The organism is Streptomyces sp. NPDC031049 (assembly GCF_055571015.1).
The window spans coordinates 113,720-170,928 of sequence record NZ_JBVIGC010000010.1; the positions used below are offsets into that span (position 1 = coordinate 113,720).

The window sequence follows — 57,209 nt, forward strand, 5'->3', positions numbered from 1 at the left end:
TCGGTGGGCTGGCTATCGACCTCGCCAGCACCTCGTCCAGGACCCGGGCCGTCTCGGGTACGTCGAGTTGCGAATTGTCGATGATCGGCAGTCCCGAGCCGTACCAGCCGGCCATGCGGCCGTGGATGCGGGCGACCTCCTCGTCGGTGAGGCGGCGGTTGCCGGAGCGTTCGGCGTTGCGCTCCAGGACGATGTCCAGTCCGGGCAGCAGGACCACCGGGAGCAGGCCGGGTCCGACGTGCCGCTTCCAGCCGCCGAGGCCCACGACGGGACGGTCGGGGAAGACGGCGTCGTCGAGGATGCACGAGATGCCGTTGGCCAGGAAGTTCCGCGCGGCGAAGCCGCAGGTGCGGCGGGCCAGGCGGTACTGCGCCTCGGAGTTGTCGTTCCAGCCGGACTGGGGGTCGGCGAAGCCGGAGCGGACCCACTCGCGGACGTCGTCGAGGCTGATGTGGGCGGTGGGGACCCGCCGGTGATCCGCCCAGTACTGGGCGACGCTGGTCTTGCCCGCGCCCGCGGGCCCGATGAGCAGCACCGCGAGGGTGGTGCCGGACGGGTCCGGTGCGGTGGCCGCCGCTGGCGGTGCGCTGGGGGCGGCGACGGGGCCGCCGGGAGGCAGCGGTACGTGACCGGTGGTGTCCGGCGGGGGCGGGCCCGGGACGGGCTGCGGCGCTCCGGCGGACTGCGGGGCTCCGGCCGCGTGCGGTGCCGCGGCGGGGTGCGGTGGCCGGGCGGGGTAGCCCTGTGCCGGAGGAGGCGGGGGCACGGGGGCGGAGGTCTGGTGCGCTCCCGGGTGCGCTCCCGGGTGGTGTGCGGCCGGTGACCAGCCGAGGGCCGGTCCGTGCCCCGGCTGGTGGGGCGGCGGCAGCGGAGAACCCACTGCGTGCTGCATCCGGTGCCACTCCGTCTCGTTCTTCTGGACTCGGGCGATGGCTCTGACAGCGGGCGGACCCGCTGCTACCGAACGGTACCGCCCCCGGTCGTCGTTTGGTGAACGGCCGGGGGCGGTGCGAAGTGCCCGTGCCTACTGGCCGACTTCACCGTAGGCGGCGAGGAGGACGGCCGGGTCGGGCCCTTCCAGCACGGTGGGTTTGGCCAGGCCGTCCAGCACGATGAAGCGCAGCAGGTCGCCGCGGGACTTCTTGTCGACCTTCATCGTCTCCAGCAGCTTGGGCCACTGGTCGTGGCGGTAGTGCAGCGGGAGTCCGACCGCTTCGAGGACGGTGCGGTGGCGGTCGGCGGTGGCGTCGTCCAGCCGGCCCGCCAGGCGGCCGAGTTCGGCGGCGAAGTGCATGCCGACGGCGACGGCGGCGCCGTGCCGCCACTTGTAGCGCTCGTTCTTCTCGATGGCGTGACCGAGGGTGTGGCCGTAGTTGAGGATCTCCCGGCGGCCCGACTCCTTCAGGTCGGAGGAGACCACCTCGGCCTTGACCCGGATGGACCGCTCGATCAGCTCGGCGGTGTGCGGGCCGTCCGGGGTGCGGGCGGCCTGCGGGTCGGACTCGATCAGCTCCAGGATCTTCGGGTCGGCGATGAAGCCGGCCTTGATGACCTCCGCCAGCCCGGAGACGTAGTCGTTGACCGGCAGGGAGTCCAGCGCGGCCAGGTCGCACAGCACCCCGGCCGGCGGGTGGAAGGCGCCGACGAGGTTCTTGCCCTCGGCGGTGTTGATGCCGGTCTTGCCGCCGACGGCCGCGTCCACCATGGCCAGCACGGTGGTGGGGATCGCGACCCAGCGCACCCCGCGCAGCCAGGTCGCGGCCACGAAGCCGGCCAGGTCGGTGGTGGCCCCGCCGCCGACGCCGACGATGACGTCGGTGCGGGTGAAGCCGGACTGGCCCAGCGCCTTCCAGCAGTAGGCCGCGACCTCGGCGGTCTTGGCCTCCTCGGCGTTGGGCACCTGGATGGCGATGGCCTCGTACCCCTGGCCGGCCAGGTCGGCGCGGAGGGCGTCCCCGGTGTCGGCGAGCGCCTCGGGGTGGATCACCGCGACGCGCTTGGCCCGCTCACCGACCAGACCCGCCAGCTCACCGAGGAGCTGACGGCCCACCAGCACCTCGTAGGGGTCGGTCCCGGCGGTGCCGGCCACCTGGATGCGGGTGACTGCCTCACTCATGCGCTCTTCAACTCCAGTGCGTCCAGGGCGGCTTCGGTGACCTCTTCCGGGGTGCGCCCGTCCGTCGCCACCACGACCGTGGCGACCTCCTCGTACAGGTGGCGGCGGGCCTCCATCAGCTCCCGCCACTGCTTGCGCGGGTTGACCGCCAGCAACGGCCGGGCCGCGTTGAGGCCGGTCCGCCTGACCGCCTCCTCCACGTCCATGGAGAGGTAGACGACCCGCTGCCCGGCCAGCAGCGCGCGGGTGTCCGCGTCGAGGATCGCGCCGCCGCCCAGCGCCAGGACGCCGTCGTGCTCGGCGAGCGCACGGTGCACGGCCCGCTTCTCCACGGCGCGGAAGGCGGCCTCGCCCTCGTCCACGAAGATCTCCGCGATGGTCCGGCCCTGCTCCGCGACGATGTCGTCGTCGGTGTCCCGGTAGGCGGTGCCGAGGCGCTCGGCGAGCAGCTGCCCCACGGTGGACTTGCCGACCCCCATGGGGCCGACCAGGACCAGCAGCGGTGCGGTCATCGGATGGCCAGGGAGTCGAGGTAGGACCGGACGTTGCGGCGGGTCTCGGCCACGCTGTCGCCGCCGAACTTCTCGGCGACGGCGTCCGCGAGGACGAGGGCGACCATCGCCTCGGCGACGATGCCGGCGGCCGGGACGGCGCACACGTCGGAGCGCTGGTGGTGGGCCTGGGCCTCCTCGCCGGTGGAGACGTCCACCGTCTTCAGCGCCCGCGGCACGGTGGCGATCGGCTTCATCGCCGCGCGGACGCGCAGCAGCTCGCCCGTGGACAGCCCGCCCTCGGTGCCGCCGGAGCGGCCCGAGGCCCGCCTGATGCCCTCGTCGGTGGTCACGATCTCGTCGTGCGCCTTGGAGCCCGGCACCCGGGCCAGGTCGAAGCCGTCGCCGACCTCGACGCCCTTGATCGCCTGGATGCCCATCAGGGCGGCGGCCAGCCGGGCGTCCAGCCGCCGGTCCCAGTGCACGTGCGAACCGAGGCCCACCGGCACGCCGTAGGCGAGGACCTCCACGACGCCGCCCAGGGTGTCGCCGTCCTTGTGCGCCTGGTCGATCTCCGCGACCATCGCCTTCGAGGCGTCCGCGTCCAGGCAGCGCACCGGGTCGGCGTCCAGCTTCTCCACGTCCGCGGGGGTCGGCAGGACGTCGCGGGGCGCCTTGGCGGCGGCCAGCTCGACGACATGGCTGACGACCTCGATGCCGGCGGTCTCCTTCAGGTAGGACCGGGCCACCGCGCCCAGCGCGACCCGCGCCGCGGTCTCCCGGGCCGAGGCCCGCTCCAGGATCGGCCGTGCCTCGTCGAACCCGTACTTCTGCATGCCCGCCAGGTCGGCGTGGCCGGGCCGGGGCCGGGTCAGCGGCGCGTTGCGCGCGAGGCCGGCCAGCACCTCCGGGTCGACCGGGTCGGCCGCCATGACCTGCTCCCACTTGGGCCACTCGGTGTTGCCGACCATGACCGCGACCGGCGAGCCGAGGGTGAGTCCGTGGCGGACACCGCCGAGGAACGTCACCTCGTCACGCTCGAACTTCATCCGTGCGCCGCGCCCGTATCCCAGCCGCCGCCTCGCCAGATGGTCCGCCACCATGTCCGTGGTGATCGGCACGCCGGCGGGCAGGCCCTCCAGCGTCGCGACGAGTGCGGGACCGTGGGACTCCCCCGCGGTCAGCCAGCGCAACCTGCTCAACGGTCCTCCTCAGTGCTCGCGCCCGGGTACTGCCCTGCGTACGCGTGTCCTCGCGTACGGCGACGGCGTGACCGGTGCGCGGCTCCGGCCCGCCACCCCCGATCCTCCCACGTCCGGGAAGCGGACCCGGCGGCCGGTCCATCAGGCGGACGGCTCCGTGGACGGCCGACGGCGCGGTCAGCGGGCGGCGAGTGCCTGTTCGCCGGCCTTGCGCATGGCGGCGAGCGGGGCCGGGACGCGGCCCGTCATCTGCTGGACCTGGAGCACCGCCTGGTGCACGAGCAGGTCGAGGCCGCCGACGACGGCGCCGCCGTGCGCCGACCAGCGGGCGGCGAGCGGGGTGGGCCACGGGTCGTAGAGCACGTCGAAGAGGGTCGCCGGCATCTCCGGGACCGAGGCCGCGAGCGCGTCGGTCGTACCGGCCGGCGTGGTGGCCACGACCAGTGGGGCGGAGAGCGCCTCGGCGGCGTCCGCCCAGTCGGCGATGCGCACGTCGACGTCCAGGCGCTCGGCCCATCCCCGCATCTCGGCGGCGCGGGCCTCGCTGCGTACGTAGACGTCGACGGGGCCGGGGCAGATGCGGGCCAGTGCCGCCAGCGCGGAGGAGGCCGTGGCGCCCGCGCCGAGGACGGCCGCGTGGTCGACCTCCTCGATGCCGTGTTCGCGCAGGGCCGCGACCATGCCGGGTATGTCCGTGTTGTCGCCGGTGCGGCGGCCGTCCTCGGTGAGGACGACGGTGTTGACGGCGTCGACCGAGGCGGCCGTCTCGCTGATCTCGTCGAGCAGCGGGATCACCGCCCGCTTCAGCGGCATGGTCAGCGACAGCCCCGCCCACTCCGGGCTCAGCCGCTCGAAGAAGCCCGGCAGCGCGCCCTCGTCGACGTCGAAGCGGTCGTACGTCCAGCCCTCGAGGCCCAGCTCGGCGTAGGCGGCGCGGTGCAGCACCGGGGAGAGGGAGTGGGCGATCGGGGAACCGAGCACGGCCGCCCGGCGCGCGTCAGTTGCCGGCGTTGGCATTGAACTCTTCCTTGAGCTTCTGGAACTCTTCGTAGGTCTTGGCGAACTCCGTCTTGTGCTTCCCGTCGGTGGCGACGAAGTAGATCCAGCCGTCCTTCGTGGGGTTCACCGCGGCCTTCAGCGCCTCCTCACCGGGGTTGCCGATGGGTCCGGGCGGCAGGCCCTTGTTGGTGTAGGTGTTGTACGGGTCCTTGTTGCTGTTGATCTCGGACTCGCTGATGTGGATGTTGCTCTGCTTCTTGAGGTAGTTGTACGTCGAGTCGAACTGGAGCAGCTGGTTGGTCTCGGTGTTGGTGGGCTTGAGCCGGTTGTAGACCACCTCGGACATCTTGCGGAAGTCGTCGTGGGTCTTGCCCTCGGCCTGCACCAGGCTGGCGACCGTGACCAGCTGCCAGGGGCCGTCCAGGCCGAGGCTCTCGGCCTTCTTCTCGAAGCCCAGCTCCTCGTACTTCTCGGTGGCCCGCTCCACCATCTGCTTCAGCACGTCCTCGGGCTTCTGGCCCTTGGCGACCGCATAGCTGGAGGGGTAGAGGAAGCCCTCCAGGGGATCCTTGACGTTCTTGCGCTCCAACGCCCAGTCGGGCAGTCCGAGGCTCTCGTACTCGGTCTTGGCGACCTCCTCGGTGGTGCCCTCCTCCAGTTCCAGCCGCTTGTCGATCAGCTCGTAGACGGTGGAGTTGCGCCGGCCCTCGGCGATGATCAGATTGTTGCGGCTCTCGGGACTGAGCATGAGGTCGATGGCGGCGTCGGCCGACATCTCCTTCTCCAGGGTGTAGACGCCGTCCTGGATGCTCTTGGCCGCCGGGTTGCTCTGCAGGGCCGCGATGAAGGCGTCGACGCTCTTGATCACGCCCTTGCGTTTGAGCTCCTGCCCGATGACCGAGCCGCCCGCGCCCTTGGGGATGGTGACCGTCACCTGTTCGCCGTTGCCGTCGCCCGCGAAGTCCGGGGCGGAGCCGAACCGGTCCTGGTAGTACTGGTATCCGACATAGCCGATGCCCGCGACGCCGCCGCCGAGCACGAGGCACACCACGAGGCACGCAAAACCGTTCCGGCTCTTCTTCTTGCCGCCGCCCCGGCCGCCCCTGCGGTCGCCCCGCCCGCCGCCGGGCCCGTCGTCGCCCTCGTCGCCGTCACCGTTCCCGCCTGCGAAGAAGGCGTGCTCTCCCTGGTCGGGGCCCGGGTCCCAGTCGGTCGTCTCCGGCTCCGGTTCGGCGCGCCTGCGGCCGGGCGGCTCAGGCGGCGGGTAGGCCTCCTGGGTGCCGTAGTAGTCGTGCTGCTCGGCGCCGTAGCCGGGCCCGGCCTGCTGCCCGTACGGGTCGGCCGGGTCCGGGTACTGGGCGCCGGTGGGCCAGCCCTGGTCGTCGTACTGCTGCTGGTGCTGGGCCTGGGCCGCGTACTGGTCGTACTGCCCGTCCTGCTGCCCGTACTGCCCGTTCTGCTGCTGCCCGTAGTGGCCGTACTGCTGCTGGTACTGCTGCTGGTCCTGGCCGTACGCGGGCTGCCCGCCGTCACCCCAGTCGCCGTACTGCGACTGCTGCGGCTGCTCCGGACTGTGCTGGGGCCGGCCGCCGTAGGGGGACTGCGCACCCGTCGGGGCCTGCTGTCCTCCCCATCCGCCGTCCCCGTACAACGGGTCCTCCGGATGCCACGGTTCGGAGCCTTGGCCCCGGCCATACTCAGTCATCGATCCCCTAGAGCCGCGAGACGGCGGGCGCGCGGCTGGTGCGGCCGGCCTCCGTTCCGCCTCTTGCTGTGCGGCGGCTGTTCGAACGCCGCCGCATCGCGCGGAACGTTACCGTATCGCGATCAGATGACCACTTCGACGCCCTCGCCGGGTGCTTTGCCTGACACCCGTTCGGATTCCAGGGCCTGCTGGAGGATGATCACAGCGGCGGCCTGGTCGATCACGGAGCGCCCCTTCTTGGACTTCACTCCCGAGGCGCGCAGTCCCTGGCTTGCCGTCACGGTCGTCATCCGCTCGTCGACCAGCCGCACCGGGACCGGCGCGATGCCGCGCGCCAGCTCCTGGGCGAAGCCGCGCACCTTGGCGGCGGCCGGGCCCTCGCCGCCCTTGAGGGAGCGCGGGAGCCCGACGACGACCTCGATCGGTTCGTACTCCTCGGCCAGCTGCTTCAGGCGGCGGTGCGCCGCCGGGAGGTCCCGGCCGGGCACCGTCTCGACCGGGGTGGCGAGGATCCCGTCGGGGTCGCACGAGGCGACCCCGATCCGGGCGTCCCCGACGTCGATCGCGAGCCGACGTCCTCGGCGCATTACTTGGCCGTCTCCGCGACCAGGCGCTCGACGGCCTCGACGGCCTCACCGATCGCGGCCGGGTTCTGGCCGCCGCCCTGGGCGACGTCCGGCTTGCCGCCACCGCCGCCGCCGAGAGTCTTGGCGGCCGTGCGGACCAGGTCGCCGGCCTTCAGGCCGCGGTCGCGGGCGGCGTCGTTGGTGGCGATGACCGTCAGCGGCTTGCCGTTCACCGTGGAGAACAGGGCCACCACGGCGGCCCGGCCGCCCTGGATGCGACCGCGCACGTCGAGGACCAGCTTGCGCAGGTCGTCGGCGGTGGTGCCGTCCGGAACCTGCCCGGTGACCAGGGCGACGCCGCGCACGTCCTTGGCGGACTCGGCGAGTCCGGCGGCGGCCTGGAGGACCTTCTCGGCGCGGAACTTCTCGATCTCCTTCTCGGCGTCCTTCAGCTTGCCGAGCATGGCGGAGACCTTCTCCGGCAGTTCCTCCGGGCGGCCCTTGAGCAGCTCGGTGAGCTGGTTGACCACGGTGTGCTCGCGGGCGAGGAAGTGGTAGGCGTCCACGCCGACCAGGGCCTCGATCCGGCGCACACCGGAGCCGATGGAGGACTCGCCGAGCAGCTTGACCAGGCCGAGCTGGGCGGTGTTGTGCACGTGGGTGCCGCCGCACAGCTCCTTGGAGAAGTCGCCGATGGTGACGACGCGGACCCGGTCGCCGTACTTCTCGCCGAACTCGGCGATGGCGCCCTGCTTCTTGGCCTCGTCGATGCCCATGACCTCGGCGTGCACGTCGAGGTCCCGGGCGAGCACCTCGTTGATCTTCTGCTCGACATCGGTCATCACGGCCGTCGGGACGGCGGACGGCGAGCCGAAGTCGAAGCGGAAGCGGCCGGGCTGGTTCTCGGAACCGGCCTGGGCGGCCGTGGGGCCGAGGGCGTCGCGCAGGGCCTGGTGGGTGAGGTGGGTGGCCGAGTGGGCGCGGGCGATGGCCGCGCGGCGGCGGGCGTCGATCGAGGCGTGGGCCTTGGCGCCCACGGTGACCTCGCCGACCTGGACGACGCCCTTGTGGACGTAGACGCCCGGGACCGGCTTCTGGCAGTCGCGGACCTCGATCACGGCACCGGAGTCGGTCCTGATCTTTCCGGTGTCGCCGATCTGGCCGCCGCCCTCGGCGTAGAACGGGGTGCGGTCGAGCACGACCTCGACCTCGTCGCCCTCGGTGGCGGCCGGCGAGGAGAGGCCGTCCACGAGGATGCCGACGACCGTGGACTCGCCCTCGGTGTCGGTGTAGCCGATGAAGTCGGTGGCGCCCGACCGGTCGGCGATCTCGCGGTAGGCGCCGAGATCGGCATGGCCGGTCTTCTTGGCCTGGGCGTCGGCCTTGGCCCGCTCCCGCTGCTCCTTCATCAGGCGCCGGAAGCCGTCCTCGTCCACGGACAGCCCCTGCTCGGCGGCCATCTCCAGGGTGAGGTCGATCGGGAAGCCCCAGGTGTCGTGGAGCAGGAAGGCCTTGTCGCCGGGCAGGACGGTGGAGCCGGCGGCCTTGGTGTCGGCGACGGCGGTGTCCAGGATGTTGGTGCCGGCCTTCAGCGTCTTGAGGAAGGCGTTCTCCTCGGCCAGGGCGACCTTCTCGATCCGCTCGCGGTCGGTGATCAGCTCCGGGTACTGCCGGCCCATCATGCCGATGACGACGTCGATCAGGTCCTTGACGACCGGACCGGTGGCGCCGAGCAGGCGCATGTTGCGGATGGCGCGGCGCATGATGCGGCGCAGCACGTAGCCGCGGCCCTCGTTGCCGGGGGTGACGCCGTCGCCGATCAGCATCACGGCGGTGCGGATGTGGTCGGTGACCACGCGCAGGGAGACGTCCGACTCGTGGGCGTCGCCGTAGGCCACGCCGGTCAGCTCGGTGGCCTTCTTGATGACGGCCATGGAGGTGTCGATCTCGTACATGTTCTGCACTCCCTGCAGAATCATGGCGAGCCGCTCCAGGCCGAGGCCCGTGTCGATGTTCTTGGCGGGCAGGTCACCGAGGATCTCGAAGTCCTCCTTGGAGGTGCCCTCGCCGCGCTCGTACTGCATGAAGACCAGGTTCCAGATCTCCACGTACCGCTCGTCGTTGACGGCCGGGCCGCCCTCGGCGCCGAACTCCGGGCCGCGGTCGTAGTTGATCTCGGAGCAGGGGCCGCAGGGGCCGGGGACGCCCATGGACCAGAAGTTGTCCTTCTTGCCCAGGCGCTGGATGCGCTCGGCGGGGACGCCGACGACCTCGCGCCAGATCCGGTCGGCCTCGTCGTCGTCCTGGTAGACGGTGATCCACAGGCGCTCCGGGTCGAGGCCGTAACCGCCCTTGTCCTGGGGGCTGGTCAGCAGCTCCCAGGCGAGCTTGCAGGCGCCTTCCTTGAAGTAGTCACCGAAGGAGAAGTTGCCGCACATCTGGAAGAACGTGCCGTGCCGGGTGGTCTTGCCGACCTCTTCGATGTCCGGCGTGCGCACGCACTTCTGCACGCTGGTGGCACGGGCGTAGGGCGGCTTGACCTCACCGAGGAAGTACGGCTTGAACGGCACCATGCCCGCGTTGACCAGCAGCAGAGTCGGGTCGTCCGCGATGAGCGACGCCGAAGGCACGACGGTGTGCCCGCGCTCCTCGAAGAAGCTCAACCAGCGGCGGCGGATCTCGGCCGACTCCATCAGTGGTCCTCATTCCGGTTGTACGAGTAGGTCGTCCTGTCCGGGTGCGACAGGGGCGACTTCGGGTTGTTGCGGTTCTCGATCGCGGCGTGGTGCCGCGGGGCCGGCAGTTCACGGTCCGGGTCGACGGGGGCGTTCAGCCCGAGCGCGTCGCCCAGTTCGGCCTCCCGCCGGGCCATGTTGTCGCGGACGTCGAGGGCGAAGTCCACCGCTCGGTCCTTCAGCCGCTCGCCCGCCTCGATCGCCTTGTTGGCCGCTGTCGCGGCGAGGCTCTCGGGGGTCAGCTGCTTCAGCTTCCGGTTGACCTTGGTGGTGGCCCACACGCCGGCGGCGACGCCGGTGGTGAACCAGAACGTACGGCGGAACATTCCTGGGCTCAGTCCTTCTTCCGCTTCGTCCGCCGTGCGGCCGGGACGGTCCGGCCCACGATCACGGTACGCCTCGACCGCCCGGCCGGCACGTCCTCCTTGCGGCCCGAGAGCGCCCGGCGCACGCCGTAGCCGAAGGCCGCGACCTTGACCAGCGGGCCGCCGAAGGTGGAGGCGACGGTGGTCGACAGCGCGGAGGCGTTCGACGTGACCTCCTGGACGTCGGAGGCGATCGCGTCGACCCGGTCGATCTGGGTCTGCGCGGAGCGCACCGCCGAGGAGGCGTCGGCCAGCAGCGGGACGGCCTGGTCGGTCACGTCCGCCACGAGCTTGGTGGTCGCCTTGAGCGTCTGGGCCAGCCTCGCCAGGGCGACGGCGAGGAAGGAGACCAGGATCGCCCAGAAGACGGCCACCAGGATCCCGGCAACCTCTCCACCGGACACTGTGTGCACCCGCTCCCTGAAACGTGCCTGAACATCGAGAACATCGAGAAAGTCGTCCCCCGAGCCTATCGCGCCGGGCGTCGGGCTCCGTACCGGATTACCGTCCGCGGCAGGCGGAGTTGCGGGAAGCGATTGTACGGACCGAAAACGCTTCAGTACGCTCCGTGTTCCATGCGAGATCATGGCTCCGCCGACGCGTCACCGCCCGGGAATCTGCCGCTGGAACTGGACGCCTTCGTGGGGCGTGCCGCGGAACTCGCCGGGCTGGCGGACGCGCTGGGGTCGGCGCGGCTGGTGACCGTGACCGGGGTCGGCGGGGTCGGCAAGTCCCGGCTGGCCGCGCGGGCCGCCGCGCGGTCGGCGCCGCGGGACGGCGTGTGGAGGGTGGAGCTGGCGCCGCTGCGCGACGATCAGTTCGTGGACTACGCGGTCGTGGAGGCCCTGGGTCTGACCGACCACACCACGCGGCTGCCGCGCGAGACGCTGCGCGGCCATCTCGCCGGGCGGGAGGTCCTGCTGGTCCTCGACGGGGTGGAGCACCTGGTGGAGGCCTGCGCCGAGCTGGTGGCCGATCTGCTGGGGCACGCCCCGGGGCTCACGGTGCTGGCGGTGGGGCGCAGGCCGCTCGGGGTGGCCGGGGAGCGGCTGTTCCCGCTGGCGCCGCTGTCCGAGGACGAGGCGGTGGAGCTGCTGACGGTGCGGGCGGCGCAGCGGCGGCCCGCGCCTCTCGACGACGGGGAGGCCCGGCGGCTGTGCCGGCGGCTGGACGGGCTTCCGCTGGCGATCGAGCTGGCCGCGGGGCGGCTGGGCGTGCTGTCGCCGGGGCAGGCGCTGGAGCGGCTGGACGACCGGTTCCGGTTGCTGTCCGGGGGCGACCCGACGGCGCTGCCCCGGCACCGGGCGCTGCGCACGGCGATCGGCTGGAGCCACGAATTGTGCACGCCCGGGGAGCGGCTGCTGTGGGCGCGGCTGTCGGTGTTCGCCGGCCGCTTCGACCTGGAGGCCGCCGAGTACGTGTGCAGCGGGCACGGGCTGCCCGCCGAGGACGTGCTCGACGTGCTGTCGGCGCTGCTGGCGCAGTCGGTGGTGACGCGCGAGGAGTCGCCGGCCGGGGTCCGCTACCGGATGCTCGACACGGTGCGCGCGTACGGCGCCGGCTGGCTGGAGGCGACGGGTGACGCGGCGCGGCTGCGCAGGCGGCACCGCGACTGGTACGTGGGCCTGGCGACCTGGTGCGAGCTGGACTGGTTCTCGCCCCGCCAGGCGGAGGTCGCCGCGCGTGTCGAGACCGAGCTGCCGAATCTGCGCGCCGCCCTGGAGCACTGCCTGGCCGATCCGGAGGCCACGCATCTCGGCCAGTACCTGGCGGGCTCCCTGTGGTTCTACTGGGCCGGCTGCGGGCGGCTGTCGGAGGGGCGGCACTGGCTGGAGCAGGCGGTGGGCCTGGAGGCGGAGCGGACGGCGCGGGAGCAGTCGCGGCTGAAGGCGCTGTGGGTGCTGGCCTACGTGGCGATCCTCCAGGGCGACACGGTGCCGGCGCTGGCGGCGCTCGGGGAGTGCCGCGAGGAGGCGGAGCGGGCCGGCAACGCCACGGCGCTGGCCTACGCCGAGCACCGCACGGGCTGTCTGGCGCTGGTCACCGACGACATGGCGGGCGCGGAGGCCCTGCTGCGCTCGGCGCTGGAGCGCTATCAGGAGATCGGCGAGCTGAACAGCAACGTCCTGATGGGCCAGGTGGAGCTGGCGATGGCGCGGGCGTTCCAGGGCGATCTGCCGGACGCCGTGCGCCTGTGCGAGGACGTACGCCGGGTCTGCGAGGACCACGGGGAGCGGTGGGCCCGGTCGTACGCGCTGTACGTGCTGGCGTACGCGGCCTGGAGCGAGGGCCGCCCGGGGCGGGCCCGGGAGTTGCTGACCGAGTGTCTGGACGCCGCCCACGGCTTCCGCGACCTGCTGGGCTCGGTGCTGGCGGTGGAGCTGCTGGCGCTGGTCACGGTGACGGAGGGCGACCCGGAGGAGGCGGCGGTGCTGCAAGGGGTGGCGGCGCGGATGTGGCCGTCGGTGGGGCTGCCGCTGTTCGGTTCGGCGCACTACAACGCGCCGCACGAGCTGTGCGAGGCGACGGCCCGGGAGCAGCTGGGGGACGACCGGTACGAGGAGTGCGTGCGGCGGGGCGCGCGGCTCGGCCGCACGGAGGCGGTGTCGCGGGCTCTGTGCCCGGCCGGCACCGCGGCCGGGATCCCCTCGCCGCACGGCCCGGTGCGGCAGGGGACGGCGGCGCGCACGGCGAAGCCCGCCGCCTCCCGCACCCGGAAGGGCGGGGAGACGGCGGGCTGAGGTACCGCTGCGGTACTGCGCCCTGCTGGGGTCAGCGGGCGTAGTACTCGACGACGAGCTGCTCGTCGCAGACCACCGGGATCTCCTTGCGGTTCGGCTCGCGGTCCAGGCGGAACGCCAGGGCCTTGAGGTTCACCTGGAGGTAGCGCGGGGTCTCGCCGTCGGGGGCGAAGCCACCCTCACGGGCGATCGTGAAGAGCGTCTTCTCCTTGGAGCGGTCGCGGACCTGCACCACGTCGTCCGGGCGCACGACGAAGGACGGCTTGTCGACCTTCTTGCCGTTGACCTGGATGTGGCCGTGGACGACCATCTGACGGGCCTGGTAGATCGTGCGGGCGATGCCCGAACGCAGGACCAGCGCGTCGAGGCGCTTCTCCAGCTCCACGATCAGGGCCTCACCGGTCTTGCCCTGGACCTTGGACGCGCGCTCGTAGGCACGGACCAGCTGGCGCTCGGAGATGTCGTACTGAGCGCGCAGGCGCTGCTTCTCCAGCAGACGGACCTTGTAGTCCGAGTTCTGCTTGCGGCCGCGGCCGTGCTCACCCGGCGGGTAGGGGCGGGCCTCGAAGTACTTGACGGCCTTGGGGGTCAGCGCGATGCCGAGGGCACGCGACTTCTTGACCTTGGGGCGGGACTGGTTCGCCACTGTCTTCTGTCTCTTTCGTAGTGTTCCGGCTCGTCAGGGTTGAGGGAGGTCGCATCCGCAGCCGGGGAATCCCGCCGGGTCCGCGTGGGACCTGCCGGGCAGCCGCTTCCCTGGTCTGGGCACATACGTGCAGCACGCGAGTGGCCCACCTACCCTTCCCAGAGCTCTGGGCGGTGGTGGGCTGCCCGCGACACCGTTCGACGGTGCGCGACGCTCCTGGAGTCCCTTCCCTGAGGTCGCCCCAAGGGTCGGATCTCCGGCTGGTCGTCCCGTTCTGACTGCACGGGACTCAGCGCTCCGGCCGAGTCTACAGGGTGCTCAGGACCGCCTGCGACCGAGGTGCTTCCGCGTCCACTCCACGGCGTCGGCGTACCGCGCCTCGGCGCCGTGCCGGGTGGGGGTGTAGTACTCGCGGTCCTTCAGCGCGTCCGGGGCGTACTGCTGGGCGGCGATGCCCTCGGGCAGGTCGTGCGGGTAGACGTACCCCTGGCCGTGGCCGAGCTTGCCCGCGCCCTTGTAGTGGCTGTCGCGCAGGTGCGGCGGGACCGGTCCGGCCTGTCCCTTGCGCACGTCCTCCAGGGCGGCGCCGATCGCGGTCGTCGCGGCGTTGGACTTCGGGGCGAGGGCGAGGGCGATGGTGGCGTGGCTGAGGGTGAGGGCGGCCTCGGGGAAGCCGATCATGGCGACGGCCTGGGCGGCGGCGACCGCGGTCGGCAGGGCGTTGGGGTCGGCGAGGCCGATGTCCTCGCTGGCGGAGATCATCAGGCGGCGGGCGATGAAGCGGGGGTCCTCGCCGGCCTCGATCATCCGGGCCAGGTAGTGCAGCGCGGCGTCGACGTCGGAGCCGCGGATGGACTTGATCAGGGCGCTGGCGACGTCGTAGTGCTGGTCGCCGTCGCGGTCGTACTTCACCGCGGCGCGGTCGACCGTCTCCTCCAGCGTCGTCAGGCCGATCTCCGTCTCGCCCTTGTCGAGGGCGGCGCCGGCGGCGGCCTCCAGGGCGGTCAGGGCGCGGCGGGCGTCGCCGCCGGCGATGCGCAGCAGGTGCTCCTCGGTCTCCGCGGGAAGCGTGACGGCGCCGGCCAGGCCGCGCTCGTCGGTGAGCGCGCGTGCGAGCAGGCCGCGGATGTCGTCGTCCGTGAGGGGCTCGAGGGTGAGCAGGAGGGAGCGGGACAGCAGCGGGGAGATCACCGAGAAGTACGGGTTCTCCGTGGTCGCCGCGATCAGGGTGACCCAGCGGTTCTCGACGGCGGGGAGCAGGGAGTCCTGCTGGGCCTTGCTGAAGCGGTGGATCTCGTCGAGGAAGAGGACCGTCTCCTTGCCGTACCCGCCGACGGCGCGGCGGGCGCCGTCGATGACCGCGCGGACCTCCTTGACGCCCGCGGTGATCGCCGACAGCTCCACGAAGCGCTTGTTGGTGGCCTTGGAGACGACGTACGCCAGGGTCGTCTTGCCGGTGCCGGGCGGGCCCCAGAGGATCACCGAGGAGGGTCCGGCGGGACCGGCGGCGCCCTCGCCGACGAGACGGCGCAGCGGCGATCCGGGCTTCAGCAGATGCTGCTGGCCCACGACCTCGTCGAGGGTGCGCGGGCGCATCCGGACGGCCAGGGGGCTGCCGGCGGGCTCTTTCTCCTGGCGTTCTTCTGCTGCGGCGGTGAACAGGTCGGGCTCCACGCCAAAACCCTAAATCACCGCACCGACAACGCCCCGGGGCCGGGTCAGGCCCAGAGCGCGCTGCCCCAGCGGGTGAGGATCAGCATGGCGATGACGCCGACGTGGGTGACCGGCAGCACCCAGGTGAACTCGCCGAGGAAACGCTTCAGCCATCCCGGCGCGGGCAGGTGGCCGGCGCGGATGTTGAACGAGGTCACGTACCAGAACATGACGATCGTGGCCACCCAGGCCAGGCAGCACCACAGGCAGAGCGCGTTGATCCGGTACAGCGACTGGAACATCAGCCACATGCAGAAGCCGACGCCGAAGAGCGTCCCGGCGTTGAAGGTCAGCCAGTACCAGCGCGGGAAACGGGCCCCGGCGAGCAGGCTCATGCCGACGCAGACGACGATGCCGTAGGTGACGAGGCCGAGGACGGGGTTGGGGAAGCCGAACACGGAGGCCTGGTCGCTCTCCATGACACTGCCGCAGGAGACGACCGGGTTGATGCCGCAGCTGGGGGTGTAGGTCGTGCCCGCGACCTTGGCCTCGAGGATCTTGAACTTGTCGAGCGTGATGATCCACGCGGCGAGGACGCCCGCCGCTCCCGTGATCACCAGCAGCAGGGCGAAGGCCCGGCTGCCGCCGACCCTGCTGGGCGCGGCAGCGGAGTGCGGGGGCTCGGACACTGCGGAGACGTCCTTCACTGTCGTCTTGCTCATCACGCCGATTCCGTCACTAGAGAGCGGGAGTGCTTCGGGCACGGACATTGTGCCGCACCCGGCCGTGTGCGCACCGTTCGCGGAACATAAAGGCCTGAACACACAGGGGGGACGCCCGTGGACGGAAGTTGACGGGGACACCGGATCTCCGGTGCCCCCGTCCCGCGCTCAGCCGAGCCGCGACTCCAGTTCCGCCACGATCTCGTTGACGCCGACGGCCGTCTGCTCGCCGGTCTCCATGTCCTTGAGCTGGACGACACCGTCGGCGAGGTCCCGCTCACCGGCGACGATCGTGTAGCGGGCGCCGCTGCGGTTGGCGTTCTTCATGGCGCCCTTGAGGCCCTTGCCGCCGTAGGAGAAGTCGGTGGCGATGCCGTTCTTGCGCAGCTCGGTGACCTTGCCGAACAGGATCCGGCGGGCCTCCTCGCCGAGCGGGACGGCGAAGACGGCGGTGGTGGCGGGGATGTCCAGTTCGACGCCCTCCGCCTCCAGGGCGAGCACCGTGCGGTCGACGCCGAGGGCCCAGCCGACGGACGGCAGCGCGGGGCCGCCGATCATCTCGGACAGGCCGTCGTAGCGCCCGCCGCCGCCGACCGCGGACTGGGAGCCGAGGCCGTCGTGGACGAACTCGAAGGTGGTGCGCGTGTAGTAGTCCAGGCCGCGCACCAGCTTGGGGTCGTCCTCGAAGGCGACGCCGGCCGCCGTGATCAGCTCGCGGACCTCCTCGTGGTAGGCCTTGCAGGCGTCGCACAGGTAGTCGCGCAGCAGGGGGGCGTCGGTGAGCTGTTTCTGCACGTCGGGACGCTTGTCGTCCAGCACGCGCAGCGGGTTGATCTCCGCGCGGCGCAGGGTGTCCTCGTCCAGGTCCAGGCCGCGCAGGAAGTCCTGGAGCGCGGCGCGGTAGACGGGCCGGCACTCCTTGTCGCCCAGGCTGTTGAGCAGGATGCGGAAGTCGCTCAGGCCGAGCGAGCGGTACGCCTGGTCGGCCAGGATGATCAGCTCGGCGTCCAGGGCCGGGTCCTCCGCGCCGATCGCCTCGGCGCCGACCTGGGAGAAGTGGCGGTAACGGCCCTTCTGCGGGCGCTCGTAGCGGTAGTACGAGCCGGAGTACCAGAGCTTGACCGGGAGGTTGCCCGCCTTGTGCAGGTTGGCCTCCAGGGCGGCGCGCAGCACGGAGGCGGTGCCCTCGGGACGCAGGGCGAGGCGGTCGCCGCCCTTGGTCTCGAAGGCGTACATCTCCTTGGTCACGATGTCGGTGGACTCGCCGACGCCGCGCGCGAACAGCTCGACGTTCTCGAAGCCGGGCGTCTCGATGTAGCCGTAGCCGGAGTTGCGCAGCGGGGCCGCGATCGCCTCGCGGACGGCCAGGTACGTGGCCGAGTCCGGCGGCAGCAGGTCGTACGTGCCCTTGGGGGCCTTGAAGGTGCTCACGGAAGGTCTCTCGTCACATTCCTCGTCGGGGAGCCTCGGGTGCGCCGCGATCTCGGTGGCCTGCGGCCACTTGCCGCAGATACGGGTTGGTGGCGCGCTCCTGGCCGATGGTCGTCTGGGGGCCGTGGCCGGACAGCACCACGGTCGAGTCGTCGAGCGGCAGGCACACGCGGGCCAGCGAGTCGAGCATCTCGGCCATGTCGCCGCCGGGCAGGTCGGTGCGTCCGATGGAGCCGGCGAACAGCAGGTCGCCCGAGAAGAGGACCGGCGGGACGTCCGCCGCCTCGGGGAGGGCGAAGGTCACCGACCCCTTGGTATGGCCCGGTGCGTGCGCGACGCCCAGTTCCAGACCGGCCAGTTCGAGCGTGGCGCCGTCGGTCATCTCCCGGACGTCGTCCGGCTCCCCCACGGTCAGCTCGCCCATCAGCGGCATGCCGATGGACCGGCCGAGCGCCTTCTCGGGGTCGCTCATCATGTACCGGTCCTCGGGGTGGATCCAGGCCGGCACGTCGTGTGCGCCGCACACCGGGACGACCGAGGCCACGTGGTCGATGTGGCCGTGGGTGAGGACGACGGCGACGGGCTTGAGCCGATGCTTCCTGATCGCTTCCTCGACTCCGGGGGCCGCCTGGTGGCCCGGGTCGATGATCACGCACTCCTCACCGGCGGCGGGGGCGACGAGGTAGCAGTTCGTCCCCCAGGCCCCGGCGGGGAACCCGGCAATGAGCACGTTCGTCCTTCGTTGTGTCGATTCGGTGGACCGGCGAGCGGGCTCGCGCCCGTGGTCAGAGCCTACCGGCGGTGCCGATTCCTCAGCGAACCCATATACGGTACGGGGCTACACGCAAGCGGTCGCCCACGGGTGGCGCAGGCGTACCGGACGGCACACGAAGACGCACGAACACGCATGAGGAGAGAACCCGGTGGTCAGCCAGGAGCAGCGGCGGCGTCAGCTCGCCCGGGAGAAGTTCTTGCGCCAGCAGCAGCGACGCACCAGCGCGCGGCGCAAGGCGCGCGTGCGCAACGCGGTGATCGCGTCGGTGCTCGGGGTGGTGGTGATCGGCAGCGTGGCGCTGTACGCGACGGAGCCGTTCAAGGACGACGGCAAGGAGAACGCGAGCGCCGAGGTCACGCCGAGCCCCTCGCCGACCAGCAAGGCCCCGGACCCCTGCGACAAGCCGGCCGAGGGCGAGGCCGAGACGCAGACCTGGAAGAAGGAGCCGGCGATGACCATCGACAAGTCGGCGAATTACACGATGAAGCTGGACACCACGTGCGGTGAGATCGACATCGCGCTCAAGGCGGACGCCGCGCCGCACACGGTGAACTCGTTCAACTTCCTCGCCGGCAAGGGCTACTTCGACCACACCAAGTGCCACCGGCTGACCACCGAGAACATCTACGTGCTCCAGTGCGGCGACCCCACGGGCCAGGGCAACGGCGGGCCGGGCTACACGATTCCGGACGAGAACCTGAAGGACAAGAGCCTCAAGGACAACACCTACCCCGCGGGCACCGTCGCGATGGCGAACACCGGGCAGAAGAACACCGGCGGCAGCCAGTTCTTCCTCGTCTACCAGGACAGTCCGCTGCCGCCCAGCTACACACCGTTCGGCACGGTCTCGGAGTCGGGCATGAAGGTGCTGAAGAAGATCGCGGCCGCCGGGGCGTCGGCTCCGGACCCGACGACCGGCAACACGGCCCCCCACGCGACGGTCGTGATCGACAAGGCCACGGTCACGAAATCCTGACCCCCATCTGCGGAATTTCGGTCGCGCGGGATGCGGACAGGCCGCCCGCCGGTCGCCTATGTTGGCCGTGACGAAACTGTGGACGATGCCCGGGGGAGCTTGAAGCCCTCCGCAGGCATCATGTGGAGGAGGCGCTGTGAGCAGCGACCCGTGGGGCCGCGTCGACGAGACGGGGACCGTGTACGTGCGTACGGCCGACGGCGAGAAGGTCGTCGGTTCCTGGCAGGCCGGCTCCCCCGATGAGGCGCTGGCCTATTTCGAGCGCAAGTACGAGGGCCTGGTTGTCGAGATCGGCCTCCTCGAGAAGCGGGTGAAGACCACCGACCTGTCGGCGAAGGACGCTCTCGCCGCCGTGGAGCACCTGCGCGAGCAGGTCGACGCGCACCACGCGGTCGGGGACCTGGACGCCCTCCGGGTGCGGCTGGACAAGCTCGTGGAGCTGGTGGAGAAGCGCCGGGAGGAGCGCAAGGCGCAGCGCGCCAAGCAGTCCGACGAGGCGCGCCGGGCGAAGGAGGCGCTGGTCGCCGAGGCCGAGGAGCTGGCGGGGTCCGACCAGTGGCGGGTGGCCGGTGAGCGGCTGCGGTCGCTGGTGGACACCTGGAAGGGCCTGCCCCGGCTGGACCGCAAGTCCGACGACGAGCTGTGGCACCGCTTCTCGCACGCCCGGTCGGCGTTCTCCAAGCGGCGCAAGCAGCACTTCGCGCAGCTGGACGCGCAGCGCGAGGAGGCCCGCCGGATCAAGGAGCGGCTGGTCGCCGAGGCCGAGGCGCTGTCGGGTTCGACGGACTGGGGTCCGACGGCCGCCCGGTACCGCGAGCTGATGGCCGAGTGGAAGGCCGCGGGCCGCGCCCAGCGCGAGCACGAGGACGACCTGTGGAACCGCTTCCGCGGCGCCCAGGACGTCTTCTTCGGCGCCCGCAGCGCGGTGTTCGCCGAGCGCGACGCCGAGCAGGCCGAGAACCTCAAGCTCAAGGAGGAGCTGGCCGAGGAGGCCGAGAAGATCCTGCCGGTCACCGACCTCAAGGCGGCCCGCGCCGCGTTCCGCTCGGTCAACGAGCGCTGGGAGGCCATCGGCCATGTGCCGCGCGACGCCCGGCCGAAGGTCGAGGGCCGGATGCACGCGGTGGAGCGGGCTATCCAGGAGGCCGAGGAGGCCGAGTGGCGCCGCACCAACCCGGAGGCACGCGCGCGTGCCGAGGGGCTGACCGGCCAGCTCCAGGCTGCCGTGGACAAGCTCAAGGGCCAGATCGAGCAGGCCCGTGCGCAGGGCAACACCGCTCGGGCGGAGAAGCTCCAGCGGGAGCTGGACGGCCGGCAGGCGCTGCTGGACCAGGCGCTCAAGGGCCTCCAGGAGTTCGGCGGCTGACACGGTCACGACGCGCGCAGCGGCCCGGCGGTTCGTCCACCGCCGGGCCGCTGTGTCGTTCAGAGCGGTTCGTCCACCGCCGGGACGCTGCGTCGTTCAGCGCCGTCCGGCCGCCGCCGACCGCTGCGTCGTTCAGCGCCGTCCGGCCGCCGCCGACCGCTGCGTCGTTCAGCGCGGTCCGGCGTGCTCGCTGATGTCGAGGGCGTGCTTGAGCACCTCGCAGGCCTGGAGGTGGTTCCCCGACTCCTGGAGCAGGTCGGCAAGCCGCCGGCAGACCAGCACGGCCTCGGGACCGTACACCTGGTGCACCCGCTGGAAGGCCAGCTCGAGCACCTCGATGGCCTCCCGCACCTGCCCGGTCTCCGCGAGCAGTTCGGACAGCTCCAGCTGGACGCCGACCAGATCGCCCCGCCGGTCGCCGGTGCGCTGTTCCTGGAGCGCCAGGCGCAGCACGGGCAGGGCGTCGCGGGTGTTGCCCTCGGCGCGCAGCAGCCTGGCCAGCGAGAGTCCGGTGGCGACCATGGCGGCGCGCACGTCGGCGGCCGGGACCGGGCCCGCGGGTCCGCGCCGGCCGGCGCGGGCCTTGTTGCGGGCCAGGGGGAGCCGTCCGACGCCGTTCTCCTGGGAGCGCTGCGGCAGCGGGCGGTTCTTGGCGCGCAGGCGCCCCTCCAGGACCCGGTGGAGGGTGTCGAGGTCGATCAGCTCCGGGCCGTCCTCCACTCCGTGCCGCAGGACGTCCAGCAGTTCGCCGGTGAACGCCGTGTAGCGCTCGCCGTCCGGTGCGAGGGCGATGCGGTCCCGTGGCGAGGCGGCCAGGACGTAGGCGCCGTCGACCGCGGCCTGGGCGGCGAGCTGGTCCTCGCCGGCCAGGGACCGGGCGGCGCGTCCGCTGAAGCAGCAGTCGAGGACGACGATCTTGCGCCGGGCGCGGGCGCCGCGCAGTGCGGTGCGCAGGTGCTGGTAGGCCACGGCCGTGTAGCCCAGGTGTTCGCGCGAGTCGCCGAGGGCGAGATAGAGATCGGCGGACTCGGTGTCCCGCATGCCGTGGCCCGCGAAGTAGACGAGGAGGGTGTCGGTGGCCTCCTCGCCCGCCTGGTACACCGGGTCCAGGATCGCCGGGGTGGTGAGCGGGTCCGTGACGACGGTGCAGTGCCGCACCGGAAGCCCCCACACGGTGGCGTCGCACAGCTCGGCGGCCAGGTCGACCACGTTGGCCTCGACCGCGGGCAGCTGGGGCAGGTGCCGGTAGGAAGCGGTGCCCACCAGGACGGCCCGGGAGCGCGTCGGGTCAGGCAGTGCCGTCATCGCCTCCGCTCCCCTCGCCGAGCGGGGCCGCGGGCGGTGCCTGGCCGTCGAGCAGTTCGACGATGCCGCGGACGGTCTCCTCGTCCCGTGCCGCCTCCGCGTTCAGCACGACCTCCACCGCGCCGCGGCGCAGGGTGACGGCCGGCGCCCGGCGGCGGGAGGCCTGCCACTGGAGGACGGCGAAGACGAGCGAGCCCGCGGACAGCCCGCCGCCGACGGCCAGTTCGAGGATGTCCAGGCCGGTGCCCATGCTGCCGGGGGCGGGCGGCGCGCTGGACGTGGGCCGGACCCGCGCGGTGAGGGTCTCGTCCTCGCGCAGCCAGAGCAGCAGGGAGCGGACATGGTCCTCGGCGGCCGTGCCGTCGGGTCCCCCCGGGATCTCAACCAGGAAGTCGGTCATCGTCTCCGTTCGTCCCGTCCAGTAGTGGGCTGACACGTCTGTTCACCCGGGAGAGGAGGTCCAGTGCCTCTCCCCCGGCACCGAGCCGCGCCAGGCAGACCGCCTGCCAGTACTGGCCGGTGAGGGTGGTGGGGTGGTCGGGGCCCAGCCTGGACAGGCAGACCGGCACGACCACCGAGAGCACCTGCGCCGCCTCCCGCAGCTGACCGCGCATGACCAGGCCGACCGCCTCCCGCTGCCGGGACAGCGCGGCCTGGGGGGTCATGCTGCCGAGGACGATGCGTCGGGTGGCGTCGCTGAGGGTGGCGGGGTCCAGGGCGTCGTGGGCACGCTGCTCGGGCAGGAGGGCCGCTTCCTCCCAGAGGTACTCGGGCGCCTCCTCCCCGTCGGCGTCCTGGGCGGGCAGGCTCACCGGCGGCGGTGCGGCGGCGTCGCGCACGGCGTCCACGGCCTCGTCCCGGACGTGCCGCGTCACCAGGTCGGCGAGCATCTGGGTGCCGCCGTAGGTCAGCGGGACCAGGGTGTCGCGCACCGTGCGGCAGTCCACCAGGCGCCGTTCGGGGTCCTGCCGGCACAGCTCGTCGACCAGGCCGGCCAGCGGTCCCGGCAGGTCGCCTCTGGTGGTGAGCGGCCGGATGCCGTCGCCCAGGGCCCGCTCCATGATGGCGCCGACGTCGGCGGTCCGCCCGAAGGGCAGCTCTCCGGTCAGCATGAGGAACATGCAGGCCCCGAGGCCGTACCAGTCGGCCGCCGGTCCGGGCAGCGCGCCGCGCATCGCCTCCGGGGCCATGAACTGCGGGGTGCCGATCAGCGCGCCGGTGCGGGTGATCGCCGCTTCGCCGGCCAGCCGGGCCAGCCCGAAGTCCTGGAGCACGACCCGGCCGCCGCGGGTGGTGCCGACGTTGGACGGCTTGACGTCACGGTGCACCACGCCCTTGTGGTGGCCCGCCTCCAGGGCGTCCGCGATCCCCAGCGCCACCGTGCAGGCGGCCGGTACCGGCAGCGGCCCCGAGTGCAGGACCAGCTCGGCCAGGCTCGTGCCGTCCAGGACCTGCATGACCAGGTAGGGGGTGCCGTCGTGGACGCCGTTGTCGTACAGCGTGACGACACCGGGGTGCTCGATCCGGGCGAGGGCACGGGCCTCCCGCTGGAACCTCTCCCAGGCCGCGTCCTGTTCCGTCAGCCCCTCGACGGCGGTCAGCATCTTCACGGCCACCCGGCGGCCGAGCCGGGTGTCCTCCGCCTCGTAGACCACGCCCATGCCGCCGCGGCCCAGCAGCCGCACCGGGCGGTACCGCCCCGCGATGAGCGCCGGGCCGTCGGCCGGCAGGCCGGCTAAGCCGGCCCGTTCGACACGCTCCTCCATGGACTCCCCCGTCTCCCCCGCCGCGACGCGCTACGAAGGCCTCCGCGCCGATGTCACGCGGTACACGTCGTACACGCCTTCCACGCCCCGCACCGCCTTCAGGACGTGGCCGAGGTGCTTCGGGTCGCCCATCTCGAAGGTGAAGCGCGAGGTGGCGACGCGGTCACGGGAGGTCTGGACGGCCGCCGAGAGGATGTTGACGTGCTGGTCGGACAGGACGCGGGTGACGTCGGAGAGCAGCCGGGAGCGGTCCAGGGCCTCGACCTGGATGGCGACCAGGAAGACCGAGGACTGGGTGGGCGCCCACTCGACCTCGAGGATGCGCTCCGGCTCGCGGGAGAGCGAGTCGACGTTCACGCAGTCGCTGCGGTGGACGGAGACGCCGCTGCCGCGGGTGACGAAGCCGATGATGGGGTCGCCGGGGACCGGGGTGCAGCAGCGTGCCAGCTTGACCCACACGTCCTCGACACCCTTGACGACGACGCCGGGGTCGGCGCTGGCCCGGCGCTTGCGGCTGCGGCCGCGCGACGGCGGGACCGCCTCGTCGATCTCCTCGGTGGCCGCCTCCTCGCCGCCGAGCGCCTGGACCAGCTTCTGCACGATGTTCTGCGCGGAGACATGGCCCTCGCCGATCGCCGCGTACAGCGCGGAGATGTCCGAGTAGCGCATCTCGTGCGCGAGCGTGACCAGGGAGTCGCCGGTCAGGATGCGCTGGATGGGCAGGTTCTGCTTGCGCATCGCGCGGACGATGGCGTCCTTGCCCTGCTCGATCGCCTCGTCGCGGCGCTCCTTGGAGAACCAGGCCCGGATCTTGTTGCGGGCGCGCGGCGACTTCACGAAGCCGAGCCAGTCCCGGGACGGGCCCGCGCCGGCCGCCTTGGAGGTGAAGACCTCCACCAGGTCGCCGTTGTCCAGGGTGGACTCCAGCGGCACCAGGCGGCCGTTGACCCGTGCCCCTATGGTGCGGTGGCCGACCTCGGTGTGGACGGCGTACGCGAAGTCCACCGGCGTGGCACCGGCCGGGAGCGCTATGACGTCGCCCTTGGGGGTGAAGACGAAGACCTCGTTGCGGGACAGGTCGAAGCGCAGCGACTCCAGGAACTCGCCGGGGTCCTCGGTCTCCTTCTGCCAGTCGAGGAGTTGCCGCAGCCACGCCATGTCGTTGATGGCGGCCGAGTCCTTGCCGGCCTTGCCGGCGGGCGCCTTGGGCACGTCGGTACGGATCTTGGAGGCGCCGGCCACGGCCTCCTGCTTGTACTTCCAGTGCGCGGCGATGCCGTACTCGGCGCGGCGGTGCATGTCGAACGTGCGGATCTGCAACTCGACCGGCTTGCCGTTGGGCCCGATGACCGTCGTGTGCAGCGACTGGTACATGTTGAACTTGGGCATCGCGATGTAGTCCTTGAACCGCCCGGGAACCGGGTTCCAGCGGGCGTGGACCGTGCCGAGCGCGGCGTAGCAGTCGCGGACGGTGTCCACCAGGACGCGGATGCCCACCAGGTCGTAGATCTCCGCGAAGTCACGGCCGCGGACGATCATCTTCTGGTAGACGCTGTAGTAGTGCTTGGGGCGGCCGGTGACGGTCGCCTTGATGCGGGCCGCGCGCAGGTCCTGCTGGACCTCGTCGGTGACGACGGCGAGGTACTCGTCGCGCTTGGGGGCGCGCTCGGCGACCAGGCGGACGATCTCGTCGTACATCTTGGGGTAGAGGATCGCGAAGGCGAGGTCCTCCAGCTCCCACTTGATGGTGTTCATGCCCAGGCGGTGGGCGAGCGGCGCGTAGATCTCCAGGGTCTCGCGCGCCTTCTTCTCCTGCTTCTCGCGCTTGAGGTAGCGCATGGTGCGCATGTTGTGCAGGCGGTCGGCGAGCTTGATGACCAGGACGCGGGGGTCCTTGGCCATGGCGACGACCATCTTGCGCACGGTCTCCGCCTGCGCGGCCTCGCCGAACTTGACCTTGTCCAGCTTGGTGACGCCGTCCACGAGCAGGGCGACGACGTCGCCGAAGTCGCGGCGCAGGTCCTCCAGGCCGTACTCGGTGTCCTCCACCGTGTCGTGCAGCAGGCCCGCCATCAGCGTGGCCGGGTCCATGCCCAGCTCGGCGAGGATGGTGGTGACGGCGAGCGGATGCGTGATGTAGGGGTCGCCGCTCTTGCGCTTCTGGCCGCGGTGCCAGCGCTCGGCGACCTGGTAGGCCTTCTCGATCTGGCGGAGCGTCGCGGTCTCGATCTTGGGGTCGTTGCTGCGGACTATGCGCAGCAGCGGCTCGAGCACCGGGTTGTAGGGGTTGGCGCGCTGCACGCCGAGGCGGGCGAGGCGGGCGCGGACGCGGTTGGAGGAGCCGGAGCGGGTGGGCGGGCCGGCGGGCGCGCGGACCACGGGGGCGTTCTGCGGGCGCTCGGGAGGGGCGGGCTTGGGGCGCGACTGCTCGGCCGGCTTGTCGACGGGGGCGGACTGGGCGCGCTCGACCGGCCCCCGGGGATCGTTCGTCGCGTGCGTCCCCTTGGGCGCGGGCTTCGCCGCTGCCGCCGAGGCGGACTCGGGCTTGGCGGCGGTCAGGTGCTGGGCCTCGTCTGGCAAGAGGACTCCTCGTGCGCGATCCGGGTCCCCCGGTCAGGCTCCGGAGACCCCATGGTAGCGATCCTGCGCCCCAGGATCGCCCTCAGACGGATGTGAGGGACGTCTACGCGAGAAACGCGCGGGGCGGGCGCCGGATTCCTCCGGGCCCGCCCCGTCTGCGGCGGCGTCGGTCAGACCGTGAGCAGCGCCCGCAGCGGGGCGCCGTCCAGGGCGGGTTCCACGCGGGCCCGTCCGCCGAGGAAACCCAGCTCCATCAGCACCGCGAGGCCGGCGACCTGGGCGCCCGCCCGGCGGATCAGCTTCAGCGAGGCCTCGGCGGTGCCGCCGGTGGCGAGGACGTCGTCGACGACCAGGACGCGGTCGTCGGCGGCCAGGTCCTCGGCGTGCACCTCGATCTCCGCCGAGCCGTACTCCAGGTCGTAGGCCTGGCCGAGGGTGGCTCCGGGGAGCTTGCCCGCCTTGCGTACGGGGACGAAGCCCAGGCCCGCGCGGAGCGCGACGGGGGCGCCGAGGATGAAGCCGCGGGCCTCCAGACCGACGATCTTGGTGGCCCGGGTGCGCTCGGCGGTCTCCGCGAGGGCGTCCGTGAGCGCCGTGAAGGCCGCGGGGTCCGCCAGCAGCGGGGTGATGTCCTTGAACACCACGCCCGGCTTGGGGTAGTCGGCCACGTCCCGGATACGGCTGAGCAGCAGCTCCTGGATGTCGGTCATCGGCGCTTCCCCGAGGGCCGGCCGCGGCCCCGGCTGCGGGACGCGGGCTGAGTGCGCGGGCCGACCACCGCGGGAGCGACGCCCTCGGGTTCCTCGGTGCCGTCGTCGAACGGACCGCCGGGGGTGTCGGTCTCCGGCGAATCGCCCTGGGCGGCGGACTGCGCCCGCTTGGCCAGGACGCGCTTCTTGAGCGCCTTCATCTGCGGCTCGCGCTCCTTGAGGTCGGCGACGAGCGGCGTGGCGATGAAGATCGAGGAGTACGCACCGGCCGCGAGGCCGACGAACAGCGACAGGGAGATGTCGTTGAGCATGCCGGCGCCGAGGACGCCGCCGCCGATGAACAGCAGGCCCGCGACCGGCAGCAGCGCGACCACCGTGGTGTTGACGGACCGCACCAGGGTGCTGTTGATCGAGCGGTTGGCGATCTCGCCGTAGGTCCAGCGGGTCTGTTTGGTGATGTCCCTCGTCTGTTCCTTGAGGCTGTCGAAGACGACCACCGTGTCGTAGAGCGAGTAGCCGAGGATGGTGAGCAGACCGATCACCGTGCCCGGCGTGACCTCGAAGCCCACCAGGGCGTAGATGCCGACCGTGATGGTGATGTCGTGGATCAGTGCGACGAACGCGGCGAGCGCCATGCGCCATTCGAAGGCGATCGCCAGATAGATCACCACCAGGACCAGGAAGATGCCGAGGCCCTGCCACGCCTTGTTCGCGATCTGGTCGCCCCAGCTGGGGCCGACCAGCTCGGCGTTGATGGTGTCCGCCTCGACCTTCAGGTCCTCGGCGAGGTCCTCCTTGATCTGGTCGGACTGCTCGGTGCCGGTGCCCGCGACCTGGATGCGCAGGCTGCCGTCGCCGAGCTTCTGGACGATCGCGTCGTGGCCGGAGGCCTCCTCCGCGTAGCGCTCGGCCTCCGAGACCGAGGCGCTGACGTTCTTGGAGGTGGTGAAGACGGCACCGCCCTGGAACTCGATGCCCATGTGCAGGCCGCGCACCGTCAGGCCGACGATCGCCGTGATGGTGATCAGGATCGAGATGCCGTACCAGAGCTTGCGGTTCTTGACGAAGTCGTAGCCGATCTCGCCATGGTGCAGTCGGGCGCCGAGGTCGCCGAGCTTCGACATCTCTCACGCCTCCTTCGGGTCGACAGGGCCGGCGGCGGGGCGGGCGGGACGGCGGGTACGGCGCAGCGGCGGCTTGGCACCGAGGCTCTTGGGATCGAGACCGGACCACTTGTGGCCGCTCGCGAAGAACTTCCTGCGGGCCATCAGCGTCAGCAGCGGCTTGGTGAACAGGAAGACCACCACCACGTCGAGCAGGGTGGTCAGGCCGAGCGTGAACGCGAAGCCCTGCACCTTGCCGACGGAGACCACGAAGAGCACCGCGGCGGCCAGGAACGACACGAAGTCGGAGACCAGGATGGTGCGCCGGGCTCGCGGCCAGGCCCGCTCCACGGCGGGGCGCAGCGAGCGCCCCTCGCGGATCTCGTCGCGGACGCGTTCGAAGTAGACGATGAACGAGTCCGCGGTGATGCCGATGGCGACGATCGCACCGCACACGGCCGGCAGGTTCAGCGCGAAGCCGATGGCCGGTCCCAGCAGCGACATGATCGTGTACGTCAGGGCGGCCGAGACGAACAGCGAGATGATCGCGATGAAGGACAGACCGCGGTAGTAGGCCAGCAGGTAGATGATGACCAGGGCGAGGCCGATGGCACCGGCGATCAGACCGGCCCGGAGCTGGTCACCGCCGAGCGCGGCGGTGACGGTGGTGACGCTGTCCTCCTTGAAGCTCAGCGGCAGCGCACCGTAGGAGAGCATGTTCGCGAGGCTCTCGGCCTCCTGCTGCGTGAAGCTGCCGGAGATCTCGGCCTTGCCGCCGGTCAGCGCCTGGCGGACGTACGGGCTGGAGACGACCTCGTTGTCGAGGACGATGGCGAACTGGTCCTGCGGGGACTGGTTCTGCGCCAGCTTGCCGGTGATCTTGGCGAACTTGTCGGCGCCCTCGTCCGTGAAGTCCATGGTCACGGTCCAGCCGGCGCCGCTCTGGGTGTTCAGCACGGCGGCGGCGTCGTCCACGTCCGTGCCGTCGACCTCGGCCGGGCCGAGCAGGTACTTCTGCCACTGGCCGGGCTCGGGCTGGCCGCAGGCGATCGTGGACTCGCTCGGCTTGGCGCCGGCGCCGGCCTCGGCGCGGGCCTTGGCGTCGCTGCAGTCCAGCTTGGCGTACGCCTCCTGGAGCTTGCTGTCCGCGTCGCCCTGGGCGTTGCCGGAGGGGCTGCCGCTCGGGGTCGGGGAGGCCTTGCCGGTGTCCGTGGCCGAGGGGGTGGGGTCGGCCTTGAGGGCGTCGCTTGCGGCGCGGCCCTGCGTGGTGGCGCTCGCCGACGGGTCGGCGGAGGCGGACGGGTCGGCGGAGGCGGACGGCGAGGTCGCCTCGTCGCGGTCCTCGGCCTTGTCGCCGGCCTTGTCACCGGCCTTGTCCGTGGGGCTGCCCGTGGGGCTCGGCGTCGGGGTGCCGGTGGCGGGGCCGCCGGAGAACTCGGTGGCGAGCACCGGGCGGAAGTACAGCTTGGCGGTGGTGCCGACCTGTTCCCGGGCCTTCTTGGAGTCGGTGCCCTTGGGGATGTTGACGATGATGTTCCGCTCGCCCTGGGTCTGGACCTCGGCCTCCTGCACGCCGAGGCCGTTGACCCGGCGCTCCATGATGGAGACCGCGGTGGCCATGTTCGTCGGGTTGATCGCGGACTCCTGACCGGGTTCCGCGACCGCCCGCAGGGTGATGCTGGTGCCGCCGGCCAGGTCGATGCCGAGACGCGGAGTGGTGTGTCCGGAGGCGAACATCCCCCCGGTGAGCGCCACGATGGCGATCAGGATCAGGGCCAGCGCGCGCCATGGCTTGCTCTGGGCGCCCGCGCCCCGCCCCTTTTTAGGTGCTGCCACCTTCTCGTACTCCCTCTCGGGCCGCCTGGTGCCGGGTCGGCGTGCCGGCGGCCATGACATGGTGTCGGGTTCCCGTGGGAGCCGCGCATGTCCGAGGGCGCGCGGGAACGGCCCGCGCGCCCCGGAGCACGGCTGTTACTTCGCCTCGGACTCGCCGTCGGCCTTCTTGGACTCGTCCTTGGCCGCCTGGGTGGTCGCGGCGTCGGCGGTGGCCTCGTCGGCGTCCTTCTTGCCGAGGTCCACGGACGGCTCGTCGTCGGCGTCGGCCCCGGTGAGGGAGGAGGCGTCGTCGGGAACGACGTCCGTGTCGGTCTTCAGGTCGTGCTCGATGCCGTGGACGATGCGGTTGTACTCGTCGTCGGAGAGGACGGCGCCGATCGAGTTCTTGGCGAAGAGCAGTTCGACGCCGGGGCCGGCGTCGAGGAGGACCGTGTCCTCGTTGACCTCCTTGACCGTGGCGTACATGCCCCCGATGGTGCGGACGCCGGAACCGGGCTGCATCTGGTTCCGCATCTCGATGGCCTGCTGCTGCTTCTTCTTCGCCGACCGGGTCATCAGGAACATGGCCCCGATGAGCACGATGAACGGGAGGAGGGTCACGAGACTCACGGGTCGGTACTTCCTTCACACGACCGCGATGGTGAGCGGCCTGATGGTTGGGGGTGTGGTGCGCCGCCGGCTATGGCGGCAGTCGTGCACCGCCGACAAGGGCGGCATCGGCGGAGTCTAAGCGAGTCCGCGCGCATGGAACAACGCTCAGCATGGCACCGGTGTTCCTGGTCCGGCCAATGTGCTCGCCGTGGCGGCGGCGTCACGCCCCGAACAGGTCCTGTTGTCCGTTTCCCGCGGCCCGGGAGGGCGGCGGGGTCAGGCCGAGATGCGCCCATGCGGCGGGCGTGGCGATCCGGCCACGGGGAGTGCGGGCGAGCAGACCCTCGCGGACCAGGAACGGTTCGGCCACCTCCTCCACGGTCTCACGCTCCTCCCCCACCGCGACGGCGAGCGTGGACAGGCCGACGGGGCCGCCGCCGAACAGCTTGAGCAGGGCTTGCAGGACCGCACGGTCCAGGCGGTCCAGGCCGCGGGCGTCGACCTCGTACACCGCGAGGGCGGCCGCGGCGATCTCCTGCGTGATCACGCCGTCGGCCTTGACCTGGGCGTAGTCACGGACGCGGCGCAGCAGGCGGTTGGCGATGCGCGGGGTGCCGCGGGAGCGGCCGGCGATCTCGGCGGCGCCGTCGGCGTCGATCTCGACGTCCAGAAGGCTCGCGGAGCGGTGGACCACGCGCTCCAGCTCGGCCGGCTCGTAGAACTCCATGTGCGCGGTGAAGCCGAAGCGGTCGCGCAGCGGGGGCGGCAGCAGGCCCGCGCGGGTGGTGGCGCCGACCAGCGTGAACGGCGGCAGCTCCAGCGGGATGGCGGTGGCTCCCGGGCCCTTGCCGACGATGACGTCGACGCGGAAGTCCTCCATCGCCATGTAGAGCATCTCCTCGGCGGGCCGGGACATGCGGTGGATCTCGTCGAGGAAGAGGACCTCGCCCTCCTGGAGGGAGGAGAGGATCGCGGCGAGGTCGCCGGCGTGCTGGATGGCGGGGCCGGAGGTGATGCGGATGGGAGCGCCCATCTCGGCCGCGATGATCATCGACAGGGTGGTCTTGCCGAGGCCGGGGGCGCCGGAGAGCAGCACGTGGTCGGCGGTGGCGCCGCGCGCGCGGGCGGCGCGCAGCACGAGGTCGAGCTGTTCACGGACCTTCTCCTGGCCGATGAACTCGCCAAGGTCCTTGGGGCGCAGGGCGGCCTCGACGGCCTGGTCCTCACCGTCGGCGGACGCTCCGACGAGCCGCTCGCCGGAGGGCGTGTCGGTCGTGTCGTCCCAGTTCATGTGATGCCTCGGAGGGGTGGTAGCGGATCGGCGGGCTCGGGTCGGGCGGTCGGGCGGCCGGGGGGACGGTCGGCTTGGTGGGCGGCCGGCCTGGCGGGCGGCCGGGCGGTCGGGGGCGGTCAGCGGGCTCGGTTGAGCGTCTGGAGCGCCGCCTTCAGCAGCTGCCCCACCTGCGGGGTGCCCTCGGCCTGATCGGCCTGGGGGGCGACGGCGGCCACGGCCTCGTCGGCCTCCCGGGTGGCGTAGCCCAGGCCGATCAGGGCCGCGTGCAGCTGATCGCGCCAGCCGGAGCCGGCCGGGGCCCCGACGGCGGGGGCGCCGGTCGGCTCGCCGAGGCGGTCCTTCAGCTCCAGCAGCAGCTTCTGGGCGCCCTTCTTGCCGATGCCGGGGACGGCGGTCAGCGCCTTCTCGTCGCCGGTGGAGACCGCTCTGCGCAGGGCGTCCGGGCTGTGCACGGCCAGCATCGCCTGGGCCAGGCGGGGGCCGACGCCGCTGGCGGTCTGGAGCAGTTCGAAGACCTGGCGCTCGTCGTCGTCGGCGAAGCCGTACAGCGTGAGGGAGTCCTCGCGGACGACGAGGGAGGTGGCGAGCTTGGCCGGCCGCCCGACGCGGAGGGTGGACAGGGTGTCGGGCGTGCACTGGACGGCCATGCCGACGCCGCCGACCTCGATCACCGCGGCGTCGGGGGCGAGGGCGGCGACCGTGCCGCTGACGAAGGCGATCATGTCGTACGGCCTTTCGGTGCGGTGGGGGCGTGGGCGGCGTGCAGGGCGACGGCCCGCTGGAGCCGGTTCTGGGCGGGGGCGCGCCAGATGTGGCAGATCGCGAGGGCGAGGGCGTCCGCCGCGTCCGCCGGCTTCGGGGGGGCGCCCAGTCGCAGCAGGCGGGTGACCATGGCGCCGACCTGCGCCTTGTCGGCGCGTCCGCTGCCGGTGACGGCGGCCTTGACCTCGCTCGGGGTGTGCAGGGCGACGGGGATGCCGCGGCGGGAGGCGCACAGGATGGCGACGGCGCTGGCCTGGGCGGTGCCCATGACCGTGCGCACGTTGTGCTGGCTGAAGACGCGCTCCACCGCCACGTACTCCGGGCGGTGCTCGTCCAGCCACTGCTCCAGGCCCCGCTCGACGGCGACGAGGCGGTGGCCCAGGTCGGCGTCGGCGGGGGTGCGGACGACACCGACGCCGAGCATGGTCAGCGGCCGTCCGGCGACGCCCTCCACGACCCCGACCCCGCAGCGGGTCAGCCCCGGGTCGACCCCCAGTACACGCACGCGCCCCTCCCATCGATCACCTGTTTGTGCAGGCTATCGGGTAGCACTGACAAAGCGACGGGCCGACGGGGTGTGTCCCGTCGGCCCGCTGAGCCCGTGCGCGTGTTACGCGTCGACCTTCTCCATGATCTCGTCGCTGACGTCGAAGTTGGCGAAGACGTTCTGCACGTCGTCGCTGTCCTCCAGCGCGTCGATCAGCTTGAAGATCTTCTTGGCGCCCTCCTCGTCCAGCTCGACCTGCATGGTCGGGACGAAGTTGGCGTCCGCCGACTCGTAGTCGATGCCGGCGTCCTGGAGGGCGGTGCGGACCGCGACCAGGTCGGTGGCCTCGCTGATGACCTCGAAGGTCTCACCGAGGTCGTTGACCTCCTCGGCGCCCGCGTCCAGGACGGCGGCGAGGACGTCGTCCTCGGACAGCTCGCCCTTGGGGACGATGACCACGCCCTTGCGGTTGAACAGGTACGACACCGAACCCGGGTCGGCCATGGAGCCGCCGTTGCGGGTCATGGCCACGCGAACGTCGGAGGCGGCGCGGTTGCGGTTGTCGGTGAGGCACTCGATGAGCACCGCGACGCCGTTCGGGCCGTAGCCCTCGTACATGATCGTCTCGTAGTCGGCGCCGCCGGCCTCCAGGCCCGCGCCGCGCTTGACGGCGGAGTCGATGTTCTTGTTCGGGACCGACTGCTTCTTGGCCTTCTGGATGGCGTCGTACAGCGTCGGGTTGCCGTCGGGGTCGGCGCCGCCCATCCGCGCCGCGACCTCGATGTTCTTGATCAGCTTCGCGAAGAGCTTGCCGCGCTTGGCATCGATGACGGCCTTCTTGTGCTTCGTCGTGGCCCATTTAGAGTGGCCGGACATCTGCCTGTCTCCTTCGCGTTACCCATCAGCGTACGAACTCCAGAATCCTACAAGGATCCCGCCGTACGGTCGGCGCGCACCATGTCGACGAACAGCCGGTGCACCCGGTGGTCGCCGGTCAGCTCCGGGTGGAACGAGGTGGCCAGCGCGTTGCCCTGGCGGACGGCGACGATGTGGCCGTCGTGCTCGGCGAGCACCTCGGCCGAGGCGCCGACCGACTCCACCCAGGGGGCGCGGATGAAGACGCCCTCGACGGGGTCGCCCTCGACGCCCTCGACAGCGACGGCCGCCTCGAAGGACTCGTTCTGCCGCCCGAACGCGTTGCGGCGCACGATCATGTCGATGCCGCCGATGGTCTCCTGGCCCGAGCGCGGGTCGAGGATCTTGTCGGCGAGCATGATCATGCCCGCGCAGGTGCCGTAGACGGGCATGCCGGCGCGCACGCGCGTGCGGAGCGGTTCCATCAGGCCGAAGAGCACGGCCAGCTTGGAGATGGTGGTGGACTCGCCGCCGGGCAGCACCAGGCCGTCCACCTCGGCGAGCTCGTCGGGGCGCCGCACCGGCCTGGCCACGGCGTCGGCCGCGGCCAGGGCGACGAGGTGCTCCCGTACGTCGCCCTGGAGGGCCAGGACGCCGATGACAGGGGCTTCGTTCGACATGAGGGTGTTACCAGCCGCGGTTGGCGTAGCGCTCGGTCTCGGGGAGGGTGTCGCAGTTGATGCCGACCATGGCCTCGCCGAGGTTGCGGGAGGCGTCCGCGACGATCTTCGGGTCGTCGTAGAAGGTGGTGGCCTTCACGATGGCGGCGGCGCGCTTGGCCGGGTCGCCGGACTTGAAGATGCCGGAGCCGACGAAGACTCCCTCGGCGCCGAGCTGGCGCATCAGGGCGGCGTCGGCCGGGGTGGCCACGCCACCGGCGGAGAACAGCACGACCGGGAGCTTGCCCAGCTCGGCGACCTCCTTGACCAGCTCGTACGGGGCGCGCAGCTCCTTGGCGGCGGCGTACAGCTCGTGGTTGTCGTAGCCGCGCAGCCTGGCGATCTCGTTCTTGATCTGGCGCAGGTGGCGGACGGCCTCGACGACGTTGCCGGTGCCGGCCTCGCCCTTGGAGCGGATCATCGCGGCGCCCTCGGCGATGCGGCGCAGGGCTTCGCCGAGGTTGGTGGCACCGCAGACGAACGGCGTGGTGAAGGCCCACTTGTCGGAGTGGTTGACCTCGTCGGCCGGGGTGAGCACCTCGGACTCGTCGATGTAGTCGACGCCGAGGGACTGCAGCACCTGGGCCTCGACGAAGTGGCCGATGCGGGACTTGGCCATCACGGGGATCGACACCGCGTCGATGATGCCCTCGATCATGTCCGGGTCGGACATGCGGGCCACGCCGCCGTCCTTGCGGATGTCGGCCGGGACGCGCTCGAGGGCCATGACGGCCACGGCGCCGGCGTCCTCGGCGATCTTGGCCTGCTCAGGCGTGACGACGTCCATGATCACGCCGCCCTTGAGCTGCTCGGCCATGCCGCGCTTCACGCGCGCGGTGCCGGTCTCGGGGGCCTGGTTTTCGGAGAGCGTGCTGGACACGGGTGACCTCACTGATGAGAAAAGCGGGTTTCTGCAGCACTGAGGAAACGTGAACGGACCAGGCCACAGCAAGGGCCAATGGGGACGCGGTGGCTCGTTTTCGTCCACGGAGCGGCGCTGGTGCGCCGGGTGTCGGGTGTCGGTCGGCTCTGGCGCGCCGGGTGTCGGCGCTGGTGCGCTGGGTGCCGGCCCTGGTGCGCCGGGTGGATCAGCCCTGGGCCGCGCGGTCGACCAGCGCCGCCGGGGGCTCGTCGTCCATCTCGAAGGCCAGCGGGAACGGGGCGTGTCCGGCCAGCCGGAACCAGCGGACCTTGCGGTGCTCGCGCAGCCTGCGGGCGGCGCCCACCGCGTCGTTGTGGAAGCGCCGGGCCATGGGGACGCGCCGTACGGCCTCCGTCAGCTCACGGGCCGCCTCCTCCCCGCCGGGCTCCTCGCGCAGGGCGTCGACCTGCTGGGGGACGCCGAAGACCGCGCGCAGGGCCTGGCTCAGCTCGCTCTCGGCGACCTCGCGCTGCTCCTCCTCGGCCTGGCGGGCGGCGTGCGCGGCCTCGTACAGGACGATGGACGCGGCCGGGTCGAGGACGCCGGAGGTGGCCAGTTCCTGGGCCACGGAGGCCCGGCGCAGCAGTTGGGCGTCGAGGGCGGCGCGGGCGGCGTCGATCCGGGCGTGCAGCCGGTCCAGCCGGCCGGCGGTCCAGCTCAGGTACAGGCCGATCGCCACGAGGGCGACCAGGATCCAGATGAGAGTTGCGGTCACGGGCGGCAGACTAGCGACGCGGGGTCGGGCGGGTGGTGCGCGGGGCCCGCGGTGGAGCGGGCCTGTGGCGCAGTGGGTCTTTGGTGGCCGGTGCCGTGGTGGCCGTCGGGCGGTTCTCGCCCCCGCCGCCCCTACCCGTCCCGTCCTGAAGGGGCTCCGCCCCTTCGACCCCGCCAGGGGGCTCTGCCCCCTGGACCCCATCGGCCCTGAACGGGCCTCGTCCTCAGACGCCGGACGGGCTGGGGCTGCCTCGACCGGCGCCGAGAGGCAGCCTCGGCCATGGCTTTCAGTCCCGTGCCAGTCCGAGGCGAGCCCGCAGGCCCGTCGCCCGGTCGTCCGTGGCCACGGCCGCCGCGCCCGCCGTCACCGTCTCGTAGACGGAGAGGATGTCGGCGCCCACCGTCGACCAGTCGAACCGCCGGACGTGGGCGCTCCCCCGCGCCCGCAGCTCCGCCCGCCGGGCCGGGTCCTCCAGCAGGCGCACGGCCGCCGCCGCCAGCGCGTCGGCGTCCTCGTTGGGGAACAGCTCGCCGGCCGCGCCCCGGTCGAGGACCTGGGCGAAGGCGTCCAGGTCGGAGGCGAGGACGGGGGCGCCCGCCGACATGGCCTCGACCAGGATGATGCCGAAGCTCTCACCGCCGGTGTTGGGCGCCACGTACAGGTCGACGCTGCGCAGCAGGCGGGCCTTGTCCTCGTCGCTGACCATGCCGAGGAACTCGACGCGGGAGCGCAGCTCCTTCGGCAGGCTCGCCACGGCCTCTTCCTCGTCCCCCCGCCCGGCGACCAGCAGCCTGGTGCGCGGGCGGGCGGCGAGGATCTGCGGCAGGGCGCGCATCAGCACCGGCAGGCCCTTGCGGGGCTCGTCGATGCGGCCGATGAAGCCGATGGTGTCCCCCTGCCACTCGGCCTTCGGCTCGGCCTCGGCGAAGAAGTCGACGTCGACGCCGTTGGGGATGACGACCGCGTCGCCGCCGAGGTGCTCGACGAGGGTGCGGCGGGCGTACTCGCTCACGGCGATGCGCGCGCTGATCTTCTCCAGCGCCGCCTGGAGGATGGCGTACGCGGCGATCATCGCGCGGGAGCGCGGGTTGGACGTGTGGAAGGTGGCCACGATCGGGCCCTGCGCCGCCCAGCAGGTCAGCAGGCCCAGCGACGGCGACGTCGGCTCGTGGATGTGGATGACGTCGAAGGCGCCGTCGTGCAACCAGCGCCGCACCCGCGCCGCCGACAGGAAGCCGAAGTTCAGCCGGGCCACCGAGCCGTTGTACGGCACCGGCACCGCGCGGCCGGCGGAGACGACGTACGGCGGCAGCGGGGTGTCGTCGTCGGCCGGGGCGAGGACGGAGACCTCGTGGCCGAGGCGGATGAAGTACTCGGCCAGGTCGCGGATGTGGAACTGGACGCCGCCCGGTACGTCCCAGGAGTACGGGCAGACGATGCCGATCCTCACAAGGTTCCCTTTCCGGAGTCCGAGGGCGCCTTCGCGGGGTCGAGGTCCTTCAGCCACAGCCGCTGGAGCATGTGCCAGTCCTGCGGATGCCCGGCGATCCCCGTGGCGAAGGCGTCGGCCAGCGCCTGTGTCATGACAGACGTCTTTTCCGCGCGGGTACCTGACCCGGGCACCTCGACCGGCGGGTGCACCCGGCCCTGCATGACCGGTGAGTCGTCGTACCAGAGGGTGACCGGCAGCAGCCGGGCGCCGGTCTGCTGGGCCAGCAGCGCCGGTCCCGCGGGCATCCGGGCCGTCTCGCCGAAGAAGTCCACCTCGACGCCGGAGGCCGACAGATCGCGGTCGGCGACCAGGCAGACCAGTCCGCCGCCGCGCAGCCGCCGGGCCAGCGCGCCGAAGGCGGTGCCGCCGGTGTGCGGCAGGACCTCCATGCCGAGGCCCTCGCGGTAGGCGACGAAGCGGTCGTAGAGCGTCTCCGGCTTCAGGCGCTCGGCGACCGTCGTGAAGGGGATGCCGAGCCGGGTCGTGACCCAGGCGCCCGCCAGGTCCCAGTTGGCCAGGTGCGGAAGGGCGAGTATCACGCCCTTGCCCGCGGCCATGCCCTCGGTCAGGTGGTGCAGGTCCTTGGGATCGAACGCCTGCCGGATGCGCTCGGGGCTCCAGGCGGGCAGCCGGAAGGACTCCATCCAGTAGCGCAGGTACGAGCGCATGCCCGCGCGCGAGAGTTCGGCGAGCCGCTCCGGGGTGGCGTCGGGCACCACGCGCGCGTAGTTGCTCTCCAGACGCCTCACGCCGGCGCCGCGCCGCTTCCAGGCGAGGTCCGCGATGGTCCGTCCGAGCCGGACGGCCACCGGCTCGGGGAGCTTCTTCACCGTGCTCCAGCCGGCGCCGTACAGGGCGTCGGTCAGCCGCTCCTGGGCGCTCACTTCGCCGCCTCGCTCCCCTGCGTCTCCTGCCCGTCCGCGGCGGCCTCCGCCTCGGCGGCCTCCCTGCGGACGGTGACGACCCGCTGGATCAGCGTCACCAGGCTGCCGACGGCCACGATCCACAGCGCCACCGGCAGCAGGTACTGGATGCCGGGGACGCCGAACTCGTGCATCCCCGCGAATCCGGCCGCCACCAGCGAGATCACCAGGCGTTCGGCGCGTTCGACCAGTCCGTTGACGGCGACGGGCAGACCGATCGACTCGCCGCGCGCCTTGGTGTACGACACCACCTGGCCGCTGGCCAGGCAGAAGATCGAGACCGCGCACAGCACGTCGTCGTTCCCGCCGCCCGCGTACCACAGGGCGAAACCGCCGAAGATGGCCCCGTCGGCGACCCGGTCCAGGGTGGAGTCCAGGAACGCCCCCCAGCGGCTGGAGCGGCCGAGCTGGCGGGCCATGTTGCCGTCGACGAGGTCGGAGAACACGAACAGCGTGATCACGACCGTGCCCCAGAAGAACTCGCCCATGGGGTAGAAGACCAGCGCGCCCGCGACCACCCCGGCGGTCCCGATCAGCGTGACCGTGTCCGGGCTGACGCCCCTGCGGATGAGAAACGCGGCGAACGGTGTGAGGACACGCGTGAAGAATGCACGCGCGTACTTGTTCAGCATGGCCTTCCCGACGGTCGGTGTCGCCGCGGCCCCTGGTGGCCGCCGGCTGGCCCATCGTAGTCACGCGCGCGTGTGCCGGAGGGACGGGACCCGAGGCCCGTGCGCGAGCCCGGCGGGCGGCGGGATCGGGTCCCTCGTATGGACGCGGCGTGACGGGAGTGGAAAGCTCGAAGGACCGCGGGCGTCGCCGGAGCCGCCCAGCTGGGGGTGCCCCCTCTGGGGCAGGTCCCGCGTGTCCGCGCCCACAGGACCTCACCCGTGCACGGGAGGCAAGGTTATGGGCGACAAGGCGCACACACACCCCGGAGCCGCCGGCAGGGCACGGCCGGCCGACCACCCCACGTCCGTGCGGAACGTGGTGCTGGTCGGCCACTCCGGATCGGGCAAGACCACGCTGGTGGAAGCCCTCGCCCTCACGGCGGGGGCGGTGAACCGGGCGGGCCGCGTGGAGGACGGCGGCTGCGTCTCGGACTACGACGAGATCGAGCACCGGCAGCACCGCTCCGTCCAGCTGTCCCTGGTCCCCGTCGAATGGGACGGCATCAAGGTCAACCTCCTCGACACCCCCGGATACGCCGACTTCGTCGGTGAGCTCAGGGCCGGTCTGCGCGCCGCGGACGCGGCCCTCTTCGTCGTCTCGGCGGCCGACGGGGTGGACGGCTCTACGCGGATGGTGTGGGAGGAGTGCGCGGCCGTCGGCATGCCGCGCGCCATCGTGATCACGCACCTGGAGGCCGCGCGGGCCGACTTCGAGGAGATGACGCGGATCTGCGCGGAGGCCTTCGGCGCGGACGACCCCGACGCCGTGCTCCCGCTGTACCTGCCGCTCCGCGGCCCGCAGACGGCCGACGGGCACGCGCCCGTGACGGGCCTGATCGGCCTGCTGTCGCAGAAGCTGTTCGACTACTCGGCCGGTGAGCGCAAGGAGTCCGAGCCGGTCGAGGACCAGCTGCCGGTGATCGAGGAGGCCCGCAACCGGCTGATCGAGGGGATCATCGCCGAGAGCGAGGACGAGACCCTCATGGAGCGCTACCTCGGTGGCGAGCAGGTCGACGTCAAGACGCTGGTCCAGGACCTGGAGCGGGCCGTCGCGCGCGGGGTGTTCTTCCCCGTGCTGGCCGCCGCCCCCGCGGCCGAGGGCGCCCGGCAGGGGCTCGGCACGGTCGAGCTGCTGGAGCTGGTCACCGGCGGCTTCCCGACGCCGCTGGAGCGCGAGGCGCCCCGGGTGACCACGCCCGACGGCGCACCGCGCGGGGAGGCCGGCTGCGATCCCGGGGGACCGCTGGTCGCGGAGGTGGTGAAGACCTCCTCCGACCCGTACGTGGGCCGGATCTCGCTGGTGCGGGTGTTCTCCGGCACGCTGCGCGCCGACCAGACGGTGCACGTCTCCGGTCACGGGCTGGCCGACCGCGGCCACGAGGACCACGACGTGGACGAGCGGATCGGCGCCCTGTCGACGCCGTTCGGCAAGCAGCAGCGTCCGGTCGGTCACGTCATCGCCGGCGATCTGGCCTGCGTGGCGAAGCTGTCCCGCGCGGAGACCGGGGACACGATCTCCGCCAAGGAGGACCCGCTGCTGATGGAGCCGTGGGAGATGCCCGACCCGCTGCTGCCGCTCGCCATCCAGGCGCACAGCAAACCGGACGAGGACAAGCTCTCCCAGGGCCTGGCGCGGCTGGTCGCCGAGGACCCGACGATGCGGCTGGAGCAGAACCAGGACACCCACCAGGTGGTCCTGTGGTGCCTGGGCGAGGCCCATGCGGACGTCGCCCTGGAGCGGCTGCGCAGCCGGTACGGCGTCCAGGTCGACGTCGTCCCGCACAAGGTGTCGCTGCGGGAGACCTTCGGTGGCAAGGCGTCGGGGCGCGGGCGGCACGTGAAGCAGTCCGGCGGGCACGGCCAGTACGCCATCTGCGAGATCGAGGTGGAGCCGCTGCCCGGCGGCTCGGGCATCGAGTTCGTGGACAAGGTGGTCGGCGGCGCGGTGCCCCGGCAGTTCATCCCGTCGGTGGAGAAGGGCGTGCGCGCCCAGGCCGCCAAGGGCGTGGCCGCGGGCCATCCGCTGATCGACGTGCGGGTCACGCTGCTGGACGGCAAGGCGCACTCGGTGGACTCCTCCGACGCCGCCTTCCAGACGGCCGGCGCGCTGGCGCTGAGGGAGGCTGCGGCCGGGGCCAGGATCCATCTGCTGGAGCCGATGGCCGAGGTGAGCGTCCTGGTCGGCGACGACTACGTGGGTGCCGTGATGAGCGACCTGTCGGGCCGGCGCGGCCGGGTGCTCGGCACCGAGCAGACCGCCGGCGGACGCACCCTGATCAAGGCGGAGGTGCCGGAGATCGAGATCGGCCGGTACGCGGTGGACCTGCGCTCCCTGTCCCACGGCACCGCGCGCTTCAGCCGGCGGTACGCCCGGCACGAGCCGATGCCGCCGCAGGTCGCGGAACGGGTCCGCGAGGCGGCGCACGCCGGCGCATGACCGGCGCGTAGTCGGCACGGATCGGCGCACGGCAGGCGGGAAGGCGCGGCTCGCGCGGCGCGATCCGCCGTCGTCGGCGGGCGGCTTCGGCCGTCCGCCGACGCGTGTCGGTGCCTGCGGATACGCTGATGACCTGATCAACAGGTGTGCGCAGCGGGCGAGTCGGGAAGGCCGCATGAGCGAGAGCGGCCGCGATCGGGGGTGGGAATGACCGTGGGCAACGGGTACGCGGACTTCTTCGGACCACAGGTGCCGCGGACGGGAGACGCGAGCCAGACGGCGACGTTCGCGCTGGCCTCCGCCGCCTACCGGGACAACCCGGTCGCGGACATCAAGAAGGCCGACAACGAGTGGCACCGGACGGCCGTCAACCCCGGCCGCTCGTGGGCCACGATCTTCCGTCCCAACCTCGGCGAGGCGTTCTGCCGCGCGGTGATCGACCGGATGCTGGGCGAGGACCGCAAGCCGCTCATCCAGTCCTTCGGCACCGAGCCCCAGGTGGTCGTCGAGCACTGCCTGGCCGCCCACCGCATCCGCAAGGAGCGCGACGCCCGGCTGACCGCCGTGACGGCGGTGTGCGGCCTGCTGTTCCTGCCCGGCATGCTGCTGTGGCTGCTCACCTTCCAGATCCGCACCACGGTCTCCAAGGCGGAGAACAAGCAGGCCGGTGCCCTCGCCACCGCCGTCCTCGTCGCGGTGGGCGCGCTGGCGCTGCTGTTCCTGGTCAAGATGCCCTTCGGCGGCTTCTGGGGCTGGTACGCGCGTGCGGCGGTCGTGGTGCCGGTGATCGGCTGGTTCTGGGCCAAGCGGATCTGCGAGCACACCGCCAGGGACATGCGGGAGCGGTGGGACGGCCTGCTCTCGGGCAGCAGCGTGGGCGCCAAGGTTCCCGAGGCGGTGCCGAGCAACCCCAACGAGACGGCGGCGGAGAAGCTCCGCCAGTCCCTGGCCCGGCTCGGCGCCGAGCAGCAGTCGAACTCGGTCTTCTACGCCGGGCCCAAGGGCATACTCGGCATGGGCACGCGCTGGGGCAGCTGGCAGCTCGCCGAGGACCTGGTGCCCGCCGACCCCGACCGGGAGATCCACCCCTTCCGCAGCTGGGACGTCATCCGGGCCGTCCACGATCAGCTGGCGCTGCTGGAGCGCGGCCCGCTGCACACCGGGGGGTTCCCCAAGCCGTCGATCCGGCACTGGATCGTCACGCCGATCGGGGAGAACGCTGCGGCGGTGTCCCGCCCGGAGGGCACGGACGTCGAGGCGTACCAGGTCAAGCCGCACGCGATACAGGAGATCTGCAACAACCAGCAGTTCGGCGCGGGCGACCGCCACTACCTGGGCGTGCAGTGGACGCTGTGGGACGGCCAGCTGGTCATCACCATGCTGATCACCGTGACGGTGCTGCACTCCACGCTGCGGATCGAGGTCACCGGGCACGCCCTGGGGCCGGTGAATCCGCTGTTCACCACCAAGCCGGAGGCGCCGTCGAAGGAGGTCACGAAGTCGTTCAAGCCGTGGGAGACCCGTAAGGTGATGCTGCCGCTGGTCGACAACGACGAGGTGGTCCGGCTGGCCGTGCGGGCCCCGCTGACCTACTACCCGCCGCTGCTGAACTGGCTCGGCGGCACGATCACGCTGCCCGAGCCGTTCGGGCTGCGGCACGCGTGGGCCGACCAGCCCTGGCGGCACCGGTTCATGGCCGACGACGCGCTGCGGGCGGCCACGCCGGTGCTGCGGGTGGTGCACGCGGCGGCGCTGCGGGTGCTGGAGGAGAACGGCGCGGACACCGAGAAGTTCGGGGCGCGGTCGGCGGTGCTCAGCGGACTGGTGCAGGACCCGGCGCCGAAGAAGGCCGACGTGTACGACGCGTAGGCCTCCGGCGGTCGAAGGGACGCCCGGCGCTGAGGCCCGGGGGGTGCGCAGCCCGGCGCGACGAGGTGCCGCTACGTCCCGCGCGACGAGGGACCGCTACATTCCGCGCGACGGGGCGCCGCTGCGTCCGCGGCTACGCCGGCCAGGCCTCCGCAAGCATCGTGCGGGTGTCGCCCAGCAGCTGCGGCAGCACCTTGGTGTGGCCGACGACCGGCATGAAGTTCGTGTCGCCGCCCCAGCGGGGGACGATGTGCTGGTGGAGGTGGGCGGCGATGCCCGCGCCGGCCACCGAGCCCTGGTTCATGCCGATGTTGAACCCGTGGGCGCCGGAGGCGGTGCGCAGGGCCGTCATGGCCTGCTTGGTCAGCAGCCCCAGCTCGGCGGTCTCGGCGTCCGTGAGCTCGGTGTAGTCGGCGACGTGGCGGTACGGGACGGTCATCAGGTGGCCGCCGTTGTACGGGTAGAGGTTGAGCACGGCGTAGACCTGCTCGCCGCGCCGGACGATCAGCCCGTCCTCGTCGGACTTGGCCGGGATCGAGCAGAAGGGGCACCCGTCGTCGGCACCGGGGCCGCTCGGCTTGTTCTCGCCCTGGATGTAGGCCATCCGGTGGGGCGTCCACAGGCGCTGGAACGCGTCCTGCGTCCCCACTCCCAGCTGCTGCTCCGGCTCACTCGTCATGCGTGCAGCATATGGCGTTGCGGCAGGCGAACGGGCAGGGCCCCCGGATCTCCCGGGGGCCCTGACGACGGCGGAGACCGGTCGGTCGGTGCGGGTCAGACCTGCACCCGCTCCTCGACCACCTTGGCGATCTTGGCGATGGCCTCGTCGAGGGGGATGCCGTTCTCCTGGGAGCCGTCGCGGTAGCGGAAGGAGACGGCGCCGTTCGCCATGTCCTCGTCGCCCGCGATGACCATGAACGGCACCTTCTGCTTCTGGGCGTTGCGGATCTTCTTCTGCATGCGGTCCGAGGAGGAGTCGACCTCCACCCGCAGGCCCTGCTTCTTCGCCGCCGCGGCGAACTTCTCCAGGTACTCGACATGGGCGTCGCCGACCGGGATGCCGAGCGCCTGGACCGGCGCCAGCCATGCGGGGAAGGCGCCCGCGTAGTGCTCCAGGAGCACCGCGAAGAAGCGCTCGATCGATCCGAACAGCGCACGGTGGATCATGACCGGGCGCTGCTTGGTGCCGTCCGCGGCCGTGTACTCCAGGTGGAAGCGCTCCGGCAGGTTGAAGTCGAGCTGGATGGTCGACATCTGCCAGGTCCGGCCGATGGCGTCCTTGGCCTGGACGGAGATCTTCGGGCCGTAGAAGGCGGCGCCGCCCGGGTCCGGGACCAGGGGCAGGCCCTGCTTCTCGGCGACCTGGCGCAGCGTCTCGGTCGCCTCCTCCCAGGCCTCGTCCGTGCCGACGTACTTCTCCGGGTCCTTGGTGGACAGCTCCAGGTAGAAGTCGGTCAGGCCGTAGTCGCGCAGCAGCTCCAGCACGAAGGTGAGCAGCTTGTCGAGCTCCTCGGACATCTGCTCGCGCGTGCAGTAGATGTGCGCGTCGTCCTGGGTGAAGCCGCGGGCCCGGGTCAGGCCGTGCACGACGCCCGACTTCTCGTACCGGTACACGGTGCCGAACTCGAACAGCCGCAGGGGGAGTTCGCGATACGAACGCCCGCGCGCGTCGAAGATCAGGTTGTGCATCGGGCAGTTCATGGGCTTGAGGTAGTAGTCCACGCCCTCGTCGAGCTGCATGGGCGGGTACATGCCGTCGGCGTACCAGTCCAGGTGGCCCGAGGTCTCGAAGAGCTTCCCCTTCGTCGCGTGCGGGGTGTAGACGAACTCGTAGCCCGCCTCCTCGTGCCGCTTCCGCGAGTAGTCCTCCATGACCCGGCGGATGATGCCGCCCTTGGGGTGGAAGACGGCGAGGCCGGAGCCGATCTGCTCCGGGATGGAGAACAGGTCCAGCTCGCTGCCGAGCTTGCGGTGGTCGCGCTTCTCGGCCTCGGCGAGGAACTCCAGGTACTGCTTCAGCTCGTCCTTGGACGGCCAGGCGGTGCCGTAGATGCGCTGGAGCATCGGGTTCTTCTCGCTGCCGCGCCAGTAGGCCGCGGCGTTGCGCATCAGCTTGAACGCCGGGATGTTCCGGGTGGTGGGCAGGTGGGGACCGCGGCAGAGGTCCTTCCAGCACAGCTCGCCGGTCTTGGCGTCCAGGTTGTCGTAGATCGTCAGCTCGCCGGCGCCGACCTCGACGTCCGCGCCGTCCTCGCTGGAGGCGGAGCCCTTGAGGCCGATCAGCTCCAGCTTGTACGGCTCGCCGGCCAGCTCCTCGCGGGCGGCCTCGTCGGAGACGACGCGGCGGGAGAAGCGCTGGCCGCGCTTCTGGATCTCCTGCATCTTCTTCTCGATGGCCTTGAGATCCTCGGGGGTGAACGGCTTCTCGACGTCGAAGTCGTAGTAGAAGCCGTCCTTGACCGGCGGGCCGATGCCCAGCTTGGCCTCGGGGAACAGCTCCTGCACGGCCTGCGCCATGACGTGCGCGGTGGAGTGGCGCAGGATGTTCAGGCCGTCCTCGGAGGAGATCTCCACGCCCTCGACGGTCTCGCCGTCCCGGACCTCGTAGGCGAGGTCCTTCAGTTCGCCGCCCACCCGCGCGGCGACGATCGAGCGCTCGCCGGCGAAGAGCTCGGCGGCAGTGGTGCCCGTCGTCACCACGCGTTCTTCCCGCTCGGAATCGCGTTGGATGATCACACGGACGTCTGACACCGGTCTCTCCTGACTGAAGGTGGGGCTGCGGCGCCATACCGGAGCGCACGCATCCCTGGGATCGTACCGACCCGGGGGCGTCCACCGCGAAATCCCTCCCCGGCTCCGGCCCGTCCCGCCCTCAGTCGCCGCCGCAGACCTCCTCGAAGAAGGCCATGGACTCCTGGTTCTCCTGGAGCGCCTTGACCAGCCGGTCCCGCTCGGCGTCGTCGACCTGCACGGGCACGACGTCGCCGGCGCCGGTCAGCCGGCGGAAGCCGCCCCGGCTCTCCAGCCGGCCGTGCACCCGCACCGGCAGCCCGACGAGGTGGGCGTGGCCGGCGATGCGGTACGCGTCCTCCTCCAGCGTGATCCGGACGTGCGGCACCTCGGCGCCGGCCAGCACCCGCAGCCGCACGGTGCCCGCGCCGCGCGGCCCCGACCTGCGCATCCGGACGACGGTGCCGGTGATCCGCACCGGCACCGACGGCTCGGCGCGCAGATAGCGGACGCCGGCCTCGCGCAGGGCGGGCAGGTCCCCGGGCGAGAACTCGACGGGCTCGGCCGGGGCGGCGCAGCCCTCGGGCACACCGGCGGCCGGGGCCCACTCGACGGCGACGCGGGCGCCCTCCGTGCCCTGGACGAGGGCGACCAGGGCCTCGGTCAGCTCGTGGCTGACGCCGGCCTCGACGGCCGAGTCGAAGGCGTCCATGCCGCCGGTGGCCCGCCGGTAGTCGACGGCCTCGCGGGCCGCGTGCAGGGCCTGGTGGAGGCGGACGGCCAGCGGGCGGCCGGTGGCGACGGGCACGAACGCGGTCAGCCGCCGGCCGTCGGGTCCGGGGGCGACCCGGACGTCCGCCAGGGACGCGGCGGCGGCACGCCGGTGCCGGGCGCCGAAGTAGCCGGCACGCGCGCGGGTGGCGAGCGCCGCGGCGAGCAGCACGGAGCGGGCGGCGGTGCGCAGCCGGTCCTCCACCGTCCAGGTCGCGGCGTCCCCGGGCCCGGCCGGTACATCGCGCCACCAGCGGATCTCGTCGCTGGGCACGGCGAGGGCGAGCAGCACCTCGCGGGCGGACGGTGTGCCGCTGCGGGACAGGGCCAGCAGGGCCTCGCCGAGCAGGTCGTCGCTGTCCGGGTAGGTCCGGGTCTCCGGCACGAGCAGGCTGGTGCCGCCGTGGCCGGGTCCGGGCGGGGTCCAGCGGCCGTAGCGTCCGGGGGCGCCGCCGCGGCGCCGCCAGCCGTGCCGGTGCAGCAGCGCGGCGAGCACGGCGGGGTCCGCCGTGGCGGGCTCGGGCGCCCGGCCGTACCGGTCGGTGCCGGCGGGGTGGGGGCGCGGGGGCTCGTCGGTGGGGCGGTGCGTCACGGTCTCCCTCCCGTCCCGACCCGCGTCATGATCTCGCACAGCGCCCGGTCGTCGAAGATGCGTGAGGTCGGAATGCGCACGGTGGTGCGGTGCCGGCCGGTGACCGGGTGTCCGGCGAGGTTGGTCCAGTAGCAGCAGTGCCTGAGGTCGAGCCGGTCGTGGCCGGCCCGCAGCCACTGGTCCCGGGACCGGGGGACGATCATCACGACGAGGATCTTGTGCACCGAGACGGGGGTGCGGGCGAGCTTCGTCAGGTGCTCGTTGTCGAGCGTGAAGGAGAAGGAGCGGCCCGGCGGGTGCGGCGGGATCTGGTACGTGGCCTTGAGCTGGACCTTGATGGTGACCTCGTCGTCGACGGTGTGCCCGGGTGCGCTGTGGCTGACGTGCCAGTCGATGCCGTTGTCGGGGAACGGCTGGGACAGGGAGCAGCCCGCCGCCGCGGCGACCGCGTGCAGATAGCCGACCTGCAACGTCTCCATGCAGGCGGTGGTGGCGAGAGTGCCGCGCGTGGGCGCCGTGCGCTCGGGCAGCAGCCCGCCCCGTTCGGGCTGCGCTATGGCCATGGCCAACAGCCTTCCAGAACTGGTGATTCCCCACTGCGGGCCGCTGAACTGCAAAGACCCGTACTCCTGTTGTGTCCTTCCGGCGTACGGCGCAAACAGCCCGGGTATCACCGGATCGGGCAGCGGACGGTGCGTCAACTGCCGAGGGTGATCGAGGGGTTGTGGGACCATGACGTGCTGGTACGAGGGGCCGCTGGCCGCGTTCGACACCGAGACCACGGGCGTCGACGTCGAGACCGACCGGATCGTGTCGGCCGCCGTCGTCGTGCAGGACGCCCCGGGACTGAGGCCGCGGGTCAGCCGCTGGCTGGTGAACCCAGGGGTGCCGGTGCCCGAGGCGGCGACCGCGGTGCACGGCCTGACGGAGGAACACCTGCTGCGCAACGGCCGCTGGCCGGCGCCGGTCATGTACGAGATAGCGGAGGCACTGGCGGAGCAGGCGCGGGCCGGACGGCCGCTCGTGGTGATGAACGCGCCGTTCGATCTGACGCTGCTGGACCGGGAGTTGCGCCGGCACCGCGCCTCGTCGCTGAGCCGCTGGCTGGAGCGGACGCCGCTGTGCGTGCTTGACCCGCGGGTGCTGGACAAGCACCTGGACCGCTACCGCAAGGGCCGGCGCACGCTGACCGACCTGTGCGCGCACTACGGCGTCCCGCTGGACGGGGCGCACGACGCGGCGGCCGACGCGGCGGCCGCGCTGGAGGTCGTACGGGCGGTGGGGCGGCGTTTCGCGGGGCGGCTGGAGCGGCTGTCCCCCGCCGAGCTGCACACCCTTCAGGCGGTGTGGCACGCGGCACAGGCGCGGGGACTCCAGGCGTGGTTCGCGCTGAGCGGCACGGAGGAGGCGGTGGACCCGGCCTGGCCGCTGCGTCCGGACCAGCCGGCGGCGGCGGCCTGACCCGCTCCGGGCGGGAGAAGCGGAAAGCCGGACCGTCATCGACGGACCGGCTTCTTCCGGGTGGGCGATACTGGGTTCGAACCAGTGACCTCTTCGGTGTGAACGAAGCGCTCTCCCACTGAGCTAATCGCCCGGGAACGCACTGAACAATACAGGTACGGCCGCGCAGTCTTCAAACCGCTTCCAGATACCTGACCAGCCCGCGCCGCCCGGCCCGCATCATCAGCGCGTGGTTGGCGCGGAAGACGGCCCGGCCGGGCACGGCCAGCCGGCGCAGCAGCGGCTTGCGGACGTCGACCTCCTGGTCGTAGCGGACGAGGGCGCCCGGGCCGTGCGGGGTGATCGTCCAGCGCGCCCAGCCCTCCATGTCGCCGCTCATGGCGACCTCCAGCACTCCCCCGGCCGGATCGCGGCGTGCCTCGCGCAGCGTCGCGGTCAGGTCGTAGGGGAGCAGCGAGCGGAACCGGACGACCCCGCTGGTGTCGCCGAGCCGGGTGACCTGGCGCACCTGGGGCCACCAGCGGGGGTAGTCCTCGATGCGCTCCAGGGCCCGGTACACGGCGGGGACGGGCGCGGGCACGGGCCACAGGGTCAGGAAGCGGTAGTGGTTCCAGTCCATGACGGCAGTGTGCCCGCGCCCGGGCGCCCCGGGGGCCGCTACGGCATGCGGTCCCCCAGCAGGGCGAGGTTCTCGATGGCGGCGAGCCCGTACAGCGCGGTGTCGTTCGTCGACACCCAGCTCGCCTCGCCGCCCGGGACCAGCGCGAGGGGTCCCGCGAGCTTCTCCGTCCTCCAGGGAGCCGACTCCTTGTAGCCGTCGGAGTCGTAGAACTTCTGCCACGCGCGCGTGGCGAGCTTCTCGTCACCGGTCTGTACGGCGGCATAGGCGTCGAGGCGCGAGTGGCCCTGGAAGAGGATCAGGCTGCCGAAGCTGCTGCCGTAGCGTGCCGCCTGTTCGGCCTTGGTGGCGTTGTAGTAGCGGCAGTAGTCGAGATAGGCCTCCTTGAACTCGGGCATGTCGACGAGGTCGACGAGTTCGGCGCACAGTTCGTTCAGGCCGAAGACGGCCGACAGGTGGGAGACCTCGACCTTCGGTGTGTCGGCGACGGCGAACCTGCCGGTGTCCAGGTCGTACAGGCCGCTGCCCTGGACGAAGCCGTTGGGCTGGGCGGCGATGGTCTCCATCGTGGACAGCACGCGGGCGCGTGCCTTCTCCCACTTGGGGCCCCGGCGCTCCCACTCCGTCAGCCATGCCGAGACCAGGCCGCTCCAGTCGGTGCCGAACCCGATCGACAGGGCGTTGCGGTCGGGTGTGTAGGGCTCGGTGCGGATCTTGCGGAGCGGGTCGAGGGCCAAAAACGTCTCGTCGGAGTCGACGTTGGCGTGCATGAGGTCGCCGACGCGTTCGTCGGCGGTGAGGAAGTAGTAGAAGCGCCGGTAGGTGGTGTTGGCGATGCGCTGCTGTTTGGCGCTGTCGGCGTAGTGCTGCACGCCGTGCCGGGTGCCGAGGCCGGCCCACCGGCCGAGGTGGTAGACGTCGACCTCGCCGGTGTGCCGGGTCATGGCCTCGGCGAAGCGGAAGATGTCCGCACGGCCGCTGCGCAGGTAGGCGTACCACAGCCACAGGTCGGGCGAGAGCTCGGAGTTGTCCCAGGCGTAGCCGCCGACGTCGTAGCGCCACTGGTGCCGGGCGGCGTCGTAGGTGTGCATGATGTCGCCGTAGTCCCAGAAGCCGTACCAGCGGCGCTGCTCCACCTGGTCCTTGTAGTAGGTGAAGAGGAAGTCGAGGTGGTCCTCGATCTTCGCCTTGGCCGGTGTGGAGCGGTCGGGCTCGGAGAACAGGCCGGGGCCGAAGACCTTGGCCCTGATCAGCTGCCGCGGCGGGGCGGCGAGCTGCGGCGGCACCCGCACGGCCTCGACCTGGGCGGCGAGCCGTTCGGCGCTCGGGGTGGCGGCGTTGGCCCAGAACATCAGCTCCGAGGTGCGGGCGATGCCGTACGGGGTGCCGAAGCCGGGTTCGTAGTCCTCGTAGGTGATGTTGAGGCCTTCGAGCTGCTCCTCGTAGGTGTCCTGGCCCATGCCGTCGTGGTAGAAGCGCAGGTCCATGGGCTGGGCCTCGGGCGACCAGAGCCACAGGGTGACCTCGGCCTCGTCGGTGTGGGCGTCGCGGACGTCGAGCTGGGCGGGGAACTTCTCCCAGAAGTCGCGCAGTCCGAAGGAGAGTCCGCCGCTCACCCCGCCGACGTAACCGAATCCGGAGGCGCGCCGGCCGCCGCCCGCGCCGATCCAGCCGTGGCCCTTCTTGGTGCGCTTGCGCAGGGTGAAGCCGTCGGCGGAGAGCTGGGAGAGGGTGTAGTCGCCCCATTCGGGGATGTACTTCAGGCGGGTGGTGACGCGCTGGTCCCAGGTGGCCGGGTCGGGCAGTCTCTCCCCGGCGAACTGTGCCGCCTGGACGGCCGCGCCGGGATCGCGGCGCAATCCGGTGATGCCCTTGACGGCCTCGCGGAGCATGCCGGTGCCCTCGCCGCCGATGCGGACGTGGCGGTCGTAGGCCTCGTCCCGCATCGGTACGGTGAAGCGGACGCCGAGGCCGCGGACGAAGTCGCCGCTCGCCTTGCCGGGCTCCTGCTTCCCGTCGTAGGTGATGGTGTGCACCATGCGGAAGGAGTCGGCGCCCGCGTAGAAGTAGAGGCGTACGGAGAAGGGCAGCAGACCGCGGTCCCTCTTGCGGTGCTTGCCGTCGATGCGGACCACGGCGCGGACCGGGCCCTGCTGCTCGACCTCCACCTGCGTGATCGCGCCGTCGAAGCGCTCGTACTTCACGCTGCCCTGGTCGCCGTCCTCGATCTCGGGCTGCCGGAGCAGGACGAGCCGGCCGCCGCGGGCGATCTCGGTGGAGCCCCGGGTGACCGACTTGACCAGGGTGGCGCCGGACGTGGCGATCCGGGCCGTGATCACGCCGGTCGAGATGTCGATGGTGCCGCCGCGCCGGCCGACGGTGACCTTCTTCTCCGGGGCGGCCGGGCTGCCGGGGGCGAGGGTGAGCGCGCCGGAGCCGGTGCTCACGGCGTGCGCGGTCCACTTCAGGGAGCCGTCCGGCCAGTACGCCAGCGGCCAGGACTGCACGGGGACGGCCGTGCCGTCCCCGTCGGTGAGCGCGAAGGTCTGGTCCGCCGGGAGGGTGCCCTTCGGCCAGGGGACGCCGACGGTGGAGCCGGGCGCGGCGCCGAGGCCGCCGTCCTCCAGCCAGTCGAGGGTCACCGGATCGGCGTCGGCGGGCCCGGCTCCGGGTGCCGCCTGCGCACCGTGTGCTCCGAGGGCCCAGCTGAACTGGGCGGCGGCTCCGGCGACGGCGGCCGCCTTGAGCAGGGATCTGCGGGGGATGGGGGGCATGGGCCTTCCTTTCCTTGCGGTCAGGTCCTTGCGGTCAGGTCCTTGCGGGCGGGTTCTTGCGGTCGGGCGTGCGGTGGGGACGGTTGGACCAGGCTGGCCATGGGCATGACAGGAGTAGGTGCGGCGCCGAGGGCGCCGACCGGGTATCAGGGAGCCGCCGGTCAGCGGCGGCGGTGGCGCTCCTCCACGGCGACGGCCGCCGCCGCGACGGCACCGAGGACGGGCACGGCGAGCGGCGCGACGAACCAGCCGGACAGCGCCACCACCGCCAGGCCTGCCACCAGCAGGAAGGACCCGGCCGGGTCGAGCACCGTGCGGCGGCCCGCCGCGGCGAGCAGCGACCGCCAGCGGGCGCCGGGTGTCCACACCGCCGCCGCGCGCAGCCCGGCGACGACACACCCGATCAGCGCCAGCAGGCCGACGGCCCCGACGAGCGGCCCGCCGGGCAGCCCGGCCCGCACGGCCTGGACGTCCACCCAGACCGCGCCCGCCGTCAGCCATCCGGCGAGCCCGGCGAGCCACCCGCCGCGCAGCGCGGACCGGAAGTCGGCGACGAACTCCCGCCATCCGCCGCCCTGGTGCGCGGCCCGGCGCCGCAGATGGCGGGCCCCGGCGGCGAAGGCGGCGGGGTAGGTCAGGACGCCGAGGGAGGCGACGGCGATCCACACACCGGTCAGCAGGCACTCGGCGAAGACGCCGAACCGTTCGGCGAGCGCGGGCCGGCCGTGCGCCCGGGCGCGTGCTTCGGCCATGACCGCCCCCTCAGCCCTTGAGTCCGGACGTCGCCATGCCGTCGATCAGATACCGCTGGAAGGCGAGGAAGAACAGCAGGACCGGCAGCAGGGCGACCAGCGACATGGCGATCATGCCGCCGTAGTTGGCGACGCTCTCCTGGTCGCGGAACATCATCATGCCCAGCGAGACCGTGTACTTGCCGGGCTCGTTGAGGTAGATCAGCGGGCCCATGAAGTCGTTCCAGGCGTTGATGAAGGTGAAGATCGCGCTGGTGATGAGGGCGGGGCGGCACAGCGGCAGGACGATCGACCAGTAGATGCGGAAGTGCCCGCACCCGTCGATCCGGGCGGCCTCGTCGAGTTCCTTCGGCAGGTTCCGCATGAACTGCACCATGAGAAAGACGAAGAACGCCTCGGTGGCCAGGTACTTGCCGATGAGCAGCGGGACGTAGGTGTTGACCAGCTCCAGCTTCTGGAACATCACGTACTGAGGGATGAGCAACACGTGGTACGGCAGCAGCAGCGTGCCGATCATCAGCGCGAACAGCACGTTCCGGCCGGCGAACCGGATCTTGGCGAAGGCGTAGGCCGTCAGCGAGCAGGAGGCCAGGATGCCGACGACGGAACCGAGGCTGTAGAAGAGCGAGTTCTCGAAGAAGGTCAGGACGGAGATGTCGGCGATGCCGTCGGCCAGGCCCGTGAAGTTGTCCACGATCGGGCTGGTGGGGAACAGCTCCAGGCTGCCGATGATCTCCCGGCTGGGCTTGAACGAGGCGCCGATGACCCAGACGACGGGATACAGGACGACCGCGAGCACCAGCAGGGCACCGACGTGCCAGGCGAGCGATCCGGTGCGGCGGCGGCCGAGGCCGGGCGACCGGCTCCCGGCAGCCGGGCGGGTGGTCGTGGTGGCGCTCATCGGGCGTCCTCCTCGTAGTGCACCCACTTCTTCTGGGACCAGAACAGGACGATCGTCACCAGGGCCACGGCGAGCAGCAGCATCCACGCCATCGCGGAGGCGAAGCCCATCTGGGACTCCTTGAAGCCCTTCTGGTACAGGTAGCAGGTGTAGACGAGCGTGGCGTCGGCCGGGCCGCAGTAGGTGTTGGAGACGACGTAGGCCGAGCCGAAGATCTGGAACGAGTGGATGGTCTCCAGCAGGACGTTGAAGAACAGCACCGGGGAGATCATCGGCAGGGTGATGCTCCAGAACCGGCGCAGCGGACCGGCCCCGTCCATCTCGGCCGCCTCGTACAGCTCCCGGGGCACCTGCTTCAGGCCGGCCAGGAAGATGACCATGGGGGCGCCGAACTGCCAGACCGTCAGCGCGACCAGGCAGTAGAGGATCCAGTCGGGGTTGCCGACCCAGCCGCCGACCTCGAAGCCGAAGAGGGACATCGTCCGGTCCACGATCGCGTCGTCCGAGAAGATCGCCCGCCAGACGAAGGCGACGGAGACGCTGGCGCCGATCAGCGACGGGGCGTAGAACGCGGCCCGGTAGAAGGCCTGTCCGCGCCGGCTCTGGGCCAGCAGCAGGGCGATGCCCAGGGCGAGCAGCAGCTTCAGAGGGGTGCCGATGATCACGTACTTGGCGGTGACCTCGACCGACTTCTGCCACCGCGGGTCGTCGAACATCCGGGTGAAGTTGTCCAGCCCGATCCACTGCGGGGTGTTGAACAGGTTGTAGTCGGTGAACGCGAAGTACAGGGAGGCGACCATCGGGCCCGCGGTCAGCAGCAGGAAGCCCGCGATCCACGGGGACATGAACAGGTAGCCGGCGAGGGTGTCCCGGCGGCCCCGCCGCTTGGCCGCCGCGGGCGCCGCGGGCCGTGCGGTGCGGGCCGCGGGCGGGGAGTCCTTGACGAGCGTCACGAGGGTCCCCTCACTGCTGGAACGCGGTCTCGGACTCGGAGAAGAACTGCTTCACCGCGTCGGAGACCTTGGTCTTGCCCTGGGCCATGTCCCCGCCGATGCGCAGGAAGGCGGCCTCGACGGTGTCGGCGCCGGAGGGGTGCGGGGTGATGGTGCCGAGCACACCGGCCTTCGCGGTGTCCTCCTCGTACCGGGCGATCTCCTTGTCGATGGGGTCGGTCGGCTCGTACGCCTCGTACTGCCGGGTGCCGGCGAGGATGCCGCGGTCGTAGCCCATGATCTTGCCGACCTCGGGGTCGTGGACCATGAAGTCGATGAACTGTGCGACCTCCTTGGGGTGCTCGGTGCGCGAGGAGGCGCTGAGCATCAGCGAGGCGAGGTACTGCCCGGTGTTCTTGCCGTCGGTGGTGGGGATCGGGGCGAGGCCGTACTCGCTGTCGCCCTCCGCGGTGTAACGGACCGTGAAGTTGTCCCAGGTGAACTCGGAGGCACCGTGTCCGGCGGCCAGGGAGGACTTCGGCTTGTCCTGCTCGACGATCTTGGGGTCGGTGACGTGCCCGGCCTTGATGCGGTTGTAGCCGTCCTGCCACCACTCCGTCAGGTCGGCCCGGTCGAAACCGAGTCCGTCCTCGGTGAAGAAGGCCTTGCCGTTCTGGCGGAGATAGAGGTCGTACAGATACATGATGCCGAAGTAGCCGGTGTCCCCGGGCACCTGGGTGCGGTCGCGGATCGTCTTCAGGGCCTTGAAGTAGTCGTCCCAGGTCCAGCCCTGTTCCGGGACGACGCCCGCCTTCTCGAAGACCTTCTTGTCGATGACCAGGGCCATGGTGTTCGAACCGACGGGGACACCGAGCTGCTTGCCGTCGACCCGACCGACCTCGACGACCCCTTCGCGGAAGTCGCCGAGGTTCAGATTCCCGGCCTCCGCCTGCCCCTTGAGGTCGAGGAGAACTCCCCTCCTGTCGTACTTCCTGAGGAAAGTGACGGAGTTTTGGAAAACGTCCGGAGGATTTCCGCCGGCGGCCTGGGTCTGGAACTTCTCCCAGAAAGAAACGTAGTCCTGGAAGTCCGTCTTCACCTTGATCTTCGGATACTTCTTCTCGAAGAGCCGGATGGTTTCGTTGATCCGCTTGGCCCGCTCGTCGGCACCCCACCAGGAGTAACGGATCGTCACCGTCCCGTCGGCCGCGGCACCGCCGTTGCCGCCGCAGGCCGCGGTGCCGGCCAGGCCGAACGCGGCCACGGAAGCGCCGGCCGCCTTCAGGATCGTGCGCCTCTCAACATTCCCGCTGGTTCCCACCGTCAGGCCTCCCCGCGTTCGTCGCAGTACTGATGAATCGTCTGATGAATGGTCCGATGAATCGTTTCAAGTAAGCGCTTGCTGGCACAAGGTACGGAGGGGGCAGGGGTGCGTCAATGCGTCCGGCAGAGTTTTCTTGCGGCGGCGGCCGGCCGCGCCGCGTCCGGGTCGTCCGCCGGGTCGCGGGCGGCGGCGGGGCACCGCAGGTGGGAGCGAGTGCGATCGGCGGGCCGAACAAGGGCGGGGGGAGATATACGTCTGCCCCCAGGCCGACGTCCGGGGCTGCCCGGGCACCATCGGTCCGCCGATGGGCGACACGCGACGCGCGAGGGGCGACGAGCGAGGGGCGAGGGGCGACGATCCTCACGAGGGCGCTGCACGAGGGCGGCCCGGCCGTACGCACGACGGCGGCCCGCCTGTGGTTCTACAGGCGGGCCGCCGATCCGGGTGGGCGATACTGGGTTCGAACCAGTGACCTCTTCGGTGTGAACGAAGCGCTCTCCCACTGAGCTAATCGCCCGGGCGCAGGAAGAACATTACCGCATGTCAGGGGGTGCCCGTGACCACGGCCGGGAGGCTGCCGCCGGTACGGGCCGGCGGGCGGGCCGCCCGGACGGAGAGGGCGCCCGTGGTCAGCGGGCGCCCGTGGACGGGGGCGTCACCGAGCGGGGACGACCGGCATGACGGCCGTCCCGGCGGCGCCCGGCAGTGTCACTGATTCTCGATCTTCCAGGGCATCACGAAACCGAACTTCCACAGATAGAAGCCGGCGAGCCCCGCGAAGATCACCAGCCCGATCGCCGTCAGGATCATGTTCCGGCGGCGCACCT

General features: G+C 71.8%; 50 protein-coding genes and 2 tRNA genes (2 of these 52 running past the window's edge). 6 read left to right on the plus strand and 46 right to left on the minus strand.

Annotated elements, in window-relative coordinates; genetic code table 11:
• The 10 genes from ACZ45Q_RS18495 to ACZ45Q_RS18540 form a co-directional block, all read right to left on the minus strand.
• Positions 1–892, minus strand: the 5' portion of a protein-coding gene (locus ACZ45Q_RS18495) for a Pro-rich N-terminal domain-containing protein (protein ID WP_468262065.1). Its footprint begins 8 nt before the window's first position; 892 of the gene's 900 nt are visible here — the first part of the coding sequence; it begins with the start codon at positions 890–892; the stop codon falls past the left edge of the window.
• 132 nt (positions 893–1,024) lie between these two features.
• The gene (aroB, locus tag ACZ45Q_RS18500; RefSeq protein WP_468262067.1) at positions 1,025–2,116 is read right to left on the minus strand and encodes a 3-dehydroquinate synthase; all 1,092 of its coding nucleotides are present in this window, start codon (positions 2,114–2,116) and stop codon (positions 1,025–1,027) included.
• Complete coding sequence (locus ACZ45Q_RS18505; protein WP_468262070.1) at positions 2,113–2,628, minus strand: shikimate kinase; 516 nt, start codon at positions 2,626–2,628, stop codon at positions 2,113–2,115. Before ACZ45Q_RS18505 ends, aroB begins: the two co-directional genes overlap by 4 nt.
• Positions 2,625–3,809, minus strand: coding sequence for a chorismate synthase (aroC, locus tag ACZ45Q_RS18510; RefSeq protein WP_468262072.1), 1,185 nt, complete (start codon positions 3,807–3,809; stop codon positions 2,625–2,627). Before aroC ends, ACZ45Q_RS18505 begins: the two co-directional genes overlap by 4 nt.
• A gap of 177 nt (positions 3,810–3,986) precedes the next feature.
• Positions 3,987–4,826: a shikimate dehydrogenase gene (locus tag ACZ45Q_RS18515; protein ID WP_468262075.1), complete on the minus strand. Its 840-nt coding sequence runs from the start codon at positions 4,824–4,826 to the stop codon at positions 3,987–3,989.
• Entirely contained in the window at positions 4,807–6,513 is a 1,707-nt protein-coding gene (mltG, locus tag ACZ45Q_RS18520) for an endolytic transglycosylase MltG (protein WP_468262079.1), read from the minus strand. Before mltG ends, ACZ45Q_RS18515 begins: the two co-directional genes overlap by 20 nt.
• Positions 6,514–6,635: 122 nt before the next feature.
• The gene (ruvX, locus tag ACZ45Q_RS18525) at positions 6,636–7,100 is read right to left on the minus strand and encodes a Holliday junction resolvase RuvX (protein WP_468262082.1); all 465 of its coding nucleotides are present in this window, start codon (positions 7,098–7,100) and stop codon (positions 6,636–6,638) included.
• Positions 7,100–9,772, minus strand: a complete 2,673-nt coding sequence (gene alaS / locus ACZ45Q_RS18530) for an alanine--tRNA ligase (protein ID WP_468262085.1) — start codon at positions 9,770–9,772, stop codon at positions 7,100–7,102. Before alaS ends, ruvX begins: the two co-directional genes overlap by 1 nt.
• Positions 9,772–10,140 carry a hypothetical protein gene (locus tag ACZ45Q_RS18535; RefSeq protein ID WP_468262088.1) on the minus strand — a complete coding sequence of 123 codons (369 nt, stop codon included), beginning with the start codon at positions 10,138–10,140 and terminating at the stop codon, positions 9,772–9,774. The genes alaS and ACZ45Q_RS18535 overlap by 1 nt, the downstream gene beginning before the upstream one ends.
• 8 nt (positions 10,141–10,148) lie before the next feature.
• The gene (locus tag ACZ45Q_RS18540; RefSeq protein ID WP_468262091.1) at positions 10,149–10,592 is read right to left on the minus strand and encodes a DUF948 domain-containing protein; all 444 of its coding nucleotides are present in this window, start codon (positions 10,590–10,592) and stop codon (positions 10,149–10,151) included.
• Between the two features lie 162 nt (positions 10,593–10,754).
• On the opposite strand from ACZ45Q_RS18540, the gene ACZ45Q_RS18545 reads away from it, so the two are divergent.
• Positions 10,755–12,920 (plus strand): ATP-binding protein, encoded by a 2,166-nt coding sequence (locus ACZ45Q_RS18545; protein WP_468262095.1) that lies wholly within the window; start codon positions 10,755–10,757, stop codon positions 12,918–12,920.
• 31 nt (positions 12,921–12,951) lie between these two features.
• Here ACZ45Q_RS18545 and rpsD read toward each other — a convergent pair whose 3' ends face one another.
• From rpsD to ACZ45Q_RS18570, 5 genes are all read right to left on the minus strand, one after another.
• Complete coding sequence (gene rpsD / locus ACZ45Q_RS18550) at positions 12,952–13,566, minus strand: 30S ribosomal protein S4 (RefSeq protein ID WP_468262098.1); 615 nt, start codon at positions 13,564–13,566, stop codon at positions 12,952–12,954.
• A 318-nt stretch (positions 13,567–13,884) separates the two neighbouring features.
• A complete protein-coding gene (locus tag ACZ45Q_RS18555) occupies positions 13,885–15,240 on the minus strand; it encodes a replication-associated recombination protein A (protein ID WP_468262101.1) in 1,356 nt (451 codons plus the stop codon).
• A 44-nt stretch (positions 15,241–15,284) separates the two neighbouring features.
• Positions 15,285–15,941 carry a vitamin K epoxide reductase family protein gene (locus ACZ45Q_RS18560; protein ID WP_468262104.1) on the minus strand — a complete coding sequence of 219 codons (657 nt, stop codon included), beginning with the start codon at positions 15,939–15,941 and terminating at the stop codon, positions 15,285–15,287.
• 168 nt (positions 15,942–16,109) lie between these two features.
• Entirely contained in the window at positions 16,110–17,372 is a 1,263-nt protein-coding gene (gene hisS, locus ACZ45Q_RS18565; RefSeq protein ID WP_468262107.1) for a histidine--tRNA ligase, read from the minus strand.
• 13 nt (positions 17,373–17,385) lie between these two features.
• Positions 17,386–18,102, minus strand: coding sequence for an MBL fold metallo-hydrolase (locus ACZ45Q_RS18570; protein WP_468262110.1), 717 nt, complete (start codon positions 18,100–18,102; stop codon positions 17,386–17,388).
• Between the two features lie 193 nt (positions 18,103–18,295).
• Between ACZ45Q_RS18570 and ACZ45Q_RS18575 the strand changes: the two genes are divergently transcribed.
• Together ACZ45Q_RS18575 and ACZ45Q_RS18580 are read left to right on the plus strand one after the other, a co-directional pair.
• Positions 18,296–19,123, plus strand: a complete 828-nt coding sequence (locus ACZ45Q_RS18575) for a peptidylprolyl isomerase (protein ID WP_468262113.1) — start codon at positions 18,296–18,298, stop codon at positions 19,121–19,123.
• A gap of 136 nt (positions 19,124–19,259) precedes the next feature.
• A complete protein-coding gene (locus ACZ45Q_RS18580; protein WP_468262116.1) occupies positions 19,260–20,489 on the plus strand; it encodes a DUF349 domain-containing protein in 1,230 nt (409 codons plus the stop codon).
• Positions 20,490–20,657: 168 nt separating this feature from the next.
• On the opposite strand, the gene ACZ45Q_RS18585 is transcribed toward ACZ45Q_RS18580, so the two are convergent.
• The 18 genes from ACZ45Q_RS18585 to pgsA all read right to left on the minus strand — a co-directional run bounded on the left by ACZ45Q_RS18585 (position 20,658) and on the right by pgsA (position 39,181).
• Positions 20,658–21,794 carry a caspase family protein gene (locus ACZ45Q_RS18585; protein ID WP_468262119.1) on the minus strand — a complete coding sequence of 379 codons (1,137 nt, stop codon included), beginning with the start codon at positions 21,792–21,794 and terminating at the stop codon, positions 20,658–20,660.
• Positions 21,778–22,194, minus strand: a complete 417-nt coding sequence (locus tag ACZ45Q_RS18590) for an effector-associated constant component EACC1 (RefSeq protein ID WP_468262122.1) — start codon at positions 22,192–22,194, stop codon at positions 21,778–21,780. Before ACZ45Q_RS18590 ends, ACZ45Q_RS18585 begins: the two co-directional genes overlap by 17 nt.
• Positions 22,175–23,560 (minus strand): serine/threonine-protein kinase, encoded by a 1,386-nt coding sequence (locus ACZ45Q_RS18595; protein WP_468262124.1) that lies wholly within the window; start codon positions 23,558–23,560, stop codon positions 22,175–22,177. Before ACZ45Q_RS18595 ends, ACZ45Q_RS18590 begins: the two co-directional genes overlap by 20 nt.
• A 30-nt stretch (positions 23,561–23,590) precedes the next feature.
• Complete coding sequence (gene relA, locus ACZ45Q_RS18600) at positions 23,591–26,140, minus strand: GTP pyrophosphokinase (RefSeq protein ID WP_468262127.1); 2,550 nt, start codon at positions 26,138–26,140, stop codon at positions 23,591–23,593.
• Positions 26,141–26,310: 170 nt separating this feature from the next.
• The gene (locus ACZ45Q_RS18605) at positions 26,311–26,850 is read right to left on the minus strand and encodes an adenine phosphoribosyltransferase (RefSeq protein WP_468262130.1); all 540 of its coding nucleotides are present in this window, start codon (positions 26,848–26,850) and stop codon (positions 26,311–26,313) included.
• On the minus strand, positions 26,847–27,974 hold the full coding sequence (gene secF, locus ACZ45Q_RS18610) for a protein translocase subunit SecF (RefSeq protein WP_468262133.1): 1,128 nt from the start codon (positions 27,972–27,974) through the stop codon (positions 26,847–26,849). Before secF ends, ACZ45Q_RS18605 begins: the two co-directional genes overlap by 4 nt.
• Positions 27,975–27,977: 3 nt before the next feature.
• Positions 27,978–29,789, minus strand: a complete 1,812-nt coding sequence (gene secD, locus ACZ45Q_RS18615; RefSeq protein ID WP_468262136.1) for a protein translocase subunit SecD — start codon at positions 29,787–29,789, stop codon at positions 27,978–27,980.
• A gap of 135 nt (positions 29,790–29,924) precedes the next feature.
• Positions 29,925–30,398, minus strand: a complete 474-nt coding sequence (yajC, locus tag ACZ45Q_RS18620) for a preprotein translocase subunit YajC (protein ID WP_468262139.1) — start codon at positions 30,396–30,398, stop codon at positions 29,925–29,927.
• A gap of 202 nt (positions 30,399–30,600) precedes the next feature.
• Positions 30,601–31,671, minus strand: a complete 1,071-nt coding sequence (gene ruvB / locus ACZ45Q_RS18625) for a Holliday junction branch migration DNA helicase RuvB (protein WP_468262142.1) — start codon at positions 31,669–31,671, stop codon at positions 30,601–30,603.
• Between the two features lie 119 nt (positions 31,672–31,790).
• The gene (gene ruvA, locus ACZ45Q_RS18630) at positions 31,791–32,396 is read right to left on the minus strand and encodes a Holliday junction branch migration protein RuvA (protein ID WP_468262144.1); all 606 of its coding nucleotides are present in this window, start codon (positions 32,394–32,396) and stop codon (positions 31,791–31,793) included.
• On the minus strand, positions 32,393–32,941 hold the full coding sequence (ruvC, locus tag ACZ45Q_RS18635; RefSeq protein ID WP_468262146.1) for a crossover junction endodeoxyribonuclease RuvC: 549 nt from the start codon (positions 32,939–32,941) through the stop codon (positions 32,393–32,395). The genes ruvA and ruvC overlap by 4 nt, the downstream gene beginning before the upstream one ends.
• Before the next feature lie 105 nt (positions 32,942–33,046).
• Complete coding sequence (locus ACZ45Q_RS18640; RefSeq protein WP_468262149.1) at positions 33,047–33,799, minus strand: YebC/PmpR family DNA-binding transcriptional regulator; 753 nt, start codon at positions 33,797–33,799, stop codon at positions 33,047–33,049.
• A 47-nt stretch (positions 33,800–33,846) separates the two neighbouring features.
• Positions 33,847–34,458: a pyridoxal 5'-phosphate synthase glutaminase subunit PdxT gene (gene pdxT, locus ACZ45Q_RS18645; protein WP_468262152.1), complete on the minus strand. Its 612-nt coding sequence runs from the start codon at positions 34,456–34,458 to the stop codon at positions 33,847–33,849.
• A 7-nt stretch (positions 34,459–34,465) separates the two neighbouring features.
• Positions 34,466–35,377, minus strand: coding sequence for a pyridoxal 5'-phosphate synthase lyase subunit PdxS (gene pdxS, locus ACZ45Q_RS18650; RefSeq protein WP_468262155.1), 912 nt, complete (start codon positions 35,375–35,377; stop codon positions 34,466–34,468).
• Between the two features lie 208 nt (positions 35,378–35,585).
• Positions 35,586–36,134: a LemA family protein gene (locus ACZ45Q_RS18655; RefSeq protein ID WP_468262157.1), complete on the minus strand. Its 549-nt coding sequence runs from the start codon at positions 36,132–36,134 to the stop codon at positions 35,586–35,588.
• A gap of 286 nt (positions 36,135–36,420) precedes the next feature.
• The gene (locus ACZ45Q_RS18660; RefSeq protein ID WP_468262159.1) at positions 36,421–37,584 is read right to left on the minus strand and encodes a glycosyltransferase family 4 protein; all 1,164 of its coding nucleotides are present in this window, start codon (positions 37,582–37,584) and stop codon (positions 36,421–36,423) included.
• A complete protein-coding gene (locus ACZ45Q_RS18665; RefSeq protein WP_468262162.1) occupies positions 37,581–38,510 on the minus strand; it encodes a phosphatidylinositol mannoside acyltransferase in 930 nt (309 codons plus the stop codon). Before ACZ45Q_RS18665 ends, ACZ45Q_RS18660 begins: the two co-directional genes overlap by 4 nt.
• On the minus strand, positions 38,507–39,181 hold the full coding sequence (gene pgsA / locus ACZ45Q_RS18670) for a phosphatidylinositol phosphate synthase (protein ID WP_468262165.1): 675 nt from the start codon (positions 39,179–39,181) through the stop codon (positions 38,507–38,509). The genes ACZ45Q_RS18665 and pgsA overlap by 4 nt, the downstream gene beginning before the upstream one ends.
• A 277-nt stretch (positions 39,182–39,458) precedes the next feature.
• Between pgsA and ACZ45Q_RS18675 the strand changes: the two genes are divergently transcribed.
• Together ACZ45Q_RS18675 and ACZ45Q_RS18680 are read left to right on the plus strand one after the other, a co-directional pair.
• Positions 39,459–41,657, plus strand: a complete 2,199-nt coding sequence (locus tag ACZ45Q_RS18675) for an elongation factor G-like protein EF-G2 (RefSeq protein WP_468262168.1) — start codon at positions 39,459–39,461, stop codon at positions 41,655–41,657.
• A gap of 207 nt (positions 41,658–41,864) precedes the next feature.
• A complete protein-coding gene (locus ACZ45Q_RS18680; RefSeq protein WP_468262171.1) occupies positions 41,865–43,526 on the plus strand; it encodes a hypothetical protein in 1,662 nt (553 codons plus the stop codon).
• Positions 43,527–43,659: 133 nt separating this feature from the next.
• On the opposite strand, the gene ACZ45Q_RS18685 is transcribed toward ACZ45Q_RS18680, so the two are convergent.
• The 4 genes from ACZ45Q_RS18685 to ACZ45Q_RS18700 form a co-directional block, all read right to left on the minus strand.
• Positions 43,660–44,205 carry an HIT family protein gene (locus ACZ45Q_RS18685; RefSeq protein ID WP_468262174.1) on the minus strand — a complete coding sequence of 182 codons (546 nt, stop codon included), beginning with the start codon at positions 44,203–44,205 and terminating at the stop codon, positions 43,660–43,662.
• Between the two features lie 95 nt (positions 44,206–44,300).
• A complete protein-coding gene (gene thrS / locus ACZ45Q_RS18690) occupies positions 44,301–46,277 on the minus strand; it encodes a threonine--tRNA ligase (RefSeq protein WP_468262177.1) in 1,977 nt (658 codons plus the stop codon).
• A gap of 121 nt (positions 46,278–46,398) precedes the next feature.
• On the minus strand, positions 46,399–47,619 hold the full coding sequence (locus tag ACZ45Q_RS18695; RefSeq protein WP_468262181.1) for a hypothetical protein: 1,221 nt from the start codon (positions 47,617–47,619) through the stop codon (positions 46,399–46,401).
• Positions 47,616–48,182, minus strand: coding sequence for a DUF4365 domain-containing protein (locus tag ACZ45Q_RS18700; protein WP_468262184.1), 567 nt, complete (start codon positions 48,180–48,182; stop codon positions 47,616–47,618). Before ACZ45Q_RS18700 ends, ACZ45Q_RS18695 begins: the two co-directional genes overlap by 4 nt.
• Before the next feature lie 169 nt (positions 48,183–48,351).
• Here ACZ45Q_RS18700 and ACZ45Q_RS18705 point away from each other — a divergent pair, with 169 nt between their 5' ends.
• A complete protein-coding gene (locus tag ACZ45Q_RS18705) occupies positions 48,352–49,080 on the plus strand; it encodes an exonuclease domain-containing protein (RefSeq protein WP_468262187.1) in 729 nt (242 codons plus the stop codon).
• Between the two features lie 61 nt (positions 49,081–49,141).
• On the opposite strand, the gene ACZ45Q_RS18710 is transcribed toward ACZ45Q_RS18705, so the two are convergent.
• The 9 genes from ACZ45Q_RS18710 to ACZ45Q_RS18750 form a co-directional block, all read right to left on the minus strand.
• A tRNA-Val gene (locus tag ACZ45Q_RS18710) sits at positions 49,142–49,213 on the minus strand.
• Between the two features lie 39 nt (positions 49,214–49,252).
• Complete coding sequence (locus ACZ45Q_RS18715) at positions 49,253–49,699, minus strand: SRPBCC family protein (RefSeq protein WP_468262190.1); 447 nt, start codon at positions 49,697–49,699, stop codon at positions 49,253–49,255.
• Positions 49,700–49,737: 38 nt separating this feature from the next.
• Positions 49,738–52,473, minus strand: coding sequence for an exo-rhamnogalacturonan lyase family protein (locus ACZ45Q_RS18720; protein WP_468262193.1), 2,736 nt, complete (start codon positions 52,471–52,473; stop codon positions 49,738–49,740).
• 161 nt (positions 52,474–52,634) lie between these two features.
• Positions 52,635–53,225 carry a hypothetical protein gene (locus ACZ45Q_RS18725; RefSeq protein ID WP_468262196.1) on the minus strand — a complete coding sequence of 197 codons (591 nt, stop codon included), beginning with the start codon at positions 53,223–53,225 and terminating at the stop codon, positions 52,635–52,637.
• Between the two features lie 10 nt (positions 53,226–53,235).
• The gene (locus tag ACZ45Q_RS18730; protein WP_468262200.1) at positions 53,236–54,126 is read right to left on the minus strand and encodes a carbohydrate ABC transporter permease; all 891 of its coding nucleotides are present in this window, start codon (positions 54,124–54,126) and stop codon (positions 53,236–53,238) included.
• Positions 54,123–55,079 (minus strand): carbohydrate ABC transporter permease, encoded by a 957-nt coding sequence (locus tag ACZ45Q_RS18735; protein ID WP_468262203.1) that lies wholly within the window; start codon positions 55,077–55,079, stop codon positions 54,123–54,125. The genes ACZ45Q_RS18730 and ACZ45Q_RS18735 overlap by 4 nt, the downstream gene beginning before the upstream one ends.
• Before the next feature lie 10 nt (positions 55,080–55,089).
• A complete protein-coding gene (locus tag ACZ45Q_RS18740; RefSeq protein ID WP_468262205.1) occupies positions 55,090–56,379 on the minus strand; it encodes an ABC transporter substrate-binding protein in 1,290 nt (429 codons plus the stop codon).
• Between the two features lie 448 nt (positions 56,380–56,827).
• Positions 56,828–56,899 (minus strand) — tRNA-Val (locus tag ACZ45Q_RS18745).
• 191 nt (positions 56,900–57,090) lie between these two features.
• Positions 57,091–57,209 carry the end of a TIGR02611 family protein gene (locus ACZ45Q_RS18750; RefSeq protein ID WP_468262207.1) on the minus strand. Its footprint extends 337 nt past the window's final position, so only the last 119 of its 456 coding nucleotides appear in the window; the start codon falls outside the window, past its right edge — the gene reads right to left on this strand; its stop codon occupies positions 57,091–57,093.

Excerpts from the sequence above, each read along its gene's own strand:
- aroB (WP_468262067.1), bottom strand. The coding sequence starts at position 2,116 with ATGAGTGAGGCAGTCACCCGCATCCAGGTGGCCGGCACCGCCGGGACC.
- ACZ45Q_RS18505 (WP_468262070.1), bottom strand. The coding sequence starts at position 2,628 with ATGACCGCACCGCTGCTGGTCCTGGTCGGCCCCATGGGGGTCGGCAAG.
- ACZ45Q_RS18515 (WP_468262075.1), bottom strand. The coding sequence starts at position 4,826 with ATGCCAACGCCGGCAACTGACGCGCGCCGGGCGGCCGTGCTCGGTTCC.
- mltG (WP_468262079.1), bottom strand. The coding sequence starts at position 6,513 with ATGACTGAGTATGGCCGGGGCCAAGGCTCCGAACCGTGGCATCCGGAG.
- ruvX (WP_468262082.1), bottom strand. The coding sequence starts at position 7,100 with ATGCGCCGAGGACGTCGGCTCGCGATCGACGTCGGGGACGCCCGGATC.
- alaS (WP_468262085.1), bottom strand. The coding sequence starts at position 9,772 with ATGGAGTCGGCCGAGATCCGCCGCCGCTGGTTGAGCTTCTTCGAGGAG.
- ACZ45Q_RS18535 (WP_468262088.1), bottom strand. The coding sequence starts at position 10,140 with ATGTTCCGCCGTACGTTCTGGTTCACCACCGGCGTCGCCGCCGGCGTG.
- ACZ45Q_RS18545 (WP_468262095.1), top strand. The coding sequence starts at position 10,755 with ATGCGAGATCATGGCTCCGCCGACGCGTCACCGCCCGGGAATCTGCCG.
- ACZ45Q_RS18560 (WP_468262104.1), bottom strand. The coding sequence starts at position 15,941 with ATGAGCAAGACGACAGTGAAGGACGTCTCCGCAGTGTCCGAGCCCCCG.
- ACZ45Q_RS18585 (WP_468262119.1), bottom strand. The coding sequence starts at position 21,794 with ATGACGGCACTGCCTGACCCGACGCGCTCCCGGGCCGTCCTGGTGGGC.
- ACZ45Q_RS18590 (WP_468262122.1), bottom strand. The coding sequence starts at position 22,194 with ATGACCGACTTCCTGGTTGAGATCCCGGGGGGACCCGACGGCACGGCC.
- ACZ45Q_RS18595 (WP_468262124.1), bottom strand. The coding sequence starts at position 23,560 with ATGGAGGAGCGTGTCGAACGGGCCGGCTTAGCCGGCCTGCCGGCCGAC.
- ACZ45Q_RS18605 (WP_468262130.1), bottom strand. The coding sequence starts at position 26,850 with ATGACCGACATCCAGGAGCTGCTGCTCAGCCGTATCCGGGACGTGGCC.
- secF (WP_468262133.1), bottom strand. The coding sequence starts at position 27,974 with ATGTCGAAGCTCGGCGACCTCGGCGCCCGACTGCACCATGGCGAGATC.
- ruvB (WP_468262142.1), bottom strand. The coding sequence starts at position 31,671 with ATGAACTGGGACGACACGACCGACACGCCCTCCGGCGAGCGGCTCGTC.
- ruvA (WP_468262144.1), bottom strand. The coding sequence starts at position 32,396 with ATGATCGCCTTCGTCAGCGGCACGGTCGCCGCCCTCGCCCCCGACGCC.
- ACZ45Q_RS18640 (WP_468262149.1), bottom strand. The coding sequence starts at position 33,799 with ATGTCCGGCCACTCTAAATGGGCCACGACGAAGCACAAGAAGGCCGTC.
- pdxT (WP_468262152.1), bottom strand. The coding sequence starts at position 34,458 with ATGTCGAACGAAGCCCCTGTCATCGGCGTCCTGGCCCTCCAGGGCGAC.
- pgsA (WP_468262165.1), bottom strand. The coding sequence starts at position 39,181 with ATGCTGAACAAGTACGCGCGTGCATTCTTCACGCGTGTCCTCACACCG.
- ACZ45Q_RS18675 (WP_468262168.1), top strand. The coding sequence starts at position 39,459 with ATGGGCGACAAGGCGCACACACACCCCGGAGCCGCCGGCAGGGCACGG.
- ACZ45Q_RS18680 (WP_468262171.1), top strand. The coding sequence starts at position 41,865 with ATGACCGTGGGCAACGGGTACGCGGACTTCTTCGGACCACAGGTGCCG.
- ACZ45Q_RS18685 (WP_468262174.1), bottom strand. The coding sequence starts at position 44,205 with ATGACGAGTGAGCCGGAGCAGCAGCTGGGAGTGGGGACGCAGGACGCG.
- ACZ45Q_RS18700 (WP_468262184.1), bottom strand. The coding sequence starts at position 48,182 with ATGGCCATAGCGCAGCCCGAACGGGGCGGGCTGCTGCCCGAGCGCACG.
- ACZ45Q_RS18705 (WP_468262187.1), top strand. The coding sequence starts at position 48,352 with ATGACGTGCTGGTACGAGGGGCCGCTGGCCGCGTTCGACACCGAGACC.
- ACZ45Q_RS18715 (WP_468262190.1), bottom strand. The coding sequence starts at position 49,699 with ATGGACTGGAACCACTACCGCTTCCTGACCCTGTGGCCCGTGCCCGCG.
- ACZ45Q_RS18720 (WP_468262193.1), bottom strand. The coding sequence starts at position 52,473 with ATGCCCCCCATCCCCCGCAGATCCCTGCTCAAGGCGGCCGCCGTCGCC.
- ACZ45Q_RS18725 (WP_468262196.1), bottom strand. The coding sequence starts at position 53,225 with ATGGCCGAAGCACGCGCCCGGGCGCACGGCCGGCCCGCGCTCGCCGAA.
- ACZ45Q_RS18730 (WP_468262200.1), bottom strand. The coding sequence starts at position 54,126 with ATGAGCGCCACCACGACCACCCGCCCGGCTGCCGGGAGCCGGTCGCCC.